Below are 42,827 nucleotides of genomic sequence, written 5' to 3'. Positions count from 1 at the left end.
CTCCGGCACCGACTGGTGCTGGTAGATGCGGTACTGGCGGCCGCGACCGAGCAGGGCCAGGCGCGGTTGCAGGGTGACTTCGTAGCGCGCTTCGTCGCGGGAGGCGGACAGGCGTTGCAAACCGGTGATCACGCCGTGCAGGGTGCGCAGCGGTTTGATTTCAGGGATGGGCAGGCCTTTGATCACCGGTGGTTGTTTGGCGGCGTACAGGCTGAAACGGGCTTGCTTGCCGAGCAGTTGTTCCGCGGCGAGGTCCTGCTCGGTNGGTTTGATTTCAGGGATGGGCAGGCCTTTGATCACCGGTGGTTGTTTGGCGGCGTACAGGCTGAAACGGGCTTGCTTGCCGAGCAGTTGTTCCGCGGCGAGGTCCTGCTCGGTGCTGGTGAATTCGATGTGGTAGCTGAAGGGTTGGCTCAGGTGTTCCATACCGTGGAAGGCGAGGACGTCGAGGCGGGCGTCGAGGTCCTCGACCCAGAGTTTGTGGCGGCTGTGGTCGAAGAAGACGGGCAATGAATCGAGCATGTTCAGGCCTCCACGACCATGGAGGACGCCGTTTGCCGAGCGTCGGTGAAGGACAGGCAGATGCCGTGTTCGGCGCTGAAACCCAGCATCACGCCATGGGTTTTCATGTTGACTGCCTGACGCTGCAGGAGCTGCTGGCTGAGGACCGGCAATATCTGCTGGTTGAGCAAGCTGTCGATGTTGCGTGCGCCGGTGTCGGGCAACAGGCAGGCGGCAACCAGTGCATCGTTGAGCGAGTCTTCAATCCGGCAAGTCAGGCCGTAATGGCGGTGCAGGCGCCTGGCGACCTGGGCGAGTTTGAGCGCGACGATACGCTTGAGTGCGCAGGCATCCAGCGGTCGGTAGATCAGGGTTTGAAAGCGTGCCAGCAAGGCCGGTTGAAAGTGCTCGCGCAGGATCGGTCGCAGCCATTCGTGCAGGGTGCTGTCCGGCGCATCGGGTTGCTCCTGAAGACCGGCCTGCAGTTCGTCGCTGCCGAGGTTGGAGGTCATGAGGATGACGTTGTTGCGAAAATCGATTTCGCGCCCTTCGCCATCGCGCATGAAGCCGCGATCGAAGACTTGATAGAACAGGTTGAGCACGTCGCGGTGGGCTTTTTCGACTTCATCGAGCAACACCACGCTGTACGGCCGCTGGCGCACGGCTTCGGTGAGCACGCCGCCCTGGCCGTAACCGACGTAACCCGGTGGCGAACCCTTGAGCTGGCTGACGGTGTGCGCTTCCTGGTACTCGGACAGGTTGAGGGTGATCAGCGATTTCTCGCCACCGAACAGGCAGTCGGCCAGGGCCAGTGCGGTTTCGGTCTTGCCCACGCCACTGGTGCCGACCAGCAGGAATACACCCAGCGGTGCGTTCTCCTGGGTCAGGCCGGTCTTGGCTGCGCGAAGGCGCTGGGCCAATGCATTGAGAGCCTGATCCTGGCCGATCACCCGCTCAGCCAGCTGTTGTTCGAGCAGCAACAGGTTGGCCTGTTCGTCCTTGAGCAGACTGCCCAGCGGCACCCCGGTCCAGTCGGCGATTACCTCGGCCACGCTGCGCGCGGTGACGTCGAGTGAGAGCAGCGGTTGGTTGCCCTGGATTTCGCTCAGGCGTTGTTGCAGCTCCACACAATCGTCGGGGCGAGGTGGTTCGGCCTGGCGCGTGTCGAGCAGTTGGCGGGTCAGTTCGAGCTCATGCTGGTATTGCCGGACCCGTTCGATTTGCTGACAGTCGAGCTCGGCGCGTTGAGCCTCGATGGTTGCCAGACGATCTTCGACAGGGCCGCCACTGAGTCGCTGATCTTGCAGCAGCGCCTGCTGCTCCAGGTCCAGCGCCGCCTTGCGGGCCTTGAGCCGGACCAGCGCCTGCGGTTCGCAATCGAGGCCCATGCGCACCCGCGCGCTGGCGGTGTCGAGCAAGTCGACGGCTTTGTCCGGCAACTGCCGGCCCGTCAGATAACGCCGCGACAGGCTGACCGCCGCCTGCACCGCCGCGTCCTGGATATGCACGCCATGATGGCTGGCATAACGGGCCTTGAGACCGCGCAGCATGAGGCAGGCACTGTCGTCATCGGGCTCGTCGACCTTGACCATCTGAAACCGCCGTTCCAGCGCCGCATCGCGCTCGAAGTACTGCTTGTACTCACTCCAGGTGGTCGCGGCGATGGTGCGCAACTCACCACGGGCCAGCGCCGGCTTGAGCAGGTTCGCCGCATCCGCCCCGCCCGCCTGGTTGCCGGCACCGATCAGGGTATGGGCTTCGTCGATGAACAGCAGCACCGGGGCAGCCGACTGCTGCACGGCGTCGATGACATTCTTCAGCCGTTGTTCGAACTCGCCCTTGACCCCGGCACCTGCCTGCAACAGCCCCAGATCGAGGGTGCGTACACTGACCGGCTTGAGGCTGTCCGGGACATTGCCTTGTACGATGCGCAAGGCAAGGCCTTCGACCAGTGCCGTCTTGCCCACACCCGGCTCGCCGACCAGGATCGGGTTGTTCTTGCGTCGGCGGCTGAGGATGTCGATGACCTGGCGGATTTCATCGTCACGGCCGAACACGGGATCAATGCTCCCTGCCCTCGCCTTGGCCGTGATGTCCTGGGTGAATCTGTCCAGCACGGCCAGCAAGGCATCGCTGGGCACTGCACTGGAAGTCGAGCCTTCGAATGCCGGGTCCAATGCTGTTGCCTGTTGCACCTGCGGACGTTCTTCGGAGTGTTGATCGAGCACTGCAAACAGCTGTTGCAACCGGGTTTCGCTGAGACTGAGCAGTGGCCAAGCGGCTTCGCACGCCAGCAGCTCGGGACTCTCCAGCAGCGCACCGAGCACATGCGCCGAACGCAGGCTGTCCTTGCTCTCCAGCGACGCACGCAGCCAGGCGTTCCTGATCAATTCCTGCAACTTGCCACACAGCTGCGGTTTGCCCTGCACGCTGCGCGGCAGTGTGTCGAGATGGTCGAGCAGTCCGCGCCACAGCGCGTCCATGTCCCATTCATGACGGCGGGCAATCAGGGTCAGGTCGCCCTCGCCCTGCTCCAGCAGTTTGAGCAGCCAATGCTCGATACTGACCTGCGCATGGGCACGGCTCTGGCACAGCGATGCCGCTGCACTCAGGGCCTGGGCACAGAAAGGATTAAGGCGGCGAAGCAAGCGTGTGGAAGAAAGTGCCATGCGGTACGTCCTTGTGCTGGATCTCCAGCGAGTCGTCGGTTGTGCAAAATGGAAAGCGTGGAGATATGCCTTGTTGAACGTCCGCATGCAGACGCTCAACAAGGCACACCGCAACCAGCAGGCGGAAACCCGCCTGCTGGTTGCCTTGCATCAGGAGCTCTGGCGTTCGCTCCAGGAATCGGAGTGGATGATGTTGCCGTCCTTGAAGGTCCAGGTGACCCTCTCGTACCGCAACTCGACCTGCTCCAGGTGGTTGTGTTTTTCCTTGGTCGGATCTTTCACGTCGTGCATTTTCGACGCGACTTTCACCACCTTCACGTTCTCCAGCCGGATGTTGAAGTACTCGACTTCCTGGCCGGCATCGTCGATGCGATACCACCTGAACTCGGCGCTCTTCAGCGTCTGGCCGGTGGTCACTGCCTTATAGAGGTAGGGGGTTGAGGCATCGATTTCCTTGGTGAACTGAAACGGGGTATGCACCCGCGTGCCAGTCAATTTGCCGGTGTTGTTGTCCGTGGGGATGTACAGGCTGTGGTCCTGGGCGACCACCTCGATGCTGCCTTCGCGCTTTTGCACGTCCACCGAACCTTTGATGTCCGCGCCGCCGTCGTCTTGCAGCCACAGGTAAATGGGAGTTGCCATGTGAAGCTCCTTTTCAGGGATCGTGAATGCCGCGGGTGGCGGCTGGTTGTCAGCCCGCTTCCGTCGTGGGAAGCGCGCAGGCCCCCACCTCGGGAATCAGGCGAATATCGACGCGGCGATTGGCCTGGCGACCAACCTCGGTGGCGTTGCTGGCGATGGGCTGGCTGGCGCCGAAGCCCTGCACTGCGAAACAGCTGTCGGGGATGTCGCCCATCTGTCGCATCCAGTTATGAACTGCTGCGGCGCGAGCTCGTGACAACGCCAGGTTGTGCTCGGCACTGCCACTGGCATCGGTGTGTCCGGCAATGACGATCAGCCAGCCGGGCTGGGCCTTGATGCCGACAAGGGCGCTGATCAGGACCTTGGCCGACTCGGGCTTGAGCTGCGCACTGCCACTGCTGAACAGCGAGAGGCTGTCCAGGCGCACCGTCGTGGCGGATGCCACCGATGGCTGTCGGTGGCCGGCGATCACCGCCAACAAATGTTCACGCAACCGTTCGCCGCGATACAGGCCAAGCCCCAGGGACAGGGGTGCGCCGTGGCGGTAATAGTGGTCGAGACGCACGGCGTCCTGGTGCAGTACTGCCAGGGTTTCTTCGCGCCTTTCGACGTCAGGTCGGGAAGCCTGGTCGGTCGAGTTGTATCGCCGCAAATCATCGGTGACTTGCCGTGCCAGCAAGGTGTTCTGCCATGCCGAATTCACCAGCGCGACCAGCGCGGCCACGGTGAACATCCACAGCGCAATCACCCCCGCGCGACGGTTCGGTGAGTAGCGCGAATCCCTCGGCAACAGGCTCAGCAGCGGATCAGGAAACGGCAAGGCCTGGGATGCATCGGGCTCGATGGGTCGCTGGTCAACCAATGCAATCCTGTTGCGCAACCATTGCTGCCACAGGTTGCCTGGCACACGCCGGGGCCCCTCCGCGACCAGCATGATGGCACTGGCAACGACCAGGTCACTGTGGGTGTGGGCCTCGCGGGAGGCGAGATGCGGCAATACGGATTCAGCCAGCCACGCCGCCGCGCTGTTGAGCCGGACACTGGTCTGCAATCGCAGGGCGCACGTGGCATTGTCCGCCGCCTGCATCTGCCATTGGTCCAGGCTGACGCACTCGCCGGCTTTCCGCACGTTGGGGCTGGCCTGCCCGGACTCCCAACTGAACCACTGCCCCGCCCCCCGCGAGCTTTGCAGGTAACTCAAGACCAGCAGCGGCGCGGCAATCCCCTGTTTGCGCACACGCATCAATTGATGGCGCAGCGTCCGCACCCGGCCAGCCAGCACTTCGCTGTCGACCTGCTCCTGCGGATTGACAATGAACAGGACGCTCAATTGCCGGCCCCAGTCAGGGCGCATGGACATCAGGTTGTCAGCTACCGCGGGTAACTGTTCCAGGCTGGCCACGCGCACATAACAGCCCTGCCCGGTGCTGCGCAGGGCCGGTTGTTCGGCGGGGATATCGCCAAACAGACCGGCCAGGCCGTCACCACAGACCAATACCACCGGCAGCCGATAGGACGCCGGCGGCAATGGCTGGTTTTCGCTCATCAGCAGCGCCTGGCGCTGATGAGCCGCCTGCCGGCCGATCCGCTTCCAGGCCAGGCCGACGCCGACAACCACCACGACGATTGCCATGACGCGAAGCCAGAATGTCATTGGAATGATCAGCAGCAGCACCGTCACCAGTGCGCCCGCCCATAGCCAGAGACCACGCTTGAGTTTGAAGGTCATCGGCCCCTCACACCCGGCCAGGCACAAGCGTGGCGATCAGATCGCCCAACAGATAGTCCAGCCCGCACCAGACCGCCGCCAGCAACACACCTGCCGCCAACCCCTGGGCCAGGGGCGTTCGCAGCCAGGCAGGCGTGATGCCGCGAGTGCCCGGGTTGAACTGCGTGTTGATCGACTGGCTGAGTTGCAACGGCTGCACCCTGGCACTCAATGCGGCCAGCAGCTGCTCCCGCTCGGGGTCATCCAGTTGCTGATAACGGCCCTTGAACCCCAGCATCAACACCCGGTGAAAGGCCGTCAGCACAGGCAAGTCCGGCGCGGGTTCGCGCAGCACTTCGCGCATGTCCTCATACAGGAACTCACCGGCCTGGTGGCGATTGAAGAACCTGGCTTGCAGGGGTTCGTTGGCCCACTTGGCATGGTCTTGCCCTTTGGCAAGTCTCAGCACGGTTTCATCCAGCAACGCGCACTGCGCGTGACTGATGTGGTCGATGCTGCGTTGGCTCAACCCGGCGTTTTCAAGCTGCCCGAGTACGTGCTCGATCTGCTTGATGCACAGTGCCGATATGTCCTTGCTGCCATGTACGGGCGTGCCGTGCAGCAATTCGACCACCAGCAGGTAGCTGTCCTGCAACAGCGTATCGACGTCCACCGCCGCTACGGCAGGTGGTTTGGATAAGGTCGGCTTCATGTGCGTAATACCGCGAACAGTTCGAGTTTGACGTCGGCCAGGGTGCCGGGTACGTAGAAGACACAGGTCCCTGCGGCCAGCATGGCTTGCCCCTTCGCATGGTTCAGATCAAGGGCGAAGTACTGGTTTTCCAGGCGCAGGGGAATGGCCGCCGGAACATGGCTCAGTGGCTGCAACGGCACGCCGTCGAGCGCGGCGTTGACCAGGCGCTCGACATCGTCCGGCGCGCCGATCTTGCACAGGCGCGGGAACTGGCTCTGCAACTGCGCCGCCGGCAAGCCGCTGCGCACCGACAGATAAAAGTCGGCGCCGTCCTGTTCGCGCAGGCGCCCATCTTCGAGACGGACCTGCCAGCGGTTGGCGCCGGCCTCCTCCAGCGCAAGGGCAATGACTCGCGACGGCAGGCTGGCCTCCAGCAAGGTGGAAATCAGGCGCAACAACGGTGGCAATACCTGCTCCAGTTGTTCGTGCCGGTAAGTCGGGATCTGCTCGATGTCGTGTTCGAGGGAAAAGGTCAGCAGGCTACCGGCCAGCCTGGTCAGCTCGAGGTAGACCTGCTCGGGGTGCCGTGCAGGCCAGGCCTTGAGATCGGCCAATACCGGCTGGTAAGTGTTCAAGGCGTTGAGCAGCCAGAACAACGACACGTCCGCCACGGCAAAGTCAGCCATGCGCTGATTGCTTTCGCGACGCATGCCCATCAAGCGCTGACGCTTGGCGGACAACTGGGTCAACAGGTTATCCAGTTGCGTCAACAGCCCCGGATGCGCGGCGAAGCTGAGTAGCGGCGGCACGTAGCCGGGATCAAGACTCCAGGCGCCCTGCCCGTCGCGCACCAGGCGCGCGATCGGGCAGGTCAGGTAGTCGCCGTTGTCGTCATGGGCAAAGCGCAGGCTCAGTACGTGCTCCAGCACGCCGATCGACTGCGCCTCATCGCCATACAGGTCCTGCACCTGGCGCCAATCCTGGCGAAAGCGTGTCGGCCGATCGGCCTTGGCGTCGTCGAACAGGCAGTTGTTGCCATTGCCCTGTTCCAGCGGCAAGGCCAGCAGCAGCGTTGCACCCGCAAGGTCATCGGGCAGCAGGCGCGCCAGTTCCAGGCCCGCCGGCAGACGATCCACATGATCGGTATCGATCAGTGTTCCATCGGGCATGCGCAACCGCAGCTGAGTAGCCTTGAGCTTACCCAGGCGCAGGGCTTCCAGGTCAAACGCCACCGTCTGGATACCCCAGGGATGAACCAGCGACAAATGTGCCAGTCCCTCATTTGCCCAGGCCTCCCAGCGTGCCTGCTGCTGGAATTGCTGCGGAGACAGAAGAGCCCCCGCGGCCCACAAGGGGCGGTCGATTTTCATGACGTCGTTTCCCTACGAAAGGAACAGCTGTTGAGAGCCTCAGGCTTTTGCCTTGGGCATCTGCGAAACCAGTGACAAATTGACGTCCATGCCTTCCACCTGGAAGTGCGGCACGGCATACAGCTTCACGCGGAAGAAGCCCGGGTTGTCCTCGATGTCTTCCACGGTGACCTTGGCATCGCGCAACGGGTGCGAAGCCTGCAAGTCATCGCTTGGATCGGTCATCTCGGTCACCAGGCCGCCGATCCACTTGTTCAGCTCCAGCTCCAGCAGACGACGATCCTTGGTCGTGCCGATGTTTTCGCGCTGGATCAACTTCAGGTAATGAGCGATGCGCGACAGCAGGAAGATGTAGGGCAAGCGCGAGTTGATGCGGCTGTTGGCGGTGGCATCGGCCGTGTCGTACAGCGCCGGCTTCTGCGCAGAGTTGGCCGAGAAGAAACACGCGTAGTCGCGATTCTTGTAATACGAGAGCGGGATGAACCCAAGGTTGGCGAACTCGAATTCGCGAGTCTCCGGAATCATCACCTCCGAAGGAATCTTCACCTGGTTGCCCGTGCCCAGATCGTACAAATGGATCGGCAAACCGGTGACTGCGCCGCCAGACTGCGGTCCGCGAATCTGCACGCACCAACCGTTGGCAATGAAGCTTTTCACCATGTTGGCGGCGAAGGCAAACGAGGCGTTGGTCCACAGGTATTTGTCGTGATCCAGGCCCTTGACGCTTTCGATGTAGTTGAAGCTGCGCACCGGAACGGTGTCCGGACCATACGGCAAACGCCCCAGCACCCGCGGCATGAGCAAGCCGATATAACGGGCATCGTCACTCTCGCGGAACGCCTTCCACTTGATGTATTCGGCACGGTCGAAGTAATTGCCGATGTCCTTGATGGCGGCGACTTCTTCCATCGACTGCTTGCCAAAGAACCCGGGGCCGACGGCACCGATGAAAGGCATGTGCGCTGCCGCCGAGACTTTGGAGATATTGCGCAGCAGGGTTATGTCCTGCGGATCACGACCAAACTCGTAGTTGGAAATGGCCGCGGCTATCGGCTCCCCGCCGGGCGTGTCGTACTCCTGGGTGTAGGTGTGCAAATACAGGCCGCTTTGCGCGATTTCCGGAGCGTCCTCAAAATCCTGTACCAGGTGCTCTTTGCTGATATCGAGCAGCTCGATTCGTACGTTCTGGCGAAAATCGGTCTGGTCGATCAGCGACTTCACACCGCGCCAGGTTGACTCGGTTCGCTGGAAATCAGGATGGTGCATCACCGCGTCGAGTTGACGGCTGATCTGCGCATCCAGCATTGCGATATGGCCATCGAGCAGCGTTCTGTCCAGGCGCTCGATTTTCTGCGACGACTGCTTGAGCAGGTTCAGGAATACACTGACAGCGGCCGTCACTCGCTCATCGGCCGTGGCCTCCGCCAGCGCCTCGGCATTCTGAAAGCTGTCGATGCCGCTTAATTTCGCCACCGGGCTGAGATTGATCTTTCCAAACAGCGCGCCATATACGCTTGCATTTTCTTCAGGCAACACTGTAGCGCCGCGCGATTGCACGTTAGAACTTTCTAAAGACATTGAGGAAATTTCCCTTTAAACGAACCGAATTGAATTAACCAACTTGTTCCGGAGCCAGGGCGGCCAACTCGGCCCGCAGCTCATCACTCAATGCATCGTCCTTGAGGATTCGTTCCAGTTCGTGACGGAAGGTAGCGTTGTCCAACAGGTTGGACTTGAGGTCGCGCAACAGGTTGCGCATCGCCAGCAAGGCACGCAGCTGGGGGATTTGCCTCGCCACCTGCTCTGGCTCGAAATCCTTCATGCACTGAAAATTCAATTCAACCGAAGTATCGACAGCCTCATCCACCAGGGTATTTTCCACCGCCAGCTTCAGGGCCGGCGAGAACTCGGCCAATACGCTGTCGAAGTTATTCTTGTTGATTCCAACTTTGTGACGCTCCGAAAGCGGGCGCTGCTCCCGGCCGCTACTGTAGTCACCCATGACCATCAACTTCAAAGGCAGCTCGACCTTCTTTTGAGCACCGCCAGTGTGCAAGTCGAGCTTGATGTTGACCCGAGCCTTGGGCACTTCATTTTGAAAACTGTTTGAAGCCATAACTCCTCCATGCGAACTCGCAATAGCTGCGAACAACATCTCTGTCGATAGGTGTATTAATCATTTCGGGGTGAAACAATGAACTATCCTGGAGAGACGCACCACCCCTGAGAATACGATTCAGATACTTCCGACTTTTTAGGTAAACACCACCTACACACCAGGCAGGAATTATCCTACGCGATCTATGAAACAGCCTACATCCAAGGCGAAGGATCGATAATTTGAAATACAAAACACATCGGCAAATATTTATTTACAGAAATAAAGACACCGCTTTTACTGTGAAAAATACTTACCTTCGGCGCATTACATCAGGAAACAATTAACGACCAAGGTGGGTTACAACAATTGAAACTGGCCAAGGCGGGCACCGCTAAAGCAAAAAAAATCCGATCCCTGAACAGGCATCGGATTTTTTGTTCCACACGATAAAAGCCGTTTCAACCAACCAGCTGATTATCCTTGCGCGCCGTCAGAAGTTCGCCGGCGTGTTGGCACTGATAATCTCAGCCTCATCCGCCCCGATATTGCGAAACCGATGCGGCAAGGTCGTCGGGAAGTAATAGCCATCCCCGGCGTTCAGCACGCTCACCTGCCCGTCCACGGTCAACTCCACGGTACCCCGTGTCACCAACCCACACTCCTCGCCTTCGGAATGCACGATCGGCTCTTCACCCGAACTGGCGCCCGGCGCGTATTGCTCGCGCAGCAGGCGCATCTGCCGGCTCGGCACGGACGCGCCGATCAGCAGCAGGCGCAAGCCATGGCGGCCGAGGTCGGGCTGTTCGTTGGCGCGGAAGACGTACTGGTGTTCGCGCGGTGGCTGATCGAAGGTGAAGAAGTCGGCCAGGGACATGGGGATGCCCTCCAGCAACTTTTTCAGGGAACTGACGGAAGGACTGACCCGATTCTGTTCGATCAGGGAGATGGTTGCATTGGTGACGCCGCTACGCCGGGCCAGCTCGCGCTGGGACAGTTTGTAGCTTTCGCGTACTAATTTGAGTCGTGAGCCCGTGTCCATGACAGCCTTATGCGCCAACCTGTAGGAGCGAGCTTGCTCGCGATTCTGATTTGACCTTCAACATTGATGTTGACTGAACCAACGCCTTCGCGAGCAAGCTCGCTCCTACAAGGATAATGGAGGGGTGGAGTGCAGGCGCGGATCGCGCCGTTTTCCGGTCCCGAAACGTGAAAGGCGGCTATTAAATCACGTTTGTTCGCAATGCTCAGCAGGTTCGATAAACGGCAGGAAAAATAGCCATTTGCCATGAAGTTGCACAACCTGTGGGAGCGGGCTTGCTCGCGAAAGCGGTGTGTCAAGCGCCATCTTAAGTGGCAGATATGCCCTCTTCGCGAGCAAGTCGGATCGCCGCACCGCCGCTCCCACAGGGGATTTGCGGTGTTGCTGAAATAAAAAGCCGGCAGCACCCTTTGGGGAGATGCCGCCGGCGAGGTAAAGACTAGATGCCGAAACGGTCGCGCAGCGAGTAGTACACGGCGCCGAGGGCGGTCAATGGCGCGGAGAACGTGCGCCCGCCGATCATCGGCATGTGCGGCAACGAGGCAAACGCGTCGAAGCGCTCGGCGTCGCCACGGATCATTTCCGAGATCAGTTTGCCGGCCAGGTGCGAGCAGGTAACGCCGTGGCCGCTGTAGCCCTGCATGTAGTAGGCGTTCTTCTCGATACGACCGAATTGCGGCATGCGCGACATGGTCAGCAGGAAGTTGCCGGTCCAGCGGTAGTCGATCTTCACGTCCTTCAATTGCGGGAAGGTCTTGAGGATTTTCGGGCGGATCAGTTGTTCGATGTCGTCCGGCTCGCGCGCGCCGTAGACCACGCCACCGCCGTACAGCAGGCGGTTGTCCGCCGTCAGGCGGTAGTAGTCGAGCAGGTAGTTGCAGTCTTCGACGCAGTAGTTGTTCTTGATCAGGCTACGCGCTTGCTGCTCCGACAACGGCTCGGTGACGACGATCTGCGAACCGCACGGCATGCTCTTGCTGGTCACGCGGTTGTCGAGGCCCTGCGGCAGGTAGGCGTTACCGGCGATCAACAGGTACTTGGCCCGCACCAGGCCTTTGGCGGTGCGCACGGTGATCGGCTCGCCGTAGGTGATTTCCACCGCTGCCGATTGCTCGTAGATCTTGCCGCCCAGGCCGATGATGGCCGAGGCTTCGCCCAGAGCCAGGTTCAGCGGGTGAATGTGGCCGCCCTGCATGTCCAGCAGGCCGCCGACGTAGGCATCGGAACCGATTTCGCGCTTGATGTCAGCCGCGTCGAGCATTTTCAGGTTCTTGTTGCCGTAGCTTTCCCAGTTCTTCTTCTGCTCGGCCAGGCCCTTGAGCTGCTTCTTGTTCATCGCCGCGAAGATACCGCCGGGACGATAGTCGCACTGGATGTCGTAGTGCTGTATGCGCTGACGAATGATGTCGGCGCCTTCGAAAATCATGCTGCCGAGGATTTCGGCGGTCTTGTCGCCGTAGCGCTCTCCGATGACATCGACGTCGCGGCTATAGGAGTTGACCAGTTGGCCGCCGTTGCGACCGCTGGCGCCGAAACCGACCTTGGCCGCTTCCAGCACGGTCACGCTGTAGCCCGCTTCGGCGAGGAACAGTGCCGAGGACAGACCGGTGTAGCCGGCGCCGATCACGCAGACGTCGCAGTCCACCGCCCCTTCCAGCACCGGGAAATCGCCGGTGAAGTTGCGGGTGGCGGCGTAGTAGCTGTCTACATGCTTTTGTTTAACAGATGCTTGTTTCATAGGTTTCTCCGATGGCCGCCGGCAAGGTGCAGGCGGCCGCCGTTTAAAAGGTCTTAGAGCTTGATCCAGGTCGCTTTGAGTTCGGTGTACTTGTCGAACGCGTGCAGCGATTTGTCCCGACCGTTACCCGACTGCTTGAACCCGCCGAACGGCGCGGTCATGTCGCCGCCGTCGTACTGGTTGACCCAGACGCTGCCGGCACGCAGGGCACGAGCGAAGGTATGGGCCTTGCTCAGGTTGCTGGTCCATACGCCGGCGGCCAGGCCGTAGATGCTGTCGTTGGCAATCGCCAGGGCTTCTTCAGCCGTGTCGAAGGTGATGACCGACAGCACCGGGCCGAAGATTTCTTCCTGGGCGATGGTCATGGCGTTGGTCACGCCGTCGAAAATCGTCGGTTCCACGTACTGGCCACCGGTGCCTTCGAGGGTGCGGCTGCCGCCAGCGATCAACTGGGCGCCCTGCTCTTTGCCGATACCGATGTAGCGCAGCACGTTGTCCAGTTGACGCTGGTCGACGACCGCGCCAACGGTGGTTGCAGGATCGAGGGCGTGGCCCGGCTTCCAGGCTTGCAGGGCCTCCACCAGCAGCGGGATGAACTGCTCGTGAATCGAACGCTCAATCAGCAAGCGCGAACCAGCGGTGCAGACTTCGCCCTGGTTGAAGGCAATGGCACCGGCTGCGGCCTGTGCTGCCGCGCGCAGGTCCGGCGCATCGGCAAACACCACGTTGGCGCTCTTGCCCCCCGCCTCTGCCCAAACGCGTTTCATGTTGCTTTGCCCGGCGTAGATCATCAGCTGCTTGGCGATCGCCGTGGAGCCGGTGAAGGCCAGCACGTCGACGTCCATGTGCAACGCCAGCGCCTTGCCGACGGTGTGGCCATAGCCTGGCAGGACGTTGAACACGCCTTTCGGGATGCCGGCTTCCAGCGCCAGCTGGGCGATGCGGATCGCGGTCAGCGGCGACTTTTCCGAAGGCTTGAGGATGAACGAGTTGCCCATGGCCAGGGCCGGGGCGAATTTCCAGCTGGCCATGATCAACGGGAAGTTCCACGGCACGATGGCCGCAACCACACCGGCCGCTTCCCGTGTCACCAGGCCCAGCTGATCCTGGGGCGTGGCGGCGACTTCGTCGTAGATCTTGTCGATGGCTTCGGCGGTCCAGCGGATCGCGTTGGCGGTCGCCGGAATGTCGATGCTCATGGAATCGCTGATCGGCTTGCCCATGTCGAGGGTTTCGAGCAGGGCCAGCTCTTCACGGTTGGCCAGGATCAGGTCGGCGAAACGGATCAGGACACGCTTGCGTTCGGCCGGGGCCAGGTTGGCCCAGACGCCGGACTCGAACGTGCGGCGCGCCACGGCGACCGTGGCATTGGCGTCCGCTTCGTCGGTGCTGGCGACGTTTGCCAGGAAGCGACCGTCCACCGGGCTGATGCATTCGAACGTGGCGCCACTGGCGGCCGCGCAATACTGGCCGTCAATGAATGCACGACCTTCAATGGAGAGGGACTGGAAGCGTTGCTCCCAATCGCTGCGAGTGTTTGTCATGGTTGTGACTCGACGCAGGGGAATAGGTGGTCGCCGGATTGAACGCCAACCAATTACGACCTTGGAAATACGGTCCCCTGTGGGAGCGGGCTTGCTCGCGAAGGCGGTGTATCAAGCGACATCAGTGTTGACTGTGCCGCCGTCTTCGCGAGCAAGTCGGAACGCCGCACCGCCGCTCCCACAGTTGATCGGTGTGATCCGTCTTAAACGGTATGCAGGTACCAGTTGTACTCAAGGTCGGAGATGGAGTTCTCGAACTCGGCCAGCTCGCTTTCCTTGCACGCCACGAACACGTCGATGTACATCGGGTCGATGTAGCGCGCCATGACTTCGCTGTCGTCCAGTTCGCGCAGGGCATCGCGCAGGTTGTTCGGCAGGCTCTGCTCGTTCTGCTCGTAGCTGTTGCCTTCCACCGGGGCGCCAGGTTCGATCTGGTTGGTCAGGCCGTGGTGCACGCCGGCCAATACCGAAGCCATCAGCAGGTACGGGTTGGCGTCGGCACCCGCCACGCGGTGTTCGATGCGCACGGCGTCCGGCGAACCGGTCGGTACACGAACAGCCACGGTGCGGTTGTCGATGCCCCAGCTCGGCGAGTTCGGCACATAGAACTGCGCGCCGAAACGACGGTACGAGTTGACGTTCGGGCAGAGGAACGCCATCTGCGCCGGCAGGGTCTCGAGCACACCGCCGATCGCGTGACGCAGCGCGGCGTTCTGCTCGGGATCCTCGCTGGCAAAGATGTTGTTGCCTTCTTTGTCGAGAATCGAAATGTGCACGTGCAGACCGTTACCTGCCTGGCCCGGATACGGCTTGGCCATGAAGGTGGTGTCCATCTCGTGGTCGTAGGCGATGTTCTTCACCAGACGCTTGAGCAGCACCGCGTAGTCGCACGCCTTGATCGGGTCAGCCACGTGGTGCAGGTTGACTTCGAACTGCGCCGGGGCGCTTTCCTTGACGATGGCGTCAGCCGGGATGCCCTGCTCTTTGGCGCCTTCGAGGATGTCTTGCAGGCAGTCGACGTATTCGTCGAGGTCGTCGATCAGGTACACCTGGGTCGACATCGGACGCTTGCCCGATACCGGCGAACGTGGCGATTGCGGACGACCGTTCACGTTGTCCTGGTCGATCAGGTAGAACTCCAGTTCGAACGCGGCGCAGATGGTCAGGCCCATGTCGTCGAACTTGCGCACGATATTGGCCAGCACTTCCCGCGGGTCGGCGAAGAATGGCTCGCCTTCGAGTTCGTGCATGGTCATCAGCAGTTGCGCAGTCGGGCGCTTCTGCCAGGGTTCGATGCTCAGGGTGCCCGGGATTGGGTAGCAGATCCGGTCGGAGTCGCCGATGTCCAGACCCAGGCCGGTGCTTTCCACCGTGGAACCATTGATGTCCAGAGCAAACAGAGACGCCGGCAGGTTGATGCCTTTCTCGTAAACCTTATGAAGACTGGTGCGCTCGATGCGCTTGCCGCGCACCACACCGTTCATATCCGCAATCAGAAGGTCGACGTACAAAACCTCAGGATGTTTCTTAAGGAATGCGTTTGCTTCGTTGAGTTGAACGGCACGCAGAGGGACCGACATGATGCACCTATTTTTTACTGTTAATTATTATGTTCACCGCCCTTTCACGAGCCCAGTCAATCCGAAAGGCAAAGTGAAGTCAATAGCGAACACTCAGCCTTTCAACGTTTATTTTCGGGCCTCTCAGAAGGACGAGAGTGCCAGATAAGCCCTCAAACACGCGTAAACCCTGAAGATCGGACGTGCGGCGTTTAGAATTTTTTACATGAGAGTTGTTAATTAAAATCAACAAGGCTAAGCTCCGGAAAAGCTCGTTCAAGTGTGAAACTTCGAGGTGATAAAAATGGCATTCAAGCCATTGATCGGCGTTACTGCGTGCGTCAAACAGATTGGCCTGCACCCCTACCACATCAGCGGCGACAAGTACTTGCGTGCTGTCAGCGTTGCGGCGCTGGGGCTGCCTGTCGTTATTCCTTCCTTAGGCGACCTGACCGAAATCGATGACCTGCTGCCGCAGCTCGACGGTCTGTTGCTGACCGGCTCGCCATCGAATGTGGAACCCTTCCACTATCAAGGCCCCGACAGCGCCCCCGGTACGGAGCATGATCCGCAACGGGACCGCACCACCCTGCCACTGATCCGCGCAGCCATCGCTGCCGGCGTTCCGGTCCTCGGCATCTGCCGGGGTTTCCAGGAAATGAACGTGGCGCTCGGTGGCAGCCTGCATCAGAAAGTCCATGAACTCCCAGGCTTCCTTGATCACCGCGAAGCCAATCACCCGGACCTGGCCGTGCAATACGCGCCGGCCCATGCGGTGAATGTGCAGCCCGGCGGCGTGTTCGAAGCGCTGGACCTGCCGGCGGTGTTCCAGGTCAACTCGATTCACAGCCAGGGCATCGACCGCCTGGCGCCCGGCCTGCGCGCCGAAGCCGTCGCTCCCGATGGCCTGATCGAGGCGGTGTCGGTGGAGAACAGCAAGGCCTTCGCCCTCGGCGTGCAATGGCACCCGGAATGGCAGGTCCTGAACAACCCTCCTTATTTGAGTATTTTCCAGGCGTTCGGCGAAGCCTGCCGGCAACGGGCGGCGCTGCGTCACTCGGGCTGACGAAAAAACACTGACAACCGATTTTCTGCCCCCGCGGGTCAGGCGGGCGTGCCTTTGCGCGTCCGTGACCTGCGACAACAACACACTGCAATAACAACAAGTACGAAAGGCAGCCAGGATGGCGGCGCCGAATAAACCCGAGTGGTATGGGTCAGGCAAGCACGTTCCATGTGGGAGCGGGCTTGCTCGCGAAGGCGGAGTGTCAGTCGACACCATTGTTTCTGATACACCGCTTTCGCGAGCAAGCCCGCTCCCACAGGTTGCGTGCCACACCCGCCACCGGGTTTGCAATCCACTATTAAGCCGGGCCGTGTTGGCCTGGCGACTGAAACCTGTTGGGAGTTTCACATGGCAAACGCCTCCAGCATCTACAGGAAGGCAATTGAAGGTCACCAGGCACCGAAGAAGGTGTTGGTGAAAGTCGATCGCGTCACCAAGAAATTCGACGAAACCACCGCGGTGGACGATGTGTCCCTGGAAATCCACCAGGGTGAAATCTTCGCCCTGCTCGGCGGTTCCGGCTCCGGCAAATCGACCCTGTTGCGCATGCTCGCCGGTTTCGAGCGCCCGACCGAAGGCCGGATTCTGCTCGACGGCGTCGACATCACCGACATGCCGCCGTACGAACGACCGATCAACATGATGTTCCAGTCCTACGCGCTGTTCCCGCACATGACGGTGGCGCAGAACATCGCCTTCGGCCTCAAGCAGGACCGTTTGCCAGCGGACGAAATCGAAGCCCGCGTGCAGGAAATGCTGCGCCTGGTGCACATGACCCAGTACGCCAAGCGCAAGCCGCACCAACTGTCCGGCGGCCAGCGTCAGCGCGTGGCCCTGGCCCGTTCCCTGGCCAAGCGTCCGAAACTGCTGCTGCTCGACGAACCGATGGGTGCCCTGGACAAGAAGCTGCGCTCGCAAATGCAACTGGAGCTGGTGGAAATCATCGAGCGCGTCGGCGTGACCTGCGTGATGGTGACCCACGACCAGGAAGAGGCCATGACCATGGCCCAGCGCATCGCGATCATGCACCTGGGCTGGATCGCCCAGATCGGCAGCCCGGTCGACATCTATGAAGCCCCGGTCAGCCGCATGGTCTGCGAATTCATCGGCAACGTGAACGCCTTCGAAGGCACCGTGGTTGAAGACCTGGAAGGTCACGCGATCATCCACAGCCCGGACCTGGAGCAGAAGATCTACGTCGGCCACGGCGTCAGCACCTCGGTGCAGGACAAGTCGATCACCTACGCGATCCGCCCGGAAAAACTGCTGGTCAGCACCCTCAAGCCCGAGAACCGCTACAACTGGTCCAGCGGCAAGGTGCATGACATCGCCTACCTCGGCGGCCACTCGGTGTTCTACGTCGAGCTGCCTGGCGGCAAGATCGTCCAGTCGTTCATGGCCAACGCCGAACGCCGGGGCGCGCGTCCGACCTGGGACGATCAGGTCTACGTGTGGTGGGAAGACGACAGCGGCGTGGTACTGCGCGCATGAAAACCTTCAATCAGCAATTTCTGAGGTTGGTCCCCAGCGGGCGCAAGTTCGTCATCGGGATTCCATTCATCTGGCTGTTCCTGTTCTTCATGTTGCCGTTCTTCCTGGTGATGAAGATCAGCTTCTCGGAAGCGGCCCTGGCCATTCCGCCCTACTCGGAGATCTACACCTACGCCGAACAGAAATTCCAGCTGATGCTCAACATCGGCAACTACTCCCTGCTGGGCCAGGATGAGCTGTACCTGTCCGCCTACCTGGGTTCGTTGAAGGTAGCGTTTTTCAGCACTGTGATGTGCCTGGTGATCGGTTTCCCGATGGCCTACGCCATCACCAAGGCCAGCAAGGAAGCGCAGAACGTGCTGATGCTGCTGATCATGATGCCGACCTGGACCGCGATCCTGATCCGCGTCTATGCCTGGATGGGCATCCTCAGCAACAACGGCCTGCTCAACGCGTTCCTGATGTGGACCGGCCTGACGTCGCACCCGATCGAGATCCTCAACACCAACACCGCCGTGTACATCGGCGTCGTATATGCGTACCTGCCGTTCATGGTGCTGCCGCTGTACGCCAACCTGGTCAAGCACGACCAGAGCCTGCTGGAAGCCGCATCGGACCTGGGTTCGAGCAACTTCAACAGCTTCTGGAAAATCACCGTGCCGTTGGCCAAGAACGGCATCATCGCCGGCTGCATGCTGGTGTTCATTCCGGTGGTCGGCGAGTTCGTGATTCCGGAACTGCTCGGCGGTCCGGAAACCCTGATGATCGGCCGTGTGTTGTGGCAAGAGTTCTTCAACAACCGCGACTGGCCGGTGGCGTCTGCCCTGGCGGTGGTGATGCTGTTGATCCTGATTGTGCCGATTCTGCTGTTCAACCGCAGCCAGGCCAAAGAGATGGAGGCACGGGGATGAAACGCTTCGGATTTTCAAAGTTCATGCTGATTTTCGGCCTGTCGTTCATCTACCTGCCGATGCTGATCCTGGTGATCTACTCGTTCAACGCCTCGAAGCTGGTGACAGTGTGGGGTGGCTGGTCGATCAAGTGGTACGCCGGCCTGCTCGACAACTCGCAACTGATGGGTTCGGTGGTGCGCTCGCTGGAAATCGCCTGCTACACGGCGGTGGCAGCAGTCGCACTGGGGACGTTAGCCGCGTTCGTGTTGACCCGCGTGACACGCTTCAAGGGTCGTACCCTGTTCGGTGGCCTGGTCACCGCGCCGCTGGTAATGCCTGAAGTGATCACCGGCCTGTCGCTGTTGCTGCTGTTTGTGGCCATGGCGCAGTTGATCGGCTGGCCGCAGGAGCGTGGCATCGTCACCATCTGGATCGCCCACACCACATTTTGTGCTGCCTACGTGGCGGTGGTAGTCTCCGCCCGCCTTCGCGAGCTGGACCTGTCCATCGAAGAAGCGGCCATGGACCTGGGCGCGAAGCCGTTCAAGGTGTTTTTCCTGATCACCATCCCGATGATCGCGCCATCGCTGGCGGCGGGCGGCATGATGTCGTTCGCCCTGTCGCTGGATGACCTGGTGCTGGCGAGCTTCGTATCCGGCCCGGGTTCCACGACCCTGCCGATGGAAGTGTTCTCCGCGGTGCGCCTGGGGGTTAAACCCGAGATCAACGCCGTGGCCAGCCTGATCCTGCTGGCGGTGTCGATCGTGACCTTCATGGTCTGGTTCTTCAGCCGCCGTGCCGAAGAAAGCCGCAAACGCGCGATCCAGGAAGCCATGGACCAGACCGCCAGCGAATCCTGGCAACAACCGAAAAAGCAAATGGCAGAAGCAACGGCCTAGTGTCGCCTCCTGTAGGAGCGAGCTCGCTCGCGATGGACTTCAACGATAACGCGGGCTGTCTGATTGAACGCGGCGTCCTTGAGTTTTTCGCGAGCGAGCTCGCTCCTGCAAGGGAGCGTGAAAGCTTATTTGCTGCATGATTTGAACAAGAAAAGAAATGGAGTTGTACCGATGAAAATGTTTGGCAGGACTCTGCTGACACTGTCCTTATTGGGCGCAATCGCCACTGGCGCCCAGGCCAATGACAAGGTTCTGCGCGTCTACAACTGGTCGGATTACATTGGCCCGGACACCGTCAAGAAGTTCGAAGACGAGACCGGCATCCAGGTGACCTACGATGTGTTCGACAGTAACGAAACCCTTGAAGCACGCCTGCTGGCGGGCAAATCCGGCTACGACATCGTCGTGCCGTCCAACAGTTTCCTGGCCAAGCAGATCAAGGCCGGCGTCTACCAGACGCTGGACAAATCGAAGCTGCCGAACTGGAAGAACCTCAACCCGGTACTGCTGAAGAACGCCTCCGCGAGCGATCCCGAAAACGCTCATGCCATCCCGTACATGTGGGGCTCGATCGGTATCGGTTTCAACCCGCAGAAGGTCAGGGAAGTGCTGGGCACCAATGCCCCGACCAACTCCTGGGACCTGCTGTTCAAGCCGGAAAACGCCGAGAAGCTCAAGGCCTGCGGCATCAGCTTCCTCGACTCGCCCACAGAAATGATCCCGACCGCCCTGCACTACCTGGGCTACCCGGTGAACGATCAGGACAAACAGCACATCGCCGAAGCCGAGGCGCTGTTCATGAAGATTCGCCCGAACGTGGCGTACTTCCATTCGTCGAAATACATCTCGGACCTGGCCAACGGCAACATCTGCGTGGCCGTGGGTTACTCCGGCGACGTGCTGCAGGCCAAGGCCCGCGCTCAGGAAGCCGGGGACAAGGTGAAGATCGACTACAGCATCCCGAAAGAAGGCGCCGCCAGTTTCTACGACATGCTCGCCATCCCGCGCGATGCGGCCAACGTCGAGAACGCTTACCTGTTCATGAACTTCCTGATGCGTCCCGACGTGATCGCCGACGTCACCAACAGCATCGGCTACAGCAACGCCAACGCGGCGGCCACGCCGTTGGTCGATGAAGCGATCCGCAACGATCCGGGCTCCTACCCGCCGGAAGCGGTGATGGCCACGCTCTATGCCGTGCCGGACCAGCCGATTGCCATCCAGCGGATCATGACCCGTGGCTGGACCAAGGTGAAGTTGGGCCAGTAATCCAGAACACCACCGATCCTTGTGGGAGCGGGCTTGCTCGCGAAGAGGCCATCACCTTCAACATCAATGGTGGCTGACACACCGCTTTCGCGAGCAAGCCCGCTCCCACACTGGATCGGTGGTGGTTCAACACTTTCCGTTCACGCAGCGCCTTACCACCGCTGCCTCTCCTGCAAGTAGAACGGCCTCACCTGGCTCCCTCGGTTCAGGTGAATTTGGCGCCCTCGGGCGCCTTTTTTTATGGGGGATCAATCAAGGGCCATTGGGCCAGTGCCCGATAGCGGCCCTTGTGGGATTCGAACAGGGTGAAGCGGTCGGCTCGCAGGAAGAATTGCGGCGCGGTCGCGGACTCCGGCACCGGCGCCCGATACTGCCGTGCCAGGGTCAGGTGCGGGCGGTATTCCCTGGGGGCTTCCTCCAGACCAAACGGCAACATCGCCTGTTCCAGGGCATACACCAATCGCAGCAATGCCGGGGGCGTCTGCTCCGGCGCGAGTATCAGCGCCCCCGCCCTGAGCCACACGTCCAGCCGATTCAACACCACCGTCAAGCGCTCGCCCGGTGTGCGGATGGACGCCACTGCATCGCAGATGCCAGCAATCTGCGCCACGCCCACCGCCCCCAAAAACTTCAGCGTCAGGTGAAAGTTTTCCACCGGCACCGGCCGGCCGTTACGCAGTTGCAGCGCACTGCGCCACTGGGCGATTTCCCGGCGCTGGGCCGGAGCGCAATCGAGTGCAAAGAACAGACGCTTGAACGGCTCGCGGGACTCTTCGTTCATGCCGGGCACCTCTTGGGAAGACTGCCTGAGTGTACTCAACCCGCGCGTACCGGCCAGCGCATTTCTGGCGCCGTGCGGCAGGCGCGTTATAGTTCTAGCATTCCGGAAATGCGGAGGGGGCCATGCGACAGATCATCAGCAAAGAGCCTTGGTGGGCCAGACCGCCCGAGCCAGGTCAGGATGAACTCAAGCTGGAATGGGGCTGGCTGGTGCATTACAACGAAGGTGAGCCGCGCTTCGAATTCATCCGCGAGCGGCCGACGGACGAGGAAATCCGGCATCGCAAGAGTTGCAGGATCACCCCGACGCCGGAGTGATCCCACGGCCGGCGTCAGGCTTTGAGGAGCATTTCAAACCCGCCGAACACCATTCGCTGACCGTCAAACGGCATCGGATTGACATTCGGCTGCATGCGCGGGTCCTGCATCATCCTGTCCATCCCGGCATTGCGGGTGGCCTTGTCCGGCCAGATGATCCAGCCAAAAGCCACGGTTTCGCCCTCCTTGAGTTTCACCGCCATCGGGAACGAAGTGACCTTGCCCTGCGGCACGTCTTCGCCCCAGCATTCGACCACGCTCAAGGCACCGTTTTCCTTGAAGACCGAGGCGGCGATTTCGGCGTGCTTGATGTATTGCTCACGGTTGGCAGTGGGTACGGCAGCGATAAAACCATCGACATAAGACATGAGCGTTTCTCCTGGGGTCATGGGGTGTTCTGCTGGGTAGTCGTTTGCGCCGGCGTCAGATCGACAGTGCCGGCGCTCAAACCGACCGGCGGCGAAGTACGGTCTGCCAGGCTGCCTTCGATCTGCCCTGCCATATAAAGTGTACCGGCCATGACACCGGTGGTCGGGTCCTGCACCAGTTTCATCCAGGCCTTGTCGAAGGTGTTGCCCAGGCTGCTGCGGATCAGAGCTTCACTGTCGGGCCGGTCATTGGCCTGGATGAGTGCACGAACGCCCGCGACCCCTAACGTGATCAAGCCACCGGCCAGTTTCCCGGCTGCCGCAGCCACGGCGCTGGCGGCCCCGCGCGGGGCCATCTCGGCTTCCATCCGCCGGCTGGCGCGCCTGGCCACCGGCGCCATCGCGGTGTCGGTCGAGCCCACACCCTTGTTGCCACCGGCCCTGTGGATTTTATCGACCAGCGCGACGAAGGCCGGCAAGGTGTTCAGCGGTTCGGTGTGCACGATCTGGTACAACGAGGCGTCTCGCGCCGGTGGGGGGCCGAGGGCGATGGCCGGGATTTTCTGGATGCGTCCGTTGAGCTGGGCAACCGGCACGCCGTGGCGAGTGGAGATTTTCTGCAGTTCTTCCTTGAGGATGTCGACGTAGAACGCCGCTGCCAGGCCGAGAATCGCATCGGGATCGACTTCCACTGCCGCCGGGGCCAGGACCTTTTCCTGATAGGCTTCGAGCAGGTACGCCGCCAGTTGTTTTTCCGCCGTGTCCTGCTCGCCCTTGGCGCTGATGGTGTACCAGCTGACCTTCATCGACAGCCATTCCTGGGTCCAGTAATTGCTGAACCAGGGAATGAAATTCTGTTCGGTCAACTCATAGACCCGTGTACGCCAATACTCCATGGCGCCGCGGGCGTAGATTCTGGTCTGTTCGGTGGCCGACTGCGACGCGGCGACGATCTCCCGGTCCACCTGTTGCCAGGTGCTGGCGGGCACGTTGACCGGTGCCACTTGCACCACCGGCGCGCGCACAGGCGTGGCACACCCCGCCAACACCACCAGCACGGCAATGATCAGCGAACGCAGGTTCAAGATGGCGGCTTCCTGGAGAGTGCACCGGGCGAAATGCCCGACACGCGTAACCCTCGGTTTAAGTATAGGTGGCGGCGCCCTTGAGGCCGCCTTGGGCCCGCACCAACAGCGCAAAAACCACCATCACTTGCGTCGATAATCACCATCGCCGCGATTGCCTTCCGCTTGATGGCCGTCAGCGTAGGATCGATTCCAAGCCAACACGAAACCCCGAATCGGAGGGGAACATCATGCTGATCCATTTGTTGACCTGCCTGGCCCTGACGGCGTTCACATTGGGTGTGTTTTCCTGGTACGTCTTGAGCGAGGAGCAAACATCATGATTCACACCGTCACCCTCGCCGTGCGTTTCCCGGTGTTCGGCAACAATTTCTACGCGCAGGAATTCGAGTCACGTAAAGAGTTGACTCTGATGTTCGACAAAAATTTCGAAGCGTTGCTGATCCCGGCAGCCGATCATCACTTCAGCAACGAAGTGGTCGGACTCAATGATCAGTTCCGTTTTTTGAATGACGTGCTGGTCGAGCATCTGCTGGATGTCGAGCTGGCAAAAGGCTCGGCCCGTTCGTTCGGGTTCTGACAGCGACCGCCGGTCGCCCGGGCTTGAACAGATAGCGCTCACAACGATCGCTGGCTATTGCCGATCCCCTTGGCAATATCGATCCCCCAATCCATCGCCGCCTCCATGTCCAGCATGTGCGGCCGTGGGTCGTGGTTTTCATTGATGACGGTGCCGTCCGGCCGATAGACACCAATGAACATGCCCAACGAACCGTCCTTCAATATCTCGGCCTTGACTTCAATCCGGCATCCGTTCGACAGCGTTTCCTTGTGGAACTCATGGCGCTCAGTCATTGCTGCTTTCCTCCCGCCCGTTGATTGCGAGCCTACCGGCAATGCTAGCTCAGCCCCCGCAAATACGTAGACCCGCTGGACCGGAGGCCTGCCCTGACAGCGGCGTAATGCCACCTATACTCAATTACACCTCCCCCCCAAGGGATCTGCACGTTCAACAACGAAAAGCAGAGGTGGAACATGGTCTGGCAGCAAGTCTACGATCCGTTCGGCAACCCGGTGCTTTCCACCATCATGGCCGCCGTACCGGTGGTGGTGATGCTGGCGTCCCTCGCGTTCTTCCATGTCAAGGCGCACCTGGCGGCGTTGCTCGCCCTGGCCTCGGCCCTGCTGATCGCGATCTTCGCCTTCGGCATGCCGGCGAACATGGCCGGGACCGCGGCGCTGTTCGGTGCAGCCAATGGTTTGCTGCCCATTGGCTGGATTGTGTTGAACATCATCTTCCTGCACCGCCTGACCACCGAAAACGGCTCGTTCAAGGTGCTGCAAGATTCCCTGGCGCGCATCACCGATGACCGACGCCTGCAATTGCTGCTGATCGCCTTCTGCTTCGGTGCGTTTTTCGAAGGGGCGGCCGGTTTCGGTACGCCGGTGGCGGTGACGGGCGCGATTCTGATCGGGCTGGGGTTTTCGCCGCTCGCCGCTTCAGGGCTGGCGCTGATCGCCAACACCGCCCCCGTGGCATTCGGCGCCCTCGGCACGCCGATCATCACCCTGGCCAAGGTCACCGGGCTGGATGAAATGGAGCTGTCGATGATGGTCGGCCGGCAGTTGCCGTTCTTCTCGGTGCTGGTGCCGTTCTGGCTGATCTGGGCCTTCGCCGGCTGGCGCAAGATGCTGGAAATCTGGCCGGCGATCCTGGTGGCCGGGGTCAGTTTCGCCGTGCCGCAGTTCCTGGTGTCCAACTATCACGGGCCGATGCTGGTGGACGTGATCGCCGCGCTGATTTCCATGGCCTGCCTGGCCGGGTTCCTCAGGGTATGGAAACCAGCCACGGTACATACGTCCGCCGCCCTGTCCGGCCGGGTCGACAACTCGAAGATCGACGCCGAACACGACGAAAAGCCTGTACCGACTGCAACCTTCGCCAATGAGGCAAAACCGGCTGTGATGCGGGCGTGGATGCCGTGGATCATCCTCACGATCTTCGTGTTCATCTGGGGCACCCAGGGCTTCAAGAACACCTTCGACACCCGCCCTGCGATCGACCCGCAAACCAGCGCCGCCAAACTCGATCCCCAGGGTAAGCCATTGCGCGAGGCGAACCCGGTGTTTGCGCCGGTCTTGACGTTCAGTACCTTGCACTTGCAAGTGGTAAAGGTCCCGCCGGTGGTGGCGGCGCCGAAACCCGAGGAAGCGGTGTACAAGTTCACCTGGTTCACCGCGACCGGCAGCGGCATTCTGCTGGCGGCGATTGTCGGCGGCTTGCTGATGGGGTACTCGATCCCGCAACTGATCAGCCAGTACCTGCGCACCTTGTGGGTGGTGCGTTACTCGTTGATCACCATTGCGGCAATGCTTGCCCTGGGCTTCCTCACGCGCTACTCCGGCCTGGATGCGACCATGGGCCTGGCCTTCGCCGCGACGGGCATCTTCTATCCCATGTTCGGCACCCTGCTCGGCTGGCTCGGCGTGGCGTTGACCGGTTCGGACACGGCGTCCAACGTGCTGTTCGGCGGCTTGCAGCGGGTGACCTCCGAGCAGTTGGGCATCAGCCCGGTGTTGATGGCCGCCGCCAACAGTTCCGGCGGGGTCATGGGCAAGATGGTCGACGCCCAGTCGATCGTGGTCGCCTCCACTGCCACCCGCTGGTACGGCCATGAAGGGGAAATCCTGCGCTACGTGTTCTTCCACTCGATCGTGCTGGCGATTCTGGTGGGTGGACTGGTGACCTTGCAGGCCTATGTCGCGCCGTTCAGCCATATGGTGGTGGGCGGACATTAAATCGAATACACCCGTAATTCTGTTTAACCCTGATCCCTGTGGGAGCGGGCTTGCTCGCGAAGGCGGCGACACATTCAACACAACTGTCGCCTGATACACCGCTTTCGCGAGCAAGCCCGCTCCCACACCTATGGCGGGTGGTCCGTCGAGCAGACAACGATCCCATGGACAGCTGGGCCTGACGGGCCAATGATTAAGACAGTGGACCGCGAAGACAGACCTCATGTGACAACAAAACGAGTGTCGAGCGCCGATGAACATTCTCTACGATGAACGCGTTGACGGCACCCTGCCCGACGTCGACAAACCGGCGCTGTTGCACGCCCTGAAAACCCGCTTGCCGAATCTGGAAATCCTCCATCAGCAGGAGGAACTCAAGCCCTACGAATGTGACGGACTCTCGGCCTATCGCACCACGCCGATGCTGGTGGTGCTGCCCCGATACATCGACGAAGTGCAAGGGGTGCTGCGTGTCTGTCATGAGCGGCACGTCCCCGTCGTGGCCCGTGGCGCGGGCACCGGTTTGTCCGGTGGCGCCCTGCCTTTGGACAAAGGCGTGCTGCTGGTAATGGCGCGTTTCAACAACATCCTGCACATCGACCCCGCCGCCCGTACTGCGCGGGTCCAGCCCGGCGTACGCAATCTGGCGATTTCCCAGGCGGCGGCACCGTTCGGCCTGTATTACGCACCGGACCCGTCCTCGCAAATCGCCTGCTCCATCGGCGGCAACGTGGCGGAAAATGCCGGTGGCGTGCACTGCCTCAAGTACGGCCTGACCGTGCACAACGTGCTCAAGGTCGACATCCTCACCGTCGACGGCGAGCACCTGAGCCTGGGCTCAAACGCCCTCGATTCTCCCGGTTTCGACCTGCTGGCGTTGTTCACCGGCTCCGAAGGCCTGCTCGGGATCATCACCGAAGTCACGGTCAAGCTACTGCCCAGGCCGCAGACCGCCAAAGTGCTGCTGGCAGCGTTCGACTCCGTGGAAAAAGCCGGCCGTGCCGTCGGTGACATCATCGCCGCCGGCATCATCCCCGGTGGCCTGGAAATGATGGACAACCTGGCCATCCGCGCCGCCGAGGACTTCATCCACGCCGGTTACCCGGTGGACGCCCAGGCCATTCTGTTGTGCGAGCTCGATGGCGTCGAAGCCGATGTCCAGGATGACTGCGAGCGGGTGCGCCAGGTACTGCAGCAGGCCGGCGCTATCGAGTTGCGTCAGGCGAAGGACGAAGCCGAACGCGTGCGTTTCTGGGCCGGGCGCAAGAATGCCTTCCCGGCGGTGGGCCGCCTCTCGCCGGACTATTACTGCATGGACGGCACCATCCCCCGTCGCGAACTGCCCGGCGTGCTTCGTGCCATCGCCGAGCTCTCGAACGAATACGGCCTGCGGGTGGCGAACGTGTTCCACGCCGGCGACGGCAACATGCATCCGTTGATTCTGTTCGACGCCAATCAACCCGGTGAACTTGATCGGGCCGAGGCCCTGGGCGGCAGGATCCTGGAGTTGTGCGTGAAGGTCGGTGGCAGCATCACCGGTGAACACGGCGTGGGCCGCGAGAAGATCAACCAGATGTGCGCACAGTTCAACAGCGATGAGTTGACCCTGTTCCATGCCATCAAGGCCGCCTTCGACCCGAGCGGCCTGCTCAACCCCGGCAAGAACATTCCGACCCTGCACCGCTGCGCCGAATTCGGGGCCATGCATGTGCACGGCGGGCAATTGCCCTTCCCGGAGCTGGAGCGTTTCTGATGCGCGGCCCTGAAGAATTCGACGACAGCCAGTCGCTGCTGGATCAGGTCAACCAGGCGCTGGAAAACGCCACGCCGTTGCGCATTCAGGGATCCAACAGCAAGGGCTTCCTTGGCCGTGCCACGGCCGGGGAAATTCTCGATACCCGCTCGCACCGGGGCATCGTCAGCTACGACCCGACAGAACTGGTGGTCACCGCCCGTTGCGGCACACCGTTGGCGCAGCTGGTGCAGGTGCTGGATGCCGCGCAACAGATGCTGCCCTGCGAACCACCGGCCTTTGGCGACAACGCCACTGTCGGCGGCATGATCGCCTGCGGGCTGTCCGGGCCACGGCGTCCGTGGGTCGGCTCGGTGCGCGATTTCGTACTCGGCACGCGGGTCATCACCGGGCAAGGCAAGCTGTTGCGCTTCGGTGGCGAGGTGATGAAAAACGTCGCCGGCTACGACCTGTCGCGCCTGATGGCCGGCAGTTACGGCTGCCTCGGGCTGATCACCGAAGTCTCGCTCAAAGTGCTGCCAAAACCCCGGCAGTGCCTCAGTGTCAGCCTGGAAATGAACACCGAACAAGCCTTGCTGCGCCTGGCGGAATGGGGCCAACAGCCGTTGCCGATCAGTGCCGCCTGCCACGACGGTACACGCCTGCACCTGCGGCTCGAGGGCGGCGAAGGTTCGGTGGCGGCGGCCCATGAGCGCCTCGGTGGCGAACGGCTGGACGCTTGCTACTGGGACGATCTCAACGAGCAGCGCTTGAGTTTCTTCGATGAAGACCAGCCGCTTTGGCGTCTTTCACTGCCGCACAACACGCCATGCCTGACGCTGCCGGGTCGCCAGTTGCTCGACTGGGGGGGCGCCCAGCGCTGGTTGAAATCCGATGCCGATGCGGCGTTCATCCGCCAGGTCGTCGACGAGGTCGGCGGCCATGCCACCTGTTTCAGCCACGGCTTGACCGACACCGCGTTCCAGCCGCTGTCCCCGGCCCTGATGCGTTATCACCGCAACCTGAAGCAACAGCTCGATCCACGGGGCATCTTCAACCCCGGACGCCTGTACGCGGAGCTTTGAACCATGCAGACGACCTTGAGTGAAAGCGCCAGCCATCTGCCCCGCGCCGCAGAAGCCGAAAGCATCCTGCGTACCTGCGTGCACTGCGGGTTCTGCAATGCCACGTGCCCGACCTATCAACTGCTCGGCGATGAACTGGACGGACCACGGGGGCGCATCTACCTGATCAAGCAAGTGCTGGAAGGCAACGACGTCACGCAGAAGACCCAACAACACCTGGACCGCTGCCTGTCGTGCCGCAACTGCGAAACCACCTGCCCGTCGGGTGTCGATTACCACAACCTGCTGGACATCGGCCGGGCGGTGGTCGATGCGGCGGTGCCGCGCCCGCTCGGCCAGCGCCTGTTACGCGAGGGGTTGCGTCAGACCGTGCCACACCCGGAGCTGTTCAAGAGTCTGGTCAATAGCGGTCAGGTGTTCCGTGCGCTGCTGCCCGGCCCCCTGCAAAGCAAGTTGCCGCGCAGCATCTACCCGGCCAAGCCACGGCCAATGACCCTGCGTGAGCGTCAGGTGCTGATGCTCGAAGGATGCGTGCAGCCCAGCCTGTCGCCCAACACCAATGCTGCGGCGGCGCGGGTGCTGGACCGCTTGGGGATCAGCGTCATCGCGACCCGCGAAGCCGGGTGCTGCGGTGCCGTGGACTATCACCTGGACGCCCAGGCCGCCGGCCTCGATCGCGCCCGGCGCAACATCGACGCGTGGTGGCCGGGCATCGAAAAAGGCGCCGAAGCGATTGTGCAGACGGCCAGCGGTTGCGGTGCCTTCATCAAGGATTACGGCCACCTGCTCGCCAGCGACCCGGCCTATGCCGACAAGGCGAAAAAGGTCAGCGCGCTGGCCCGGGACCTGGTGGAAGTGTTGCGCGACGAACCATTGGAAAAACTCGGCATCCACGCCTCGCAACGCCTGGCTTTCCATTGCCCCTGCACCTTGCAGCACGGGCAGAAACTCGGCGGTGCCGTGGAAGCACTGCTGACCGGGTTCGGTTTCAACCTGACGCCCGTTCCCGACGGGCACCTGTGCTGCGGTTCGGCGGGCACCTATTCACTGACCCAGCCGGAACTGTCGCGACAACTGCGCGATAACAAGCTCAACGCCCTGGAAAGCGGCCATCCCGAGGTCATTGTCACGGCCAACATTGGCTGCCAGTCGCACCTCGACGGCGCAGGCCGAACCCCGGTGCGGCACTGGATCGAACTGGTCGAAGCCGCCCTGCCCTAACCGAATCCCGGAGGTGCCCATGAACCGCAAAGCCGTCCTGAGCCAAGCCGAAGTCAGCCGGATCCTCACCGCCGCCCGCACCGAAGCACAGGCCAATCAATGGGCCGTGACCATCGTGGTAGTCGATGACGGCGGCCACCCGCTGGCCCTCGAACGCCTCGACGGCTGCGCGCCGGGCAGCGCCTATATCGCTACCGAAAAGGCCCGCACCTCAGCCCTCGGACGGCGCGAATCGAAAAACTATGAGGACATGATCAACGGTGGGCGCTACGCTTTTCTGTCAGCGCCCTTGCTGACCTCGCTGGAGGGTGGCGTGCCGATAGTCTTCGAAGGCCAGGTGATTGGCGCCGTCGGGGTGTCGGGCGTCAAGCCTGAGCAGGATGCGCAGGTGGCCAAGGCCGGTGCGCAGTGCCTGAAATGAAATTGTGGCATCACCCTAGATCCCTGTGGGAGCGGGCTTGCTCGCGAAAGCGGTGTATCAGACACATGGATATCAGATGTGCCACCGTCTTCGCGAGCAAGCCCGCTCCCACAAGAGTCCGAGTTAAACCAGCCGAGAGGAGCCTCATCCATGACCCGCCTCACCGCCAAAGACTTCGCCCCCGAACTGCTGGAACTCTACGACTACTACGCCCACGGCAAGATCGACCGCCGGGAGTTTCTCGATCGCGCGGCGCTATTTACCTTCGCCGGCATGACGGCGGGAGCCCTGCTCGCCGCGCTAAGCCCCAACTATGCGCTGGCCGAGCAGGTCGAATTCACTGATCCGGACATTGTTGCCGAGTACATCACCTACCCGTCGCCCAAGGGCCACGGCCAGGTTCGCGGTTATCTGGTGCGTCCGGCCAAGGCCACCGGCAAAGTGCCGGCAGTGGTGGTCGTGCACGAGAACCGCGGGCTCAACCCGTACATCGAAGATGTGGCCCGGCGGCTGGCCAAGGCCGGCTTCATCGCCCTCGCCCCGGACGGCCTGAGTTCGGTCGGAGGTTATCCGGGCAATGACGACAAGGGCCGCGAGCTTCAGGCCAAGGTCGATCCGGAAAAACTGATGAACGACTTTTTCGCCGCCGTCGAGTGGATGATGAAACACCCCGCCGCCAGCGCAAAAGTCGGCATCACCGGATTCTGCTACGGCGGTGGCGTGACCAACGCCGCTGCCGTGGCCTATCCGGAACTGGGGGCCGCCGTGTCGTTCTATGGTCGCCAGCCAGCGGCCGAGGACGTGCCCCGCATCAAGGCCCCGCTGATGCTGCACTACGGCGAGCTGGATACGCGGATCAACGAAGGCTGGCCGGCCTTTGAGAAAGCGTTGAAGGCCGGGGGCAAGACCTATGAGGCCTATATTTACCCGGGCTGCAATCATGGTTTCCACAACGACTCCACGCCGCGTTATGACGAGGCGGCGGCGAAACTGGCGTGGGAGCGGACGTTGGGGTGGTTTCGCAAGTATCTGGTTTGACCTGAATTTGAGGGCAGCAGGGCCGGCCTCTTCGCGAGCAAGCCCGCTCCCACATTGGCTCTGTGTACGACGCAGATCCAATGTGGGAGCGGGCTTGCTCGCGAAGGCGATCTTAAGACCTGCGCAGTTACTTCGGCTGAGCCACAGTCCGCAGATACGGTTTCAAGGTCTTGAAACCATCCGGGTATTTCTTCTTCGCGTCTTCGTCAGACACCGAGGTCGGAATGATCACGTCTTCACCTGGCCGCCAGTTCACGGGCGTGGCGACGGTGTGTTTGGCATTCAGTTGCAGGGAATCGAGCAGGCGCAGCACTTCATCGAAGTTGCGCCCGGCGCTCATCGGGTAGATCAGCATGGCCTTGACCTTCTTGTCCGGGCCGACGATGAACACCGAACGCACTGTGGCGTTGTCCACCGCCGTGCGCGCACCGCCGCTGGCGTTGGGGTGGATCATGTCGTAGAGCTTGGCCACCACCAGGTTTTCGTCGCCGATCAGCGGGTAGTTGACCGCGCTGCCCTGGGTCTCGGCGATGTCGCCGACCCAGCGGTGGTGATCACTGACCGGGTCGACGCTCAGGCCCAGGACCTTGGTGTTGCGCTTATCGAATTCCGGCTTGAGTTTGGCCAGGTAGCCCAGTTCGGTGGTGCACACCGGGGTGAAATCCTTGGGGTGGGAAAACAGGATCGCCCACCCGTTGCCGATCCATTGGTGAAAGTTGAGCGTGCCTTCGGTGGTTTCGGCGGTGAAATCCGGTGCTTCATCGCCAATGCGGATAGCCATGTTCGATCTCCTTGCAGTGATGGACAGGGACGCCGTCAGGGCAACGATTGCGCTTTCAACGGCATGGACGCGAACAGTATAGGAGAGGTTCCGGGACTCGCCGGGCAGCGTTCGGCGAGTCGCTAGCCCACCAGGGCAATCAGTTGCTGGCGCTGGGCATCGGTCAGCATCGGGCCGAAACCGGCGCGGGCATTTTCCGCCATGTAGCGCGGGTTGCCGGTGCCCGGAATGACGCACGTCACCGCCGAATGCGACAGCAGGAATTTCAGCGCCAGTTGCGGCCAGCTCTTGACCCCGACTTGCGCCGCCCAGCCTGGTAGCGGCCTGTCCTTGAGCCTGGCGAGCAGGCCCCCACCGCCGAACGGCCGATTGCAGATCACCGCCACCCCCCGCTCGCGGCACAACGGCAGCAGGCGTTGCTCGGCACCGCGATCATCCAGGGCGTAGTTGATCTGCAAGAAATCCACTGGCTCGGCCTTGAGTACCGCCTCCACTTCTTCATAGGCCGACGCCGTGTAATGGGTAATGCCGATGTAGCGAATGCGCCCGGTTTCCTTCCAGTGGCGCAGGGTCGGCAGGTGAATCTGCCAGTCCAGCAGGTTGTGGACCTGCATCAGGTCGATCCGGTCGGTCTGCAACAGGGCAAAGGATTGTTCCATCTGCGCGATGCCTTCTTCGCGCCCCCGGGTCCACACCTTGGTGGCCAGGAACGCCGGCGAGCTCGGCTCATGGATCGACAGCAGTTCGCCGACGGTCCGTTCGGCGCGACCGTACATCGGCGAACTGTCGATCAGCTTGCCCCCCTTGTCGAACAACGCGTCCAGCACCGCGGGCAAGTCTTTGTAAGCCGGTTGCGAAGGCTCGACATCGAATCCGTGATAAGTGCCCAACCCGACGATCGGCAAGGACTCGTTGCTGGAAGGAATGGCACGGGTCTGCATGGTCTCGCCTCCTGTTCCCGTCGACGGCACGGGTTGCGATCCCGCCGGACCGAACGTGAAGACCGCCGAAGCACCGGCAGCCAGCGTGAGTATTTCTCTACGGGTGTACCCCACAGGATGGCTCATAAAACGCTTCTCACCAGTCGCCCGGATCAGACATGTTGCATCGGCAACCCGGATAACCCGCGCCAAAGGTCGATTGACTACACTCAGAAAGCCTTGCGGCGCCAGCCACTTTCCAATCCCGAGCAGTCAATGCCGCCCACTAACGTTAGCCGAATGTCGCGCACCCTGGTGTTACTCGTCGTCATCGTCGCTGCGTTGTACCTGGCGCTGTGCGTGGCGCTGTTCGTGTTTCAGCGGGCGCTGATTTATTACCCGCAACCGCGCACCGTCGGCACAGCCGCGACCCTGCTCACACTGCCGGTCGCCGACGCACGGGTGCTGGTCACCATCCGGCCTCACGAGGGTCCCGACGCGCTGATTTATTTCGGCGGCAATGCCGAAGACGTCTCGCGCAACCTGCCCGGGTTCGCGCAAGCGTTCCCTGACCACGCCCTGTATCTGCTGCACTACCGTGGCTACGGCGGGAGTACCGGCTCGCCATCCGAAGAGGCCATCGCCCGCGATGCCCTCACCTTGTTCGACCAGGTGCATGCCACCCATGCGCATGTGGCGGTGGTCGGACGCAGCCTGGGCTCCGGGGTCGCCGTGCGCCTGGCGAGCCAGCGCCCGGTGGCACGGCTGGTGCTGATCACGCCCTACAACAGCCTCGAAGGGCTCGCTGCCCGCCAGTTCCGCTGGTTTCCGGTGCGCTGGCTGTTGAAGGACAAATACCCGTCCTGGCAGTACGCCGCCCGCATCACGGTGCCGACGGTATTGATAGCGGCCGAGCATGACGAAGTGATTCCGCGCTCGAGCACCGAGCGTTTGTATACACACTTCGCCAAAGGCGTGGCATCACTGCAGGTGATACCGGGGACAGGGCATAACTCAATCAGCGAAAGCCCTGAGTACCTCAAGGCGCTGGGGGACGGGTTGTAGTCAGCGGGAAGTTCTGGCTGGAAAAAACCGGTCCGGGCAAGCGCGACCACGCTTGCCCGGACCAAAGGACACTGCACGCAATCAAAAACGCGGCTTGACGGCCTTCCATTCCGGTTTGTATCGCTGCATCTGCTTCACGTCATCTCGCTGGCGAATGCCGCACGTCAGGTATTGGTCATGCAGCTTGCCCAACTGGTCGTGGTCCAGTTCCAGGCCCAGGCCCGGGGCGCGGGTGATTTTCACGCAACCGTCGACAATCGGCAGCTTGCCCCCCTTGATCACCTCTTCGTCCGGCTCCTGCCAGGGGTAATGGGTGTCGCATGCGTAATCCAGGTTCGGCACCGCAGCGGCGACATGCGCCATGGCCATCAGGCTGATGCCCAGATGCGAGTTGGAATGCATCGACACACCAAGACCAAAGGTTTCGCACATTTTCGCCAGCGCCTGGGTGTCACGCAGGCCACCCCAATAATGGTGGTCGGCGAGGACAATCTGCACGCTGTTCTGCGCCACGCTGCGGCGGAACTCGTCGAAATCGGTGACCACCATATTGGTCGCCAGGGGCAAGCCGGTGCGCCTGTGCAGTTCGGCCATGCCCTCCAGGCCCGGCGTCGGGTCTTCGTAATACTGCAGGTCATCACCGAGCAATTCGGCCATGCGGATCGAGGTTTCCAGCGACCAGTTGCCGTTCGGATCGATGCGCAGCGGATAACCGGGGAAGGCCTTTTTCAGCGCCTTGATGCACGACACCTCATGCTCCGGCGGCAAGGTGCCGGCCTTGAGCTTGATGCTCTTGAAGCCGTAGGCCTCGATCATGCGCCGCGCCTGGGCAACGATCTGTTCTTCGTTCAGGGCCTCGCCCCAGTTGTCGGGCTTGTAGGGTGAATCGACGTGTTGCGCATACTTGAAGAACAGGTAGGCGCTGAACGGGATCTCCTCGCGGATGGCCCCGCCCAGCAAATCCACCAGGGGCACATTCAGCGAGTGCGCCTGCAGATCCAGGAATGCCACTTCGAACGCCGAATAGGCATTGCTGACCGCTTTGCTGGCATGAGAGCCCGGTGCCAGTTCGGCACCGGCAATGCTCGCCGGCTTATTCGCCGCCACCGTGGCCTGGACGATGGCGCGCAACTGATTGAGGTTGAACGGGTCAAGGCCGATCAGTTGGGTTTGCAGTTGTTGCTGGATCGCCAGCGCCGGAGCGTCGCCATAACTTTCACCCAGGCCGATGTAGCCATTGTCGCTTTCGATCTCGATGATCGAGCGCAGCGCGAAGGGTTCATGAATGCCGCTGGCATTGAGCAATGGCGGATCGCGGAAGGCGATGGGGGTGACGGTGACTCGTGTGATTTTCAAGAGGCGGCTCCCGTTGGATCAGATTTCAGGGCTGGATGATTGATTGGCTTTTTTACGTCGGCACCTTCCACCGGCGAATGCAATGCGTTGCCACGCGGCGCGGTGCGGGCAAAGAAGATCACCACGGCGGCCACCAGCGAAGTGGCGGCCAGGCCGTACAGTCCGCCCTCGATGGAACCGGTGGTTTGCTCCAGGAAGCCAAACGCGGTCGGGGCGACAAAACCGCCGAGGTTGCCGATGGAGTTGATCAGGGCGATCACCGCCGCAGCGATGCGTGCATCCAGATAGCCTTGCGGAATCGGCCAGAACAACGCCGAGGCCGCCTTGAAACCGATCGCGGCAAAGCAGATGGCAACGAAGGCGAAGACCGGACCGCCGGTGGTGGACATGAACATGCCGAACGAGGCGATCACCAGGGTTACCGCGACCCAGGCCTGCTGGAATTTCCATTTGCTGGCCAGGGCGGCGAAGCCGTACATCGCGACGATGGAGATGATCCATGGAATCGAGTTGAACAGGCCGACCTGGAAGTCACCGAGGTTGCCCATCTTCTTGATCATGCTCGGCAGCCAGAACGTGGCGCCGTAGATGGTCAGGGCGATGGAGAAGTAGATGAAGCAGAACAGCGCGATCTGTTTGTCGGCCAGCAACCTGAACATCGATGGCTTGACCGTCCGCGTGGCGTCGCGAGCCTGCTGTTCCAGGTCGATGGCGGCGCTCAGTGCGGCTTTCTCTTCATCGCTGAGCCACTTCGCTTGCCGTGGATGGGATTGCAGCCAGAACCAGACGAAACCGCACAACACGATCGAGGCGAAGCCTTCAATCAGAAACATCCACTGCCAGCCGTGCAGGCTCAAGCCATCGATGTGCAGCAGCGCACCGGACACCGGTCCGGAGATCACCGAAGCGATGGCCGAGCCGCTGAGGAAAATGGCCATGGCCTTGCCGCGCTCGGACGATGGCAGCCATTGGGTGAAGTAGTAAATGATGCCGGGAAAGAAGCCCGCTTCGGCAGCACCGAGGATGAAACGCAGGACATAAAAGCTGGTTTCGCCCCGCACAAAGGCCATCGCCATGGCGGCAGCGCCCCAGGTGAACATGATGCGCGTCAGCCAGGCGCGGGCGCCGTAGCGTTGCAGCAGCATGTTGGATGGCACTTCGAAAATCGCGTAGCCAACGAAGAACAGCCCGGCACCCAGGCCATACGCGGCGGCGCCAATGCCCAGGTCGGTTTCCATGTGGCTGCGCACGAAGCCGATATTGACCCGGTCGATGTAGTTGACGATGAACATGATCACGAACAGTGGCAGGACGTGGCGCTTGACCTTGGCGGCAGCACGGGCGAGCACATTCGGGTCGGGTGGACTCTGCAGGGTATTCAAGGGGCGACTCCCGATCATTGTTTTTCTAGGGATGATTTTTCAGGCCTGGCCCGATGATGGACGCGCACATTGATCCCGTCTAATCTAACTTGGCATTCGATTGATACCTGGATTAGATCAATGTTCGAGCTGACTCAACTGCGCTGTTTCACCACCGTGGCCACGGAACTGAATTTCCGCCGCGCCGCCGAACGGCTGAACATGACCCAGCCGCCCCTCAGCCGGCAGATTCAGTTGCTGGAGCACCACCTGGGCGTCGAGTTGTTCACCCGCAGCACCCGCAGCGTCGCGCTCACCGCCGCCGGTCGGGCTTTCTTCATCGAAGCCCAGAACCTGCTGGAGCGCGCCCAGCAAGCGGCTGTGACAGCCCGGCGATTCGCCGAGGGCGACATCGGTTCGGTCAATATCAGCTTCGTCGGCAGCGCGGTTTACGAGTTCCTGCCCAAGGTCATTGCCGAGGCGCGACTCAAGCAGCCCCACGTCAAAATCGACCTGTCGGAGATGAACACCTACCAGCAGCACGAAGCCCTGCGCGCCCGCCGCATCGATCTCGGCATCGCCCGCGCGCCGTTGCTGGAACCGGGCTACTCCACCGAATGCCTGGTGCGCGAGCCATTCGTGCTGGCGGTGCCCAGCACGCACCGCCTGGCCCGTGCCGCAACGGTATCGGTCCAGGACCTCGACGGGCAGCCGTTCCTGATGTACTCCCACGCCGCCTACCCGCCGTTCAACGAACTGCTGACCGGCATGCTGCGCTCGGCCCGCGTCGCCCCGGATTACGTGCAATGGCTGGGCTCGTCCCTGACCATCCTGGCGCTGGTCAACGCCGCCATGGGCCTGGCCCTGGTGCCGCGTTGCGCGACCAGCGTGGTGTTCAAGAACGTGGTGTTTCGCGACATCGACCTGGGCGAAGGTGTGCAGAGTGAGTTGCACCTGATCTGGCGCGAGAACAACGACAACCCGGCGTTTGCGATGTTGCTGGAGGGTATTCGGCGCGCAGTGCAGGAGGGATGGGGGGTGTAACCCAAGCTCCCTCGCCACAGAAAGCGCCTTCCCCCTGCGAGCTCCCTCGTCTGAGCCACTGACGGAGGCCGTTCATCCGAGAATTCGCCAGCATCCAATAAAAACATATTTTTATGCCTATATTGATATTGTCGAACACTTCCACTCTCAGAGGGTGCCGTCATGAACATCAAAACCCTGGCTTTGCTCCTGCTGGCTTTGTGTGCGCAACCGGTCTGGAGCCAGACGCCCGCCGCTTCACCCGCCGCTGCCGACAGCGCCGCGCTGACCACGCGCCTGGCCCTGCGTGACCTTTGGGTCGAACACATTTTCTGGATCAGAAACTACGCGCTTGCCAATCAATCCGCCGACAAGAAGCAAGCCAAGGTCGCGGCGGATCAGGTCGTCGACAACGCGACCAAAATCGCCAACAGCATCGCCCCGCTCTACGGCCAACCGGCGGCGGATCAACTGCTCAAGCTGCTTGCCGGCCATTGGGGCGCGGTGAAACACTACAGCGATGCCACGGTGGCCAAGGATGCCAAGGGCAAACAGGCCGCCGTCACCGAGTTGACCAGCAATGCCAAGGCGATTGCGGCTTTCCTGGCCACCGCCAACCCCAATCTGCCTGAAGCCACACTGGTCAACATGTTGTCGGCCCATGGCGGTCACCACGTCGCCCAGATCGACGAGTTTGCCGCGCACGATTACGCCGGCGAGGCCCGTACCTGGGCGATGATGCGCACGCACATCCTGGCCCTGGCGGATGCGTTGACCGGCGCGCTGGTCAAGCAATTCCCCGACAAGTTCTGATATCGCGCGAGGGCATCCCATGCTGGAAGGACTGGGCCGGACACAGCAAGACCTGCTCAATGCGCTGCTGCACCATGCGGGCGGCATGAGCATTGACGAGCTGGCTGAACACCTGGCCGTCACGCGCACGGCGATCCGCCAACACCTGGCGGCGCTGGAGCGTGACGGTCTGGTGCTGCGCGGCGACACCCGCCCGACGGGTCGTCGTCCGGAGCAGCTGTATCGGCTTACCGAACACGCGCGGGAGCAGTTCCCTCGCCACTATCAGCTGCTGGCCAGCGTATTGATCGATGAAGTGGCGGGCATCATCGGACCTGAGGCCCTGACCTCGCTGATGCGCAGCATGGGCCGCAAGCTGGCGCTGGACCGTGAACAACAGGTCGTGGATGAAGCCAGGATCGTGCAGCACATGAACCAGGCGGGTTACGAAGCCGAGGTGTTTTTTCGTTCGGCCGGCACCCCGGAAATCGTCGCGCATAACTGCGTCTTCCACCGCCTGGCCGCTGCCCACCCGGTGGTCTGTGAGCTGGACCTGGCCTTGATCGGTACCTTGGGGGGCGGTGAAGTCGAACACAGCGAGTGCATGGTGCGCGGCGGGCATGTGTGTCGCTTCAGGCTGCGACCGAGCGAAAAACCGGAGGCCGCGACAGAGGCAACTTCAGTCAATACCGATCAGCCAGCCTAGCGTTTGCCTGAAAGCCGTAGCTGCCGGTTTCCGGCGACCCGACACCCTTCGTCGGACTCCTCGCTTCGCCCGCAAATAGACACCTGCGCTGCGTGAACCTTGTTTCGAGGCGCCAGTCATAGCCCAGCGCTTTTCCCCACTTTCTTCGTCGTCATCTCATCAGAGTTGTCCGTTCATGCGCCAAACTGTCGTTGCCTTGCGCTTTTCTTCGCTGTGCCTGTTTTCCCTGCTCCCCGTTTTTGCAAGCCCCGCCCATGCCGATGGGCAGCGGCAACTGGTCGACGCCATCAACGACTATCGCGCCCATCCGCAACGCTGCGACCGGCGACCGACGCAACGTTTGTCACCCTTGACGCTCAAGTCGAACCTGGCCCTGCCCGTTGGCTATGGCGGTGGTTTGCGCGACAGGTTAAAGGCTTCCGGCTATCAGGCGACCATGGTGCGGTCGATCCGCGTGGTGGGTGCGCGGGACGCCGAAGAGGCGTTCGATATGTTCCAGGACGAACATTGCGCGGCACTGCTCGACAACCAATACGCCGATATCGGCGTCAGCCGCTCCGGCAGTGAGTGGCAAGTGGTACTGGCGCGCCCGGTGCTCGACGGGCAAACCGGCGATCCACGCAGCGCCGCCCAGGCGTTGCTGGCGCAGGTCAATGCAGCCCGGGCCAGGCCGCGCCTGTGTGGTCGCCAGCGCTTCGCCGCCGCGCGGCCGCTGTCGTGGAGCCCCTCCCTCTACGCCGCCGCCCAGGGCCATAGCAAGGCCATGGCCTATGGCAACTATTTCGCCCACCAGGACCCCGACGGTGACATGCCCTACGACCGCGCCAAGGCCGCCGGCTATCGTGGCCGGCAGATTGGTGAAAACATCGCCGCCGGGCAAGGCTCGCCGAGCAAGGCCATGGCCGGCTGGCTCGCCAGCCCCGGGCACTGCGCCAACCTGATGAACCCGATGTTCACCCAGGTCGGTGCCGCGTACGCCGCCAACGCGCGCAGCGACAACGGTGTCTACTGGACGATGCTGTTCGGCGCGCCTTGAGCCACTGCCCAGGCCAAACGTGCGGGCATTAAAAAGCCCGCACGGGGCGGGCTTCGCGGGTGAGTTTTAGTAGGTGGCCGGTGCTGGTCTCCGGCTTACAAGGTTTATCAGGCCTCCCACAAAAGAGTCGTGAAACTGTAATGGAACTCTTCTGCTTCACACGGCATAAGGGCTGGATCCCAGCGCGGGGATCTTTCTAACCGTGTACCCTTCGGAACGCGCCCCACGTCTCCTTGCTATCCTTTTGCGCATCAGTCTGCGTCTTCACCTACAGGATTGAGAATAGCAAAACAGGCTCAATTGCCAACCAGGCTTTTAGACCGATTTCGACCAGCAGAAAACAGCGCAGGACGGAAAAATACTATCAATGCGCAGATGCCTCTGTAGGAGCGAGCTCGCTCGCGAAGAGGCCGGCACATTCAACATCCATGGCGCCTGACAAACCGCCTTCGCGAGCAGGCTGAGCTGGTAATTGACGTACGGGGGCGGGCCGCCACGCGCAACAAATTGCGCCAGAGCGTACACCTGGTCAATTACCTGTTTGACGAACTGGAGCTGCACGAACATCCCGATAAAACGACGCTCGGACCTATCGAGCAGCGCTTCACTTTCCTGGGAAAGCGTTACCCCTTCCAATAGCCTCCTGCGTTAACGTCTGTCCATCGAAAGAACGCCAGCTTTAGGAGAAAACCTCAGTCGCTTCCCCTGACGGGGAATTGGCTGAGGTGGACGAGCGTTGTTTCGTATCAAAACTGTTTGCCCTGTCGAACCTGTGGATGGCTGGAAAATAGCTGATGGGTATGGGCGAGCTGCGTTTGACCCGGAGAACCGGGCGAAAAAATCATCGAGGCACTATAAGCCACCCGTTTTTCCGAAAGTATGGTGCCCCCCGAAGAGTTTTCGACTTGCCGACGGTTTATGGCAAGTTGATCGGAGCTTCCCTAGTCAGTATCGGCTTGTTTCCGTTTTTTGTTCATCGGCTCACGACCTCCATTCAAATGTCCTCCCCTCACTCGGTCACCCTCATGCAATTACGTTACACTTGGTTCGCTGTTGGTCTACGGCGGCGGAGCTTTCACCCACAAGATTGCACTCCATGATGGACGCATATATAAAACCCCCGACACGGAGCATCGGGGGTGAAGCAGGTGTCAAACTACTTCAAAGCTTCCCTGTTTAAAGGTAAAACTTAAAATCATCAACAGATAATGTATTGCCTAGAGTTCCACTTATTCTAATTTCTGCGATGTTGCTTGCTGTGAACGAGACCTGCTGGTGAAGGAAATGTACGGGATTAAGATTGATCCCGCCTAGAAGCCCCCCCTGACTGTTGTAAAATTCTGCCCTGACACTTCCCGACTGGGTAAAGTTAATTGTAAAAATATACGCAAAATCCACGCGCTGAAAGATGGATCTCGAATCCAGATTTAACATAAATGAAAAAGGCGAAATACTGTTACCCTGATTGGCATTTTGTATATATAGTCTCTTCCCTTGCACAGGCCCCGGAGGGTAAGTATGAGGTATACCGGTAACCCCCATCGTTCTATAAATATTACCTGTGCCAGATTCAAAGTAAGCCCTCATTATCCCAACACGCCGAACGTCTCCAGGGGAAAATTTCACATCAGTGACATTGTCAAAGTTCTCCGTGATTATGCGTTGAGTTACGGTCAAGGTCCTCGCCGCCGAGCTTTGTTCCGAACCATACAAGGCCTTGGCCGTAAAGCTGTGCGCCGCCACGCTCAGCCCGGTGA

At 61.3% G+C, this 42,827-nt stretch carries 41 protein-coding genes; 18 read left to right on the top strand and 23 right to left on the bottom strand.

The annotated features are described in order from the left end of the window. The 13 genes from ACLD1X_RS27590 to ACLD1X_RS27530 all read right to left on the bottom strand — a co-directional run. Nucleotides 1-522 (bottom strand): contractile injection system protein, VgrG/Pvc8 family (locus ACLD1X_RS27590; protein WP_429373227.1); only part of this gene is annotated, 522 nt, incomplete at its 3' end. 2 nt (nucleotides 523-524) lie between these two features. Next, the gene (gene tssH, locus ACLD1X_RS27585; RefSeq protein WP_429373225.1) at nucleotides 525-3,170 is read right to left on the bottom strand and encodes a type VI secretion system ATPase TssH; all 2,646 of its coding nucleotides are present in this window, start codon (nucleotides 3,168-3,170) and stop codon (nucleotides 525-527) included. After that, complete coding sequence (locus tag ACLD1X_RS27580) at nucleotides 3,133-3,321, bottom strand: hypothetical protein (protein WP_429373223.1); 189 nt, start codon at nucleotides 3,319-3,321, stop codon at nucleotides 3,133-3,135. The genes tssH and ACLD1X_RS27580 overlap by 38 nt, the downstream gene beginning before the upstream one ends. Then, nucleotides 3,321-3,812 carry an Hcp family type VI secretion system effector gene (locus ACLD1X_RS27575; RefSeq protein ID WP_429373221.1) on the bottom strand — a complete coding sequence of 164 codons (492 nt, stop codon included), beginning with the start codon at nucleotides 3,810-3,812 and terminating at the stop codon, nucleotides 3,321-3,323. Before ACLD1X_RS27575 ends, ACLD1X_RS27580 begins: the two co-directional genes overlap by 1 nt. Before the next feature lie 49 nt (nucleotides 3,813-3,861). Further along, entirely contained in the window at nucleotides 3,862-5,541 is a 1,680-nt protein-coding gene (locus ACLD1X_RS27570) for an OmpA family protein (protein WP_429373219.1), read from the bottom strand. A 7-nt stretch (nucleotides 5,542-5,548) separates the two neighbouring features. After that, complete coding sequence (gene tssL, locus ACLD1X_RS27565) at nucleotides 5,549-6,232, bottom strand: type VI secretion system protein TssL, short form (protein WP_429373217.1); 684 nt, start codon at nucleotides 6,230-6,232, stop codon at nucleotides 5,549-5,551. Continuing rightward, complete coding sequence (gene tssK, locus ACLD1X_RS27560) at nucleotides 6,229-7,584, bottom strand: type VI secretion system baseplate subunit TssK (protein WP_429373215.1); 1,356 nt, start codon at nucleotides 7,582-7,584, stop codon at nucleotides 6,229-6,231. Before tssK ends, tssL begins: the two co-directional genes overlap by 4 nt. A 39-nt stretch (nucleotides 7,585-7,623) precedes the next feature. Next, nucleotides 7,624-9,162 carry a type VI secretion system contractile sheath large subunit gene (gene tssC / locus ACLD1X_RS27555; RefSeq protein ID WP_429373213.1) on the bottom strand — a complete coding sequence of 513 codons (1,539 nt, stop codon included), beginning with the start codon at nucleotides 9,160-9,162 and terminating at the stop codon, nucleotides 7,624-7,626. A gap of 34 nt (nucleotides 9,163-9,196) precedes the next feature. Next, a complete protein-coding gene (tssB, locus tag ACLD1X_RS27550) occupies nucleotides 9,197-9,700 on the bottom strand; it encodes a type VI secretion system contractile sheath small subunit (protein WP_429373211.1) in 504 nt (167 codons plus the stop codon). Between the two features lie 475 nt (nucleotides 9,701-10,175). Further along, complete coding sequence (locus ACLD1X_RS27545; RefSeq protein WP_007975263.1) at nucleotides 10,176-10,724, bottom strand: cupin domain-containing protein; 549 nt, start codon at nucleotides 10,722-10,724, stop codon at nucleotides 10,176-10,178. A gap of 439 nt (nucleotides 10,725-11,163) precedes the next feature. Continuing rightward, nucleotides 11,164-12,462, bottom strand: a complete 1,299-nt coding sequence (locus ACLD1X_RS27540) for an NAD(P)/FAD-dependent oxidoreductase (protein ID WP_429373209.1) — start codon at nucleotides 12,460-12,462, stop codon at nucleotides 11,164-11,166. A gap of 53 nt (nucleotides 12,463-12,515) precedes the next feature. Continuing rightward, nucleotides 12,516-14,006 (bottom strand): aldehyde dehydrogenase, encoded by a 1,491-nt coding sequence (locus tag ACLD1X_RS27535; RefSeq protein ID WP_429373207.1) that lies wholly within the window; start codon nucleotides 14,004-14,006, stop codon nucleotides 12,516-12,518. 203 nt (nucleotides 14,007-14,209) lie between these two features. After that, complete coding sequence (locus tag ACLD1X_RS27530) at nucleotides 14,210-15,586, bottom strand: glutamine synthetase family protein (protein ID WP_429373205.1); 1,377 nt, start codon at nucleotides 15,584-15,586, stop codon at nucleotides 14,210-14,212. A 283-nt stretch (nucleotides 15,587-15,869) separates the two neighbouring features. Here ACLD1X_RS27530 and ACLD1X_RS27525 point away from each other — a divergent pair, with 283 nt between their 5' ends. The 5 genes from ACLD1X_RS27525 (at nucleotide 15,870) to ACLD1X_RS27505 (ending at nucleotide 21,183) form a co-directional block, all read left to right on the top strand. Then, nucleotides 15,870-16,631, top strand: a complete 762-nt coding sequence (locus tag ACLD1X_RS27525) for a gamma-glutamyl-gamma-aminobutyrate hydrolase family protein (RefSeq protein ID WP_429373203.1) — start codon at nucleotides 15,870-15,872, stop codon at nucleotides 16,629-16,631. A gap of 348 nt (nucleotides 16,632-16,979) precedes the next feature. Further along, nucleotides 16,980-18,122 (top strand): polyamine ABC transporter ATP-binding protein, encoded by a 1,143-nt coding sequence (gene potA, locus ACLD1X_RS27520; protein ID WP_429373201.1) that lies wholly within the window; start codon nucleotides 16,980-16,982, stop codon nucleotides 18,120-18,122. Further along, the gene (locus ACLD1X_RS27515; RefSeq protein ID WP_429373199.1) at nucleotides 18,119-19,033 is read left to right on the top strand and encodes an ABC transporter permease subunit; all 915 of its coding nucleotides are present in this window, start codon (nucleotides 18,119-18,121) and stop codon (nucleotides 19,031-19,033) included. Before potA ends, ACLD1X_RS27515 begins: the two co-directional genes overlap by 4 nt. Further along, nucleotides 19,030-19,914: an ABC transporter permease subunit gene (locus tag ACLD1X_RS27510; RefSeq protein ID WP_429373197.1), complete on the top strand. Its 885-nt coding sequence runs from the start codon at nucleotides 19,030-19,032 to the stop codon at nucleotides 19,912-19,914. Before ACLD1X_RS27515 ends, ACLD1X_RS27510 begins: the two co-directional genes overlap by 4 nt. Nucleotides 19,915-20,085: 171 nt before the next feature. Beyond that, nucleotides 20,086-21,183: a polyamine ABC transporter substrate-binding protein gene (locus ACLD1X_RS27505; RefSeq protein ID WP_429373195.1), complete on the top strand. Its 1,098-nt coding sequence runs from the start codon at nucleotides 20,086-20,088 to the stop codon at nucleotides 21,181-21,183. A 238-nt stretch (nucleotides 21,184-21,421) separates the two neighbouring features. Here the strand turns inward: ACLD1X_RS27505 and thpR are convergent, their stop codons facing one another. Then, a complete protein-coding gene (gene thpR / locus ACLD1X_RS27500; RefSeq protein WP_429373193.1) occupies nucleotides 21,422-21,964 on the bottom strand; it encodes an RNA 2',3'-cyclic phosphodiesterase in 543 nt (180 codons plus the stop codon). Nucleotides 21,965-22,086: 122 nt separating this feature from the next. On the opposite strand from thpR, the gene ACLD1X_RS27495 reads away from it, so the two are divergent. Continuing rightward, on the top strand, nucleotides 22,087-22,281 hold the full coding sequence (locus tag ACLD1X_RS27495) for a hypothetical protein (RefSeq protein WP_429373191.1): 195 nt from the start codon (nucleotides 22,087-22,089) through the stop codon (nucleotides 22,279-22,281). A 14-nt stretch (nucleotides 22,282-22,295) separates the two neighbouring features. Here ACLD1X_RS27495 and ACLD1X_RS27490 read toward each other — a convergent pair whose 3' ends face one another. Both ACLD1X_RS27490 and ACLD1X_RS27485 read right to left on the bottom strand, forming a co-directional pair. After that, complete coding sequence (locus ACLD1X_RS27490; protein ID WP_429373189.1) at nucleotides 22,296-22,649, bottom strand: DUF1428 domain-containing protein; 354 nt, start codon at nucleotides 22,647-22,649, stop codon at nucleotides 22,296-22,298. 17 nt (nucleotides 22,650-22,666) lie between these two features. Beyond that, nucleotides 22,667-23,734 carry a hypothetical protein gene (locus ACLD1X_RS27485; RefSeq protein ID WP_429373187.1) on the bottom strand — a complete coding sequence of 356 codons (1,068 nt, stop codon included), beginning with the start codon at nucleotides 23,732-23,734 and terminating at the stop codon, nucleotides 22,667-22,669. A 319-nt stretch (nucleotides 23,735-24,053) separates the two neighbouring features. On the opposite strand from ACLD1X_RS27485, the gene ACLD1X_RS27480 reads away from it, so the two are divergent. Beyond that, entirely contained in the window at nucleotides 24,054-24,314 is a 261-nt protein-coding gene (locus ACLD1X_RS27480; protein ID WP_413428656.1) for a hypothetical protein, read from the top strand. 38 nt (nucleotides 24,315-24,352) lie between these two features. Here the strand turns inward: ACLD1X_RS27480 and ACLD1X_RS27475 are convergent, their stop codons facing one another. Beyond that, nucleotides 24,353-24,589 (bottom strand): hypothetical protein, encoded by a 237-nt coding sequence (locus ACLD1X_RS27475; protein ID WP_429373185.1) that lies wholly within the window; start codon nucleotides 24,587-24,589, stop codon nucleotides 24,353-24,355. Between the two features lie 180 nt (nucleotides 24,590-24,769). On the opposite strand from ACLD1X_RS27475, the gene ACLD1X_RS27470 reads away from it, so the two are divergent. From ACLD1X_RS27470 to yghX, 6 genes are all read left to right on the top strand, one after another. Further along, on the top strand, nucleotides 24,770-26,533 hold the full coding sequence (locus tag ACLD1X_RS27470; RefSeq protein WP_429373183.1) for an L-lactate permease: 1,764 nt from the start codon (nucleotides 24,770-24,772) through the stop codon (nucleotides 26,531-26,533). 253 nt (nucleotides 26,534-26,786) lie between these two features. Then, nucleotides 26,787-28,286 (top strand): glycolate oxidase subunit GlcD, encoded by a 1,500-nt coding sequence (glcD, locus tag ACLD1X_RS27465; protein WP_429373181.1) that lies wholly within the window; start codon nucleotides 26,787-26,789, stop codon nucleotides 28,284-28,286. Then, nucleotides 28,286-29,350: a glycolate oxidase subunit GlcE gene (gene glcE / locus ACLD1X_RS27460; RefSeq protein ID WP_429373179.1), complete on the top strand. Its 1,065-nt coding sequence runs from the start codon at nucleotides 28,286-28,288 to the stop codon at nucleotides 29,348-29,350. Before glcD ends, glcE begins: the two co-directional genes overlap by 1 nt. Before the next feature lie 3 nt (nucleotides 29,351-29,353). Continuing rightward, nucleotides 29,354-30,571: a glycolate oxidase subunit GlcF gene (gene glcF, locus ACLD1X_RS27455; protein ID WP_429373177.1), complete on the top strand. Its 1,218-nt coding sequence runs from the start codon at nucleotides 29,354-29,356 to the stop codon at nucleotides 30,569-30,571. 19 nt (nucleotides 30,572-30,590) lie between these two features. Next, nucleotides 30,591-30,992, top strand: a complete 402-nt coding sequence (locus ACLD1X_RS27450) for a heme-binding protein (protein ID WP_429373175.1) — start codon at nucleotides 30,591-30,593, stop codon at nucleotides 30,990-30,992. A gap of 150 nt (nucleotides 30,993-31,142) precedes the next feature. Beyond that, on the top strand, nucleotides 31,143-32,030 hold the full coding sequence (gene yghX, locus ACLD1X_RS27445) for a YghX family hydrolase (RefSeq protein WP_429373173.1): 888 nt from the start codon (nucleotides 31,143-31,145) through the stop codon (nucleotides 32,028-32,030). Nucleotides 32,031-32,157: 127 nt separating this feature from the next. On the opposite strand, the gene ACLD1X_RS27440 is transcribed toward yghX, so the two are convergent. Next, nucleotides 32,158-32,811, bottom strand: coding sequence for a peroxiredoxin (locus ACLD1X_RS27440; RefSeq protein ID WP_429373171.1), 654 nt, complete (start codon nucleotides 32,809-32,811; stop codon nucleotides 32,158-32,160). Nucleotides 32,812-32,933: 122 nt separating this feature from the next. Further along, complete coding sequence (locus ACLD1X_RS27435) at nucleotides 32,934-33,878, bottom strand: aldo/keto reductase (RefSeq protein WP_429373169.1); 945 nt, start codon at nucleotides 33,876-33,878, stop codon at nucleotides 32,934-32,936. A 129-nt stretch (nucleotides 33,879-34,007) separates the two neighbouring features. Here ACLD1X_RS27435 and ACLD1X_RS27430 point away from each other — a divergent pair, with 129 nt between their 5' ends. Beyond that, on the top strand, nucleotides 34,008-34,796 hold the full coding sequence (locus ACLD1X_RS27430) for an alpha/beta hydrolase (protein ID WP_429373167.1): 789 nt from the start codon (nucleotides 34,008-34,010) through the stop codon (nucleotides 34,794-34,796). 81 nt (nucleotides 34,797-34,877) lie between these two features. On the opposite strand, the gene ACLD1X_RS27425 is transcribed toward ACLD1X_RS27430, so the two are convergent. Next, entirely contained in the window at nucleotides 34,878-36,152 is a 1,275-nt protein-coding gene (locus ACLD1X_RS27425) for a glucarate dehydratase family protein (protein ID WP_429373165.1), read from the bottom strand. Then, nucleotides 36,149-37,534: an MFS transporter gene (locus ACLD1X_RS27420; RefSeq protein WP_429373163.1), complete on the bottom strand. Its 1,386-nt coding sequence runs from the start codon at nucleotides 37,532-37,534 to the stop codon at nucleotides 36,149-36,151. Before ACLD1X_RS27420 ends, ACLD1X_RS27425 begins: the two co-directional genes overlap by 4 nt. 120 nt (nucleotides 37,535-37,654) lie before the next feature. Here ACLD1X_RS27420 and ACLD1X_RS27415 point away from each other — a divergent pair, with 120 nt between their 5' ends. The 4 genes from ACLD1X_RS27415 (at nucleotide 37,655) to ACLD1X_RS27400 (ending at nucleotide 41,070) form a co-directional block, all read left to right on the top strand. Beyond that, entirely contained in the window at nucleotides 37,655-38,557 is a 903-nt protein-coding gene (locus tag ACLD1X_RS27415) for a LysR substrate-binding domain-containing protein (RefSeq protein ID WP_429373161.1), read from the top strand. A 162-nt stretch (nucleotides 38,558-38,719) separates the two neighbouring features. Beyond that, the gene (locus ACLD1X_RS27410) at nucleotides 38,720-39,349 is read left to right on the top strand and encodes a hypothetical protein (RefSeq protein WP_429373159.1); all 630 of its coding nucleotides are present in this window, start codon (nucleotides 38,720-38,722) and stop codon (nucleotides 39,347-39,349) included. A 19-nt stretch (nucleotides 39,350-39,368) separates the two neighbouring features. Next, entirely contained in the window at nucleotides 39,369-40,034 is a 666-nt protein-coding gene (locus tag ACLD1X_RS27405) for a helix-turn-helix transcriptional regulator (RefSeq protein ID WP_429373157.1), read from the top strand. A gap of 175 nt (nucleotides 40,035-40,209) precedes the next feature. Next, nucleotides 40,210-41,070, top strand: a complete 861-nt coding sequence (locus tag ACLD1X_RS27400; protein ID WP_429373155.1) for a CAP domain-containing protein — start codon at nucleotides 40,210-40,212, stop codon at nucleotides 41,068-41,070. A gap of 315 nt (nucleotides 41,071-41,385) precedes the next feature. Here the strand turns inward: ACLD1X_RS27400 and ACLD1X_RS27395 are convergent, their stop codons facing one another. Both ACLD1X_RS27395 and ACLD1X_RS27390 read right to left on the bottom strand, forming a co-directional pair. Then, complete coding sequence (locus tag ACLD1X_RS27395) at nucleotides 41,386-41,706, bottom strand: hypothetical protein (protein WP_429373153.1); 321 nt, start codon at nucleotides 41,704-41,706, stop codon at nucleotides 41,386-41,388. A gap of 540 nt (nucleotides 41,707-42,246) precedes the next feature. After that, nucleotides 42,247-42,827 (bottom strand): hypothetical protein (locus ACLD1X_RS27390; protein WP_429373151.1); only part of this gene is annotated, 581 nt, incomplete at its 5' end.

This window comes from Pseudomonas sp. 18173 (assembly GCF_050432945.1).
Classification (GTDB): Bacteria; Pseudomonadota; Gammaproteobacteria; order Pseudomonadales; family Pseudomonadaceae; genus Aquipseudomonas.
The sequence above is the reverse complement of the archived record's forward strand: the minus strand, read 5'-3'. Positions and strand labels throughout refer to the sequence as shown.

What these genes read in the sequence shown, in the direction of transcription:
- tssH (WP_429373225.1), bottom strand. Translation starts at nt 3,170, where the DNA reads ATGGCACTTTCTTCCACACGCTTGCTTCGCCGCCTTAATCCTTTCTGT.
- ACLD1X_RS27580 (WP_429373223.1), bottom strand. Translation starts at nt 3,321, where the DNA reads ATGCAAGGCAACCAGCAGGCGGGTTTCCGCCTGCTGGTTGCGGTGTGC.
- ACLD1X_RS27575 (WP_429373221.1), bottom strand. Translation starts at nt 3,812, where the DNA reads ATGGCAACTCCCATTTACCTGTGGCTGCAAGACGACGGCGGCGCGGAC.
- ACLD1X_RS27570 (WP_429373219.1), bottom strand. Translation starts at nt 5,541, where the DNA reads ATGACCTTCAAACTCAAGCGTGGTCTCTGGCTATGGGCGGGCGCACTG.
- tssL (WP_429373217.1), bottom strand. Translation starts at nt 6,232, where the DNA reads ATGAAGCCGACCTTATCCAAACCACCTGCCGTAGCGGCGGTGGACGTC.
- tssK (WP_429373215.1), bottom strand. Translation starts at nt 7,584, where the DNA reads ATGAAAATCGACCGCCCCTTGTGGGCCGCGGGGGCTCTTCTGTCTCCG.
- tssC (WP_429373213.1), bottom strand. Translation starts at nt 9,162, where the DNA reads ATGTCTTTAGAAAGTTCTAACGTGCAATCGCGCGGCGCTACAGTGTTG.
- tssB (WP_429373211.1), bottom strand. Translation starts at nt 9,700, where the DNA reads ATGGCTTCAAACAGTTTTCAAAATGAAGTGCCCAAGGCTCGGGTCAAC.
- ACLD1X_RS27545 (WP_007975263.1), bottom strand. Translation starts at nt 10,724, where the DNA reads ATGGACACGGGCTCACGACTCAAATTAGTACGCGAAAGCTACAAACTG.
- ACLD1X_RS27540 (WP_429373209.1), bottom strand. Translation starts at nt 12,462, where the DNA reads ATGAAACAAGCATCTGTTAAACAAAAGCATGTAGACAGCTACTACGCC.
- ACLD1X_RS27535 (WP_429373207.1), bottom strand. Translation starts at nt 14,006, where the DNA reads ATGACAAACACTCGCAGCGATTGGGAGCAACGCTTCCAGTCCCTCTCC.
- ACLD1X_RS27530 (WP_429373205.1), bottom strand. Translation starts at nt 15,586, where the DNA reads ATGTCGGTCCCTCTGCGTGCCGTTCAACTCAACGAAGCAAACGCATTC.
- ACLD1X_RS27525 (WP_429373203.1), top strand. Translation starts at nt 15,870, where the DNA reads ATGGCATTCAAGCCATTGATCGGCGTTACTGCGTGCGTCAAACAGATT.
- potA (WP_429373201.1), top strand. Translation starts at nt 16,980, where the DNA reads ATGGCAAACGCCTCCAGCATCTACAGGAAGGCAATTGAAGGTCACCAG.
- ACLD1X_RS27515 (WP_429373199.1), top strand. Translation starts at nt 18,119, where the DNA reads ATGAAAACCTTCAATCAGCAATTTCTGAGGTTGGTCCCCAGCGGGCGC.
- ACLD1X_RS27510 (WP_429373197.1), top strand. Translation starts at nt 19,030, where the DNA reads ATGAAACGCTTCGGATTTTCAAAGTTCATGCTGATTTTCGGCCTGTCG.
- ACLD1X_RS27505 (WP_429373195.1), top strand. Translation starts at nt 20,086, where the DNA reads ATGAAAATGTTTGGCAGGACTCTGCTGACACTGTCCTTATTGGGCGCA.
- thpR (WP_429373193.1), bottom strand. Translation starts at nt 21,964, where the DNA reads ATGAACGAAGAGTCCCGCGAGCCGTTCAAGCGTCTGTTCTTTGCACTC.
- ACLD1X_RS27495 (WP_429373191.1), top strand. Translation starts at nt 22,087, where the DNA reads ATGCGACAGATCATCAGCAAAGAGCCTTGGTGGGCCAGACCGCCCGAG.
- ACLD1X_RS27490 (WP_429373189.1), bottom strand. Translation starts at nt 22,649, where the DNA reads ATGTCTTATGTCGATGGTTTTATCGCTGCCGTACCCACTGCCAACCGT.
- ACLD1X_RS27480 (WP_413428656.1), top strand. Translation starts at nt 24,054, where the DNA reads ATGATTCACACCGTCACCCTCGCCGTGCGTTTCCCGGTGTTCGGCAAC.
- ACLD1X_RS27475 (WP_429373185.1), bottom strand. Translation starts at nt 24,589, where the DNA reads ATGACTGAGCGCCATGAGTTCCACAAGGAAACGCTGTCGAACGGATGC.
- ACLD1X_RS27470 (WP_429373183.1), top strand. Translation starts at nt 24,770, where the DNA reads ATGGTCTGGCAGCAAGTCTACGATCCGTTCGGCAACCCGGTGCTTTCC.
- glcD (WP_429373181.1), top strand. Translation starts at nt 26,787, where the DNA reads ATGAACATTCTCTACGATGAACGCGTTGACGGCACCCTGCCCGACGTC.
- glcE (WP_429373179.1), top strand. Translation starts at nt 28,286, where the DNA reads ATGCGCGGCCCTGAAGAATTCGACGACAGCCAGTCGCTGCTGGATCAG.
- glcF (WP_429373177.1), top strand. Translation starts at nt 29,354, where the DNA reads ATGCAGACGACCTTGAGTGAAAGCGCCAGCCATCTGCCCCGCGCCGCA.
- ACLD1X_RS27450 (WP_429373175.1), top strand. Translation starts at nt 30,591, where the DNA reads ATGAACCGCAAAGCCGTCCTGAGCCAAGCCGAAGTCAGCCGGATCCTC.
- yghX (WP_429373173.1), top strand. Translation starts at nt 31,143, where the DNA reads ATGACCCGCCTCACCGCCAAAGACTTCGCCCCCGAACTGCTGGAACTC.
- ACLD1X_RS27440 (WP_429373171.1), bottom strand. Translation starts at nt 32,811, where the DNA reads ATGGCTATCCGCATTGGCGATGAAGCACCGGATTTCACCGCCGAAACC.
- ACLD1X_RS27435 (WP_429373169.1), bottom strand. Translation starts at nt 33,878, where the DNA reads ATGAGCCATCCTGTGGGGTACACCCGTAGAGAAATACTCACGCTGGCT.
- ACLD1X_RS27430 (WP_429373167.1), top strand. Translation starts at nt 34,008, where the DNA reads ATGCCGCCCACTAACGTTAGCCGAATGTCGCGCACCCTGGTGTTACTC.
- ACLD1X_RS27415 (WP_429373161.1), top strand. Translation starts at nt 37,655, where the DNA reads ATGTTCGAGCTGACTCAACTGCGCTGTTTCACCACCGTGGCCACGGAA.
- ACLD1X_RS27410 (WP_429373159.1), top strand. Translation starts at nt 38,720, where the DNA reads ATGAACATCAAAACCCTGGCTTTGCTCCTGCTGGCTTTGTGTGCGCAA.
- ACLD1X_RS27405 (WP_429373157.1), top strand. Translation starts at nt 39,369, where the DNA reads ATGCTGGAAGGACTGGGCCGGACACAGCAAGACCTGCTCAATGCGCTG.
- ACLD1X_RS27400 (WP_429373155.1), top strand. Translation starts at nt 40,210, where the DNA reads ATGCGCCAAACTGTCGTTGCCTTGCGCTTTTCTTCGCTGTGCCTGTTT.